Consider the following 57,671-nt stretch of genomic DNA (forward strand, 5'->3'; position numbering starts at 1 on the left):
GCCGTCATGGCTTGCCCGGCTGGCGCGGGCGAGGTGCCAAACCTCTTTGGTGATACCGTGCATGTATACCGCAAGGCTGATTCCGCCATAGCATACTAGCGCCAGCCGCAATTCCTTCTCATGCGGTCGCAACGTGCTCATGCCGCCGCGATATCCGCCCAGATCGGCAGATGGTCGCTCGCCTTGCGCGCCGCATAGGAGTGATGCACCCCGCAATCGAGCACGCGCAGCCCCGACGATACCATGATGCGGTCGAGCCGCCCGACTGGTCTGCGCGCGTGGAAGCTCGGTCCGGTTTCGGCGAACGAAAATTCGCGGTCGAAATCGCGCAGACATCCCGCAGCGCGCGTCCATTCGTTGAGGTCGCCCATCATCACGGTCGGATGTTGATGCAGGCTCGCGTTTATGTGCGCGAGGATCGCATGGGCTTGCCGTCGCCGCCACAAACCGGAAAGATCGAGGTGCATGCCCACGACGCGCAGCGTCCGTCCATTCAAGCGCAGATCGGCCATCACCGCCCCGCGCGGTTCTAGCGCGGGCAGGTGGATCACCTCGCAGTCGACGATTTCAGCGGACTTGGGCACCAGCAGCGCATTGCCATGCCATCCCATCGACCCGCTTCGCGTGCCAAAATCGACTGGCTTCCACGCGCTGTTCTCAGCGATGAGATGCGGAGACATTACAGCCGATTTGGTACCGAACCGGCGGTCGGCTTCCTGCAACGCCACAACGTCGGCATCGATTTCCCGCAACACTTCCAGCGTGCGATCGGGATTACGGCGCCGGTCGGTGCCGATGCCCTTTCGCATGTTATAACTGGCGACGCGGATCATTGATGGTTCGTAACGCTTCTGAGGGGCGTCGGGTTGCCTGGGGTCATTATAGTAAAATACGTCGTAAATTGGCCAGGTTGGCCGAAATTCCCGTCGGCGCGGAAATCTATGGTGCCGGTTGCAGGGATCGAACCCGCGGCCCCCTGATTACAAATCAGGTGCTCTACCATCTGAGCTAAACCGGCCCATGGAGCCTTGCGATTGGATGTGTCCATGCGTCAGATGGCGCCGAACGTCCAGCCCTCGCTTTGCGCGACAAGCGGGATCATGCGCTCCGGCTGCCAGAGTTCTCTGCGCGTAGAAGCGCGGCGAAGCCAGGCCGAGGCAAGAACGGCGTCGGTGGCGTGATCGTCGTAGCACGCAAGCGCCAGGTGCGGCGCAGACCCGAGCGCGGCGAGCGTCGCGTCCAGAGCCTGCCCGGTGCGCACCTTGCTCCGCCCCTTGCGCAAGCCCCCGGCGCGCGCGGCGATCGCGGTATAAATCTCCACGATCGTGGCGCCGCGGGATGGCACTGGATCGAACGGCCAGATCGCCACCCGGCCCGACAGGCGATGCAGCAGCCGCATCCCGGCGAAGCTCGCCTTCGCCACCTGCGCCGCCCCGATCGCGTCATAGACGCTGGAAGGCTTGGTCGAACCCTCCCCGCCGGTCTCGCATACCCGCCAGTGCAGGAAATCGCGCTTCACCCCATCGGCCGCCCCGAGATAGAAATGCCGCCCGCGCCGCGCCTCGAGAAAACTCGCCGCGCCGAGATCGATATCCTCGCTGTGCTCGTCGACATGACGCCACAGCGCCCGCGCATCGCTCGCCGTGGTCTCGCCAGGCAGATGCGCGCCGCGACCGACGTAAGGCGCGGAAAAGCTGAAATCGAACCCGATCAGGACAGGAGCTTCGGCGCGCGCGAGAATCCACTCAAGGACACCGGTGCGCGACCAGATGCCGCCGGGGGGCACGACCAGGGCCGGCGCCGCATCGCCAATCCCGCACTCCGCGATGGCGATCCCGCGATGGCGATCGCCCTTCGCGCCGGACCAGTCGATCGCGACGAACCGCTCGAACCGCTCAGGGCCGCGCACAGAACACCGCGCGCTGCGCTTTCTTCGCGCGATCCCACCACGCGCGCACGATGACGCTGCGCACCCGATCCTGATCGGGCGCGCCATAGCGGACGAGCAGGCCAGGCCAGCCCTCGTAATGCGCGGTCTGCCAGAAAGTGGCTGGATCGGTATGCAGCAGCAGCAGCGCCTTTTCCTCATGCGTCGCCATGACGTGAAAACTGTCTGCCTCGCGTCCGGGGGAAACGAACGCCTTGCCGTTAACCTTGGGGCAGGGCGTGCCGTAGAACGGCCTCATCTCCACATCGGGGAGCGAACGCGCGAACGCCACGACATCCGCCCAACCCCTCATTGCGTGGCCTGAATCACCTCGGCGGAGAAGCGCGCGATATCGAAACGCGCCGCGCCAGGATCCTCGCCGCGCCGGACGATCACCAGCCGGTGCTGCGGGATCACCATGACGGACTGGCCGCGATTGCCCTGCGCGGCGTAGCTGCCGGCGGGAAGACCCTGTTTCGGGCCGAACAGCCACATGGTCGCGCCATAGCCGGGGCCGTCGGCCGGCTGTGGTCCGCCCGGGGTCGTCATGTAGCGCATCCAGCCGGCGGGGAGGAGGCGGCGACCCTGCCACACGCCATCCTGCAACCAGAACTGTCCCAGCCGGGCGAGATCGCGGGCGGTGGTCCAGATCTGGCTGGAGAGGATGTAATTGCCCTGCCAGTCCGTGCCGGTAACCGTATGTTCCATCCCGAGCGGGCGAAACAGGCTGTCGTGCGGCAGGCTGGCGTAACGCGGCTCGCCCAGGGTCGCGCGCAGGCTCCGCACGGCGAGCATGATATCGTTGTTGGCATAGCGAAAGCGTGTGCCAGGCATCGCTTCCAGCGGCCATGCGGTGGCCTGCTCGGTAACGGCCGTGCCGCCGAAATAGATCGCGTCGGTGCGGTTGCCGGCGGTGTCGCTGTGAAGGCCGCTTGCCATTCGCAGGAGATTATCGAGCGTGATCGACGCGCGCGGATCGCCGGCGCGGCGCCATTCCGGGATCGTCGCGGGCCGGTGTGGATCGATCTTCGCCGTGGTCGAGGCGATGCCCACCAGCGTGCCAGCGATACTCTTGGCGACCGACCAGGTGCGGTTCGACACTAGCGGGCCGAAACCGGGCGCATATTGCTCCGCGACGATACGACCGTCCTTCACGATCACCACGCCTGTGGTCGTGCTTTCCTCGCCGAAGCTGGCGCGATCGAAGGCGCGGGCGAGCAAACCGGCGAGCGCGGGGGAAGGGCGGGGCGCGATGCCCGCATCCCCCATCGGCCACGGGCGCGGGTCGGCGGGGACGGGGACCGGCGCATCGGCAACGGGATTGGCGCGGGGCGTCGCCGTGCTGATCGGCGACAGATAACAGCCGTAGCGCGGGCGCCACATCGCGCGGCGCGGGGCAAGCCGCGCATCGAACGCGACGGTGACGGCACGCGTCTGCCGATCGACGCTGGCGGCCAGCATCGGCACGATCGCGTCATATTCGGGGTAGATGCCGCGCAGTTCGACCGCTGCGATCTGCGCCTCGCTGCGCCCGGCGTCGAATATCCCCTCGCACAGGGTCAGCGCCTTGTACCCGGCGGCGATCGCATGATTATAGGGCTGCAGCGAGCTGGGACGGATCTGTTGCGCCGAAACGGGAACGGCGAGCGCAAGCAGCGCAATGCTAATCGCTTTTTTCACGCCGCCGTTCGTCCCACCACGCCAGCCGCTCGGCAACCCTTTTTTCGTAGCCGCGACCTGTCGGTTCGTAGAAACGCTGCGCGGCCATGCCATCGGGCCAGTAATTCGCGCCCGAAAACGCGCCATCGGCATCGTGATCGTATTCATAGCCCTTGCCATAGCCGATGTCCTTCATCAGCCGTGTCGGCGCGTTGAGAATATTGGCGGGAGGCATCAGCGATCCGGTTTCACGCGCGATCCGCCATGCATCTTTCATCGCCCTGTATGACGCATTCGATTTGGGCGCAGTGGCAAGATACAGGCAGGCCTGCACGATCGCCAGTTCGCCTTCCGGTGAGCCGAGCAGCTCGTAGGCGTCCTTGGCGGCGATGCACTGCGGCAGCGCCTGGGGATCGGCCATGCCGATATCTTCGATCGCCATGCGCGTCAGGCGGCGCAGCGCATAGAGCGGCTCCTCGCCAGCGGTGAGCATACGGGCGAGATAATAGAGCGCCGCCTGCGGATCCGACCCGCGCACCGCTTTGTGCAGGGCGGAGATGATATTGTAATGGCCCTCGCGATCCTTGTCGTAAACCGCGACACGGCGCTGGAGAAAGGATGACAGCCCGGCCGGATCGAGCGGGTCGCCGATCTCCACCGAGAACAATGTCTCGGCCTGATTGAGCAGGAACCGGCCATCGCCATCCGCGCTCGCCACCAGCGCCTCGCGCGCAGCGGTCGTGAGGGGCAGGGGGCGGCCCATCTCCTCCACGGCGCGGTCGAGCAGCCTGTCGAGCGCCGCGCGATCGAGCCGGTGCAGGATCAGCACCTGCGCGCGGCTGAGCAGCGCGGCGTTCAGCTCGAACGAGGGATTCTCGGTCGTGGCGCCGATCAGCGTGACGGTGCCGTTCTCGACATAGGGCAGGAAGCCATCCTGTTGCGCGCGGTTGAAGCGGTGGATCTCGTCCACGAACAGCAGGGTGCGCCGTCCCGCCCGGGCATGATCGCGCGCTTCGGCAAAAGCCTTCTTCAGATCGGCGACGCCGGAGAAAACAGCGGAGATCGGCGCGAAGCGCAGGCCGACCGCGTCCGCCAGCAGCCGCGCGATCGTCGTCTTGCCGGTGCCGGGCGGGCCCCACAGGATCATCGAGGAGAGCCGCCCGGCCGCGACCATCCGCCCGATCGCGCCCTCCGGCCCGGTGAGATGCTCCTGGCCCACCACGTCGCCCAGCCGGCGCGGACGCAGCCGATCGGCCAGCGGCGCATCGGCGGCGGGCGTGTCGTCGGGGGAGGCGGGCTCATAGCCCGCGAACAGGTCGGCCATGGCCGCAAGATAGGGCGCGCGAAAGATTTTTGCAGCAGGACTTGCGAGCGATATAAAAAGATATATCTTAGAACGATCAAGATACGAAAGGACGAAGATGTTTCCAGGATTGCACAGCGGGAAGGGCCGCCATTGCGGGCCGCGCGGCGAATGGTCGCGCGGGCCATTCAGCGTCGAGTGGGATTTCAGGGGCAGGCGCGGCGGCCACGGTGGCGGCGGCGGGCGGGGCAAGCGGATGTTCGACGGCGGCGAACTCCGGCTCGTATTGCTCAAGCTGATCGCGGATGAACCGCGCCACGGCTATGAACTGATCCGCGCGGTGGAGGAGTTGACCGGGGGCGAGTATGCGCCCAGCCCCGGCATCGTCTATCCGACGCTGACGTTGCTCGACGAAATGGGCTTTATCGCCGATCAGGCGTCGGGCGACGAGAAGCGCAAGCGCTATGCCGCCACCGACGAGGGGCGCGCGCACCTCGAAGAGAACCGCGAACAGGTCGAGGCGCTGATCGAGCGGCTGGAGAATGTGGGCGAGCGGCGGCAGCGCACGGATGGTGCCCCGATCCGCCGCGCGATGGGCAATCTGCGCGTGGCGCTGGAGCACCGGCTAACCAAGGGCGATTTCTCGCAAGATACGCTGCACGATGTCGCCGCGCTGATCGATGAGGTGGCGCAGAAGATCGAGCGGCTGCGGTGAGCGTCTCGGTTGCCCGCGTGCCGACCGCATTGGCAAGCCGCTATCTCCAGCAACTCGCCAAGCACTGGAGCCACAAGATGACCGTCACCTTCTCGCCGGAGGAGGCGACGATCGAATTTCCCGACGGCAGCCGGCTCGATATGCGCGCCGATGCCGAGACGCTCGATCTCGCGCTGTCGGTGGTGGCGGGCGCGGATATCGATCGGATGCGCGCGGTGGTTTCCGGTCACCTCGATCGCTTCGCCTTTCGTGAAGCGCCGCTTACCTTCGACTGGCGTGAGGCCTAGGCGCGCAGCGCGAGATAGGCATCGAGCACCGCCTGGTTCGCGATATCCCAGCGATAGCCGGCTGCCTTGCGGTGGCCGGCTTCGCCCATCGCGTGGCGCAACGCAGGATCGGCGACAATCCGCGCGATCGCGTCCGCATAAGCGGCAATATCGCGGGGCGATGCGAGGAAGCCGTTCACGCCTTCCTCGACCAGATCGACAGCCCCGGTCGCCCGCGCCGCCACGACCGGCACCGCGCTGGCCATCGCCTCGGTGGTGACGTTGCCGAAGGTCTCGGTCACGCTCGGGTTGAAGAACACATCCATCGAGGCCACCGCGCGGCCGAGCGCATCGCCGGACTGGAAGCCGGTGAACACCGCATCCGGCACCCGCTCGGCGAACCATTCGCGCGCGGGCCCTTCGCCCACCACCAGGATCTTGTGCGCCACGCCGCGCCGCTTCAATTCGGCCGAGACGTCGGCAAAGATATCTAGGCCCTTTTCTTTCACCAGCCGCCCCAGAAAGCCGACGGCCATCTCGTGATCCGCGACGCCAAGCGAGCGCCGCCAGGCGAGATCGCGGCGCTCCGGGCGGAAGCGATCATGGTTGATCCCGCGCGACCAGATTCCCATCGGCGCCTTGACGCCCCATTCACCGAGCAGCTCGATCATGCTGTTGCTGGGCACCAGCACACGATCGAAGCGATTGTAGAAGCGGGTCATCAGCGCCTTCACCGCCGGCTCCAGGAAGCCGACGCCATAATAGCCGAAATATGTCTCGAACCGCGTGTGGAACGAGGCGACCGCGGGCACATGATTGGCCTTCGCCCAGCGCACGGCCGCATGACCGAGGAATTCCGGGGCGGAGACGTGCACGATGTTCGGGGCGAATGCCTCCAGGTCGGCGCGCGGCCTCGCGGGCAGGCCGCGGGCCAGCTTGTATTCTCCGCGCCCAGCGATCATCGGGATGGAGGGAACATCGACGAGATCGCCGACCGCCGGAAAGGCGGGTTGCGGCACGGTCGGCGAATAGACGCGCACTTTCACGCCACGCTCCAGCAAATAGCCGACCAGCAGATTGAGCGACTGATTGGCGCCGTCGCGGACGTAATTATAGTTGCCGCTGAACAGGGCTACGCGAAGGTCAGACGGCTGCATGACGTCGCCGTTAACCGCCGATCATGGCGAAAACTAGATGGCGCGCGATCAGCTCTCCGCCGCGATCTCGCTCTTGCGGCGAACGCGGCGAATGCGCGGCTCGCGGGTGAGCGCGGCCTCTCGCCGGATCATCTCGCGCATTTCGTCGCGCTTTTCATGGATCGAGGCAATCACCGGCCCCATCGCGACCCCGAGATCGACGAGCACCGCTTCGGATAGCTGAAGCGAGCTTTCGAGTGTTTCCGGCACTGCATCGGTCACCCCGGCGCGATACAGTTCGGCGGCGTGTCGCGTGTCGCGCGCGCGCGCGATGATCGGCAGCTCCGGAACCAGCGCGCGGATGCGACGGACGAGTTGCACGGTCAGCACCGGATCGTCCATCGTGAGGATCAGCGCGCGCGCCGCAGGCAGATCGAGCCGGTCGACAAGCTGCCCGCGCGCCACATCGCCGAACATCACCGGATAGCCGGCGATCCGCGCCTCCTTCACTGCATCTATATCCGCTTCCACCGCGATATAGGGCTGGGCATGCACCGCCAGCATGTCGGCGACCATCCGGCCGACACGGCCGAACCCGATCACGACCGTGCGGGCGCTGTCGCCGATTTCGGGCACGGCATGGTGGTCCGTCCGGTCGAGCCGGCGCGAAATCGCCGTGCCGGCCTTGGCGAGCAGCGGCGTGATCGTCAGTCCGATCGCGGTCACCGTTTGCCAGAAGGCGGCGGTGGATGCCTGGATCAACTGCGCCTGTGCCGCGGTCGCCAGCACGATCAGCGTGGTTTCGGACGGGCTGCCCATCAGCAGCCCGGTTTCCGCCGCCACGCCGTGGCGGGCATTCGCAACCCGCAGCAGCAGATAGGTGACGGCCGCCTTGATCGCGACCACCCCCGTCACCGCCAGCGCGAGGGCGACCCAATTCTCGACGATCGACGACAGGTTCACGCTCATGCCGACGGTGATGAGGAAGACGCCGAGCGCAAGGCCCTTGAACGGCGCGGTCATCACCTCGACCTCGGTGTGATATTCGGTTTCGGCGATCAGCAACCCGGCGAGCAGCGCGCCGACGATTGGCGACAGGCCGGCGGCGGTGGTGGCCACGCTGGCAACGATCACCACCAGCAGCGAGGCGGCGAGAAACAATTCGGGGCTCTTGGTGCGCGCCGCCTGCGAAAACAATCGCGGCAGCACCAGCCGGCCGCCGACATACATCGCCACCACCGTAAGCCCGCCGCGCAGCGCCACGCCGGCCAGGCCCTGCCAGCCGTCCGCCGTCGCGGTGGGCGCCATCGCCCCGAGCGCGAAGATGATCGGCACCAGCGCGATATCCTCGAACAGCAGCATCGCGAACGCGCCGCGGCCCACAGCGCTCGTCGTGCCGACCAGCGGCAGCACCAGCGCCGTGGAGGAAAGCGCCAGCGCCATGCCCAGGCCGATCGCGCCCGCCCAGTTCTGCCCCAGCAGATGCAGCGCCGCGCCGATCAGCAGCGCGGAACCGATCAGTTCCGCCGCGCCTGTGCCGAACACGAGCTGCCGCATCGCCCACAATCGCCGGAACGACAGCTCAAGCCCGATCGAGAACAGCAACAGGATGATGCCGAATTCCGCCAAGGGCTCGATCGCGTGCGGATTGGTGATCGTGAAATAATAGAGCCACGGCGCCTGATCGACCAACCCGCCGAGCCCCGCCGGGCCCACGAGCATTCCGACTAGGATGAAGCCGATCACCGGGCTGATCCTGAAACGCGCGAAGGCCGGGATCACCATGCCCGCCGCGCCCAGAATCACGAGCGTGTCACTGAAACCCTGATTGTCCAATCCGATCGCCATCGACGCACCCTAAACGGATGCGGTGGTGGCTGTCAGGACGCCGGCAATGAAAAAACATAAATCGGTCTGCGGCGCTGCGGCGCGCTGTTGGCGCGATAAGCGCCCGACAGCGCTTCCGCGCGGCCAACCGTCAGGCGCGATCCGGCTCGTTACCCCCCGCCGCGGGCGACCTGGCGGCGCTTTCGGCGGGGGACACCGGCAGACGGCCGGATCTGGCGATCAGGCCCAGTCGGCCATCTTGTTCTCAAGGTTCAGGCGAACCTTTTCGAAGAACTGCTCGGTCGTCATCCACTTCTGATCCGGGCCAATCAGGATCGCGAGATCCTTGGTCATGTCACCGGCCTCGACGGTTTCGATGCAGACCTGTTCCAGCGTTTCGGCAAAGCGCGTCACGTCCGGCGTACCGTCGAACTTGCCGCGATACTTGAGGCCGCCCGTCCACGCGAAGATCGACGCGATCGGATTGGTCGAGGTCGCCTTGCCCTGCTGATGCTGGCGATAGTGGCGCGTGACGGTTCCGTGAGCCGCTTCCGCCTCGATCGTCCGGCCATCCGGGGTCATCAGCACGCTCGTCATCAGGCCGAGGCTGCCAAAGCCCTGCGCGACCTGATCGGACTGCACGTCGCCGTCATAGTTCTTGCATGCCCAGACGAACTCGCCGTTCCACTTCAGCGCCGATGCAACCATGTCGTCGATCAGGCGATGCTCGTACACGATGCCCGCATCCGCGAACTTTGCCTTGAATTCGGACTCGAACACTTCGGCAAAGATATCCTTGAAACGGCCGTCATAGGCCTTGAGGATGGTGTTCTTGGTCGAAAGATACAGCGGCCAATTGCGGCCCAGCGCGTAATTCATGCTGGCATGGGCGAAATCGCGGATCGATTCGTCAAGGTTGTACATCCCCATCGCGACGCCGGCGGCGGGGAAATCATAGACGTCCTTCTCGATGACCGTCCCGTCCTCGCCCTCGAACTTCATCGTCAGCTTGCCCTTGCCGGGCACCTTGAAATCGGTCGCGCGATACTGATCGCCGAAGGCATGGCGGCCGACGACGATCGGGTGCGTCCAGCCCGGGATCAGACGGGGCACGTTGCGGATCACGATCGGCTCGCGGAAGATCACGCCGCCCAGGATGTTGCGGATCGTGCCGTTGGGCGATTTCCACATCTGCTTGAGGCCGAATTCCTCGACACGGGCCTCGTCGGGCGTGATCGTGGCGCATTTCACGGCGACGCCATACTTCTGTGTCGCCTTCGCGCTGTCCACCGTGACCTGATCGTCGGTGGCGTCGCGGTGCTCGATGCCGAGATCGTAATAGTCGAGCTCGATGTCGAGATAGGGCTTGATCAGGCGCTCGCGGATCCATTCCCAGATGATCCGCGTCATCTCGTCGCCATCGATCTCCACGACCGGCGTTTTCACCTTGATCTTCGCCATATCCATTTCCTTGAGAGGGGAGGTTTGGCGAGCGCGATAGGGGGAAGGGCGCGGAGGATCAACCTTTCGCCCGCCAAGACCCACGCGCGCAAAATGCGCAGCTGCGCGTTGTGTGTCACGAACCGTGCGGCTACATCATGCCGATGCCATCTCTAGATAAACCGGAAGGCCCGGGCCTTCCCGTCACCACTACCGTCAAGTGGCGCTTTCCCGCCGTGCATCCCGAGGGGCAGAAATTCGTCGCCATCGCTTTCGCGCTGACCCTGCTGCTCACCATCGCGTCGAACATATTCTTCTGGCCGATGCTCGGGCTTACGGTTTGGGTCGCCGCCTTCTTCCGCGATCCCGTGCGCACCACGCCGCGCGGGGATGATCTGGTCGTCGCGCCGGCGGACGGGCTCGTCACGATGATCGAGCGCGTGCCTGTGCCCCGTGAACTGACCGGCGAGCTGGGCAGCGATCCGATGGTGCGCGTGTCGATCTTCATGTCGGTGTTCGACGTGCATATAAATCGCGCGCCGATCGCCGGCACGATCAAGCAGGTCGTCTATATTTCGGGCAAGTTCCTCAATGCGGACCTCGACAAGGCATCGGAGGATAACGAGCGCCAGCATTTCGTTGTCGAGGGATATGATGGCCGCCGTGTGGGCTTCACGCAGATCGCGGGGCTGGTGGCGCGCCGTATCGTGGGTTTCGCCAAGGTCGGCGATATCGTCGCGGTGGGCCAGCGCGTTGGCCTGATCCGCTTCGGCAGCCGCGTGGACGTCTATCTTCCCGAAGGATGCACGCCGCAGGTCGCGCTCGGCCAGCGGTCGGTTGCAGGCGAGACGGTGATCGGGCGTTACGGCCAGCCCGCCGTCAGCGGCACCGCGCAGTGATCGCGCGACGGGGCGATTACCGGTGAGACAGCCGCAGCGCCGGCTGCGCGGACTGCCGCTGCGTGCGGTGCTGCCCAATGCGGTCACCGCGCTTGGGCTGTGTTCGGGGCTTTCCGGTGTGCGGTTTGCTGTTTCGGGGTGGTGGGAACTCGCCGTCGCGATGATCCTGCTCGCCGGGGTGCTGGACGGGCTGGATGGACGCATCGCGCGGATGCTGCGCGGCCAAAGCCGGTTTGGCGCGGAACTCGATTCGCTCGCCGACGCGATCTCGTTCGGCGTATCGCCCGCGCTGATCCTTTATCTGTGGTCCCTGTCAGCGCTGCCGCGATTCGGGTGGACCGCGGCGCTTATGCTGGCGGTGTTCTGCGCGCTCCGCCTCGCGCGGTTCAACGCCAACATCGACGTGACGGAGCAGCCGCACAAATCCGCCGGCTTCCTCACCGGCGTGCCTGCGCCTGCCGGTGCGGGCCTCGCGTTGCTGCCGATGTTCCTCTGGTTCTGGACGGGCGAGACCTGGCTGCGGTCCCCGTATCTTGTCGCGCCATGGACCGCGCTGGTGGCGTTGCTGATGATCTCCAGTCTCGCCACCTATTCCTGGGGTTCGCTCCGCCTCCGCAGGAACATTCGCTTCGAAGTGCTGGCGGGGGTGGTGGTGCTTGGCGCCGCCGCAGTGTCGACCCCATGGCACACCGCCACGGCATTATGCATCGCATACCTTCTCTCGATGCCGTTCAGCATCGCGAACTATGCGCGGATCAGGCGGCAGCGCGCAGCGGCGCTGTCGACCGAGGCTGCGGACCCGACCGGCGCCTGACCGCCGAGCGCTTTTCCAGGCGCGGCATTTCCGCGGCGAGCGCGGCGGCCAGCCGAGACTGCCCCAAGAGCGCGAATCTGATCTTCGCGATGTTGGGCGTCAGCGTGGCCAGCAGGGCATAAGCGGTGACGCCGGCAGCGGAGCCAAAAATCGCGATTGCCAGAAGAAACATCGTTTTCGCCTCCTGTAGCGTCACCGATCCGTTCCGGATCAAGACGCATATTGATGTCCAGAGGTTCCAAGCGACCGCTCGTTCCCGCTCTGTTCGGTTTTTCATGTTCCACGTTTGTTCCATTTCGTCAAGCGATTGCTTTTGGCAGCGAGGTGCGCTAACGCCGCGCCCTCAACTCCGCATGGGAAGCATCATCACCGGTGCGTCGGCTTGCAGCCGATCGTCATTCCGCTTCCCAGAGGCATAACCGGAAAGGAAATACCCTATGGCGGCACCTGTCGTCACGATGCAGCAGCTTATCGAGACCGGCGCGCATTTCGGCCACCAGACCCATCGCTGGAACCCGAAGATGAAGCCGTATATTTTCGGTGACCGCAACGGCGTCCACATCATCGATCTGTCGCAGACCGTGCCGCTCTTTGCGCGTGCGCTCGAGTTCGTGTCGTCCACCGTCGCGGCGGGCGGCAAGGTGCTGTTCGTCGGCACGAAGCGCCAGGCGCAGGAGCCGATCGCGGACGCGGCGCGCCGCGCGGGCCAGCATTTCGTCAACCATCGCTGGCTGGGCGGCATGCTCACCAACTGGAAGACGATCTCGAACTCGATCAAGCGCCTCAAGAGCCTCGAGGAGCAGCTTTCCGGGAATACCGCCGGTCTGACCAAGAAGGAGGTGCTCCAGCTCACCCGTGAGCGCGACAAGCTCGAGCTGTCGCTGGGCGGCATCCGCGACATGGGCGGCATCCCGGACGTGATGTTCGTGATCGACGCCAACAAGGAAGAGCTGGCTATCAAGGAAGCCAACACACTCGGCATTCCGGTCGTCGCGATCCTGGATTCGAACGTGTCGCCGGACGGCATCGCCTTCCCGGTGCCCGCGAACGACGACGCGAGCCGCGCGATCCGCCTGTATTGCGAGGCGGTGGCGATCGCCTCCACGCGCGGCAATCAGGAGCAGCAGCGGCGCGGCGGTGCGGATATCGGCGCGCTCGCCGAGCCGCCAGCCGAGGAAGCGCTGGCCGTCGAGGCAGAGCCCGCTGTGCAGGCTGACGCGTAACTGAAACACGGTCGGCCTACGGGCCGGCCTTCTCTTCCGATCGGCCGAGCTTGTCGGCGCTCTTCGCGACACCAGATTAAGCGGAGCGCGTTCCGGCGGGATCGGAACGAACCGATCAATAAATCGAGGACACGAACATGGCCGACATCACGGCTTCGATGGTCAAGGACCTGCGCGAGAAGAGCGGCGCGGGCATGATGGACTGCAAGAAGGCGCTCAACGAGACGAACGGCGATACCGACGCGGCGCTCGACTGGCTGCGCACCAAGGGCCTCGCGGCAGCCGCCAAGAAATCCAGCCGCACTGCGGCCGAGGGCCTTGTCGGTATCGAGGTTTCCGGCACGAAGGGCGCGGCGGTCGAGGTGAATTCCGAGACCGATTTCGTCGCGAAGAACGACCAGTTCCAGACCTTCGTGCGCGACGTCACTTCGGTGGCGCTCGAACTCGGCGACGATATCGCCACGATCAAGGCGGCGTCGCTGGCCGGCAAGACCGTCGAGGAAGTGCTGACCAACAACATCGCCACGATCGGCGAGAACCAGAACATTCGCCGTGCGAAGAAGCTGGAAGTCTCGCAGGGCGCGGTGGTCGGCTATGTCCATAACCAGCAGGCTCCGGGCCTCGGCAAGATCGGCGTTCTCGTCGCGCTGGAGAGCGACGCGTCGAACGACGTGCTCCAGGGGCTGGGCAAGCAGCTTGCGATGCACGTCGCGGCGGCTTTCCCGAAGGCGCTGAACGAGGACGACCTCGACGAGGAAGAGATCGAGCGCGAGCGCGCGATCGCGACCGAGAAGGCGGCCGAGAGCGGCAAGCCCGCCGAGATCATCGCCAAGATGGTCGAGGGATCGATCGCGAAATACCGCAAGGAGCATGCATTGGTCAGCCAGCTGTTCGTGATGGATGGCAAGACCAAGATCAGCGACGTGGTGGCGAAGGCGGCGAAGGACGCCGGCGCCGCGATCGTGCTGAAGGACTATGTGCGCTTCCAGCTGGGCGAAGGCATCGAAAAGGAGCAGTCCGATTTCGCCGCCGAAGTGGCCGCCGCATCCGGCGTGCCGCAGAAGCAGGCCGAGCCTGCCGCCTGATAATATCGGGGGAGGCCGGCCCTTCCTCGCAACAATCTCACCCCGGCGGGGATCGGGGCATTGGCCGTCGCGGCGATAGAGCGATCAGGCCGATGCCCGGACTCCCATGCCGGGGTGACGTTTATCAAACTACGGCTGATACGTGCGGGTATTCGATGGTTGCGGCCTCATGCCGCCCCGCCTAAGGTCCGGCGCCTTGTCTCCAACAGTTTCGGAACGCATGACCAACCCCCGCTACAAACGCATCCTCCTGAAACTTTCGGGCGAAGTCCTGATGGGCGAGGGGGGCAAGACGATCGACCCTGCAGTCACCGCGCGCGTGGCTGAGGAGATCGCCGGCGTGAAGGCCGAGGGCTATGAACTGTGCATTGTTGTTGGCGGCGGCAATATCTTCCGTGGTCTGGCGGCGGCGGCGCAGGGGTTCGAACGCGCGACCGCCGATTACATGGGCATGCTGGCGACGGTGATGAACGCGCTCGCAGTGCAGAACGCGCTCGAGCAGATCGGCGTCGATACGCGCGTGCAATCCGCGATCCCGATGCAATCGGTCTGCGAACCTTTCATTCGCCGCCGCGCCGCGCGGCATCTGGAAAAGGGACGCGTCGTGATCTTCGCGGCGGGCGTCGGCTCACCGTTCTTCACGACCGATAGCGGCGCGGCGCTGCGCGCGGCCGAAATGGGCTGTGACGCGTTGTTCAAGGGCACGTCGGTCGATGGCGTCTATGACGCGGATCCGAAGCAGGTGTCCACCGCGACGCGATATGAATCAGTAAGTTACGATACGGTTCTATCGAAGAATCTGAAGGTCATGGATGCGAGTGCCATCGCCTTGTGTCGTGACAGCAATATCCCGATCGTCGTCTTCAATATCCGCGAGCACGGCAATTTCGCTGCCGTCCTGCGCGGTGAAGGAGTGTCGACGGTCGTTCGCAACGAACAGGAGACCAAGTGATGGCGGCCTATGACAAGGCGGATCTGGAGCGCAGGATGCATGGCGCGGTGGAGTCGCTGAAAGGCGATCTGAGCGGGCTGCGCACCGGCCGTGCCTCCACCTCGCTGCTCGATCCGGTGACGGTCGAGGTTTATGGCGCGCACATGCCGCTCAACCAGGTCGCCACGGTATCGGCGCCGGAGCCGCGGATGCTGTCGGTTCAGGTGTGGGACAAGTCGAACGTGGGGCCGGTGGAAAAGGCGATCCGTTCTGCGGGGCTTGGCCTCAATCCGATCAATGACGGACAGACGTTGCGCCTGCCCATCCCCGATCTCACTGAGGAGCGTCGGAAGGAACTGGCGAAGCTTGCCGGCCAATATGCCGAGAAGGCGCGCGTCGCCGTGCGCAATGTGCGTCGTGACGGCATGGACGCGCTCAAGACCGACGAGAAGAAGGGCGTCTTTGGCGAGGACGAGCGCAAGCGGCACGAAACCGAAGTGCAGAAACTGACCGACAGCACGATCGCCGATCTCGATGCGGCGGCGGCGGCGAAGGAGAAGGAAATTCTCGGCAAGTGACCGCATCTCGCCGTCCGGTCTTGATATGGATGCGTCCATGAGTAGCGCGCCCGCTCTCGTGAGCGACGGCGGTAGCCTGCCGCGCCATGTCGCGATCATCATGGACGGGAACGGCCGCTGGGCGAAGAAGCGTTTCCTGCCGCGCGTCGCGGGGCATCGCGCCGGCGTGGAGGCGGTGCGCGCGGTAAGCCGCGCGGCGCGTGCGATGGGGATCGAGGCGCTGACGCTATATGCGTTCTCGAGCGAAAACTGGCGCCGGCCGGAGGAGGAGGTTGGCGACCTGATGGGTCTGCTACGCCTGTTCATCCGATCCGATCTGGCGGAGCTGGTCCGCGAAAATGTCCGTCTGCGCGTGATCGGGGATTTTCGTCGCTTTCCCGCCGACGTGGTGTCGCTGATCGACGATGCGATCGCACGCACCGTGGACAATAACGGCCCGCTGCTGGTGATCGCGCTCAATTATGGCGGACAAGCGGAATTGATCGCCGTCACTCAGCGGCTGGCTGCCCGCGCTGCGGCCGGCAATCTTGACCCGGCAGCGATCAACGCTGGCATGGTCGAGCGCGAACTTGAAACCCATGATCTCCCCCCGCTCGATTTGCTGATCCGCACCTCCGGCGAGCACCGTCTGTCCAATTTCCTGCTGTGGCAGGCCGCCTATGCCGAGCTGCTGTTCGTCGACACGCTATGGCCCGATTTCGGCGCGGCGGATCTGGAGGCGGCGGTGGCGGATTTCGGGCGGCGCCAGCGACGGTTCGGGGGCTTGTGACGGCGAAGGGCTCAGACCTGCAGAAACGCGTCGTGGCGGGCCTTGCAATGATCGGCATCGCGCTTGGCGCGCTGTGGCTTGGCGGCATCGCCTTCTGGCTTCTCGCGGTGGTCGGCGCGCTGGTGATGCTGCACGAATGGGGCGGCCTCGATCATGCTGGCGCGCGCGAGACGCGGCTGGCGCAATTCGCGCTTTCCGTGCCGCTCGCGGTGATGGCGCCGGCATCGCTGACGATCGTGCCGCACGATTTCTTTTCGCTCGGCCTCATCGGCGGCGCGGCTTTCTTCGTCGCGATCGTGTCGCGCCGGTCGCGCCTTGCGATAGGGGTCGTCTATTGCGGACTGCCCGTGCTCGCGCTCGTTTTCCTGCGCCGCCAGCATGAGGGGCTCGTGTTCACGCTGTGGGCGCTGGCGCTGGTTTGGGCATGCGATATCGGTGCCTATTTCGCCGGCCGCACCATCGGCGGACCGAAGCTCGCGCCGGCGATCAGCCCGAACAAGACGTGGGCGGGGCTGCTTGGCGGAGTAGCGGCGGCAAGCCTGTTCGGGATGTTCATGCACTGGCGCTTCGGCCTGCCGTGGCGGATGACGCTGGCGACACCGGCGCTGGCGGTGCTGTCTCAGGCCGGCGATCTCTATGAAAGCTGGCTGAAACGCCGCGCCGGGGTGAAGGATTCCGGCGCGCTCATCCCCGGACACGGCGGCGTAATGGATCGGCTCGACGGACTCGTGCCGGTCGCGCCGGTCGCGGCCTTTGTCGTCATCATCCCGCATTTCTATCCATCATGAAATCAGTAACTATCCTAGGCGCGACCGGCTCGGTCGGCACCTCGACCCTCGACCTTATCGAGCGTGCGCCGGAGCGCTTCCGCATCCGCGCGCTGACCGCCAACAGCGACGTGGCCAAGCTTGCTGCGGCCGCGATCCGCACGCGGGCGGAAGTGGCGGTGATCGCGGACGAAACCTTTCTACCCGCGCTGCGCACGCTGCTTGCCGGCTCCGGCATCGACGCAGCGGGCGGGGCGGACGCCGTGACAGCGGCGGCCGGAGCGGGCGCCGATGTGACGGTTGCGGCGATCGTCGGCTGTGCAGGGCTGCGCCCGGTGATGGCAGCGATCCGCGCCGGCGGCACGATCGCGCTCGCGAACAAGGAGGCGCTGGTTTCCGCGGGTGACGTCATGAAGGCGGCGGTGGCCGATCATGGCGCGACCCTGCTGCCGGTCGACAGCGAGCACAATGCGATTTTCCAGTGCCTCGACGCGCGGCTGACGAACCGTATCCGCCGCATCATCCTCACCGCCAGTGGCGGCCCGTTTCGCGATCGTTCGCTCGAGCAGATGGCCGATATAACGCCAGCGCAGGCGGTCGCGCATCCGAACTGGTCGATGGGCGCGAAGATCTCGGTCGATTCGGCGACCATGATGAACAAGGGGCTGGAGCTGATCGAGGCGTTTCACCTCTTTCCGCTCGGCGGCGATCAGATCGATATCGTCGTGCATCGCCAGTCTGTGATCCATTCGATGGTCGAATATGTCGATGGTTCGACGCTCGCGCAGCTCGGCACCCCCGATATGCGCACCCCGATCGCCTACGCGCTGGCCTGGCCTGATCGAATGGTGACGCCAAATGAGCCGCTTGACCTCGTGCGTATCGGCCGGCTCGATTTCGAGGCACCCGATCCGGTGCGCTTTCCTGCGCTAGCGCTTGCCCGCGCCGCGCTCGAGGCGGGCGGCGCGCGGCCGGCGATCCTTAACGCGGCGAACGAGGTCGCGGTGGCGGCGTTCCTGGGCGGTCGCGCGGGTTTCCTCGAAATTGCCGCAATCGTCGCCGATACGCTGGAGCGCTTCGACCCGCCCGCGCCTGAAACGCTCGATGCGGTGCTGGATATCGACCGTGAAGCGCGGCGATTGGCGGCGGAGCGTGTGAAGGAACGCGTCGCTTGATTCAGTCCCCGGGCCTTCTGCTGTCGTTGCTGGCATTCGTGCTGGTGATCGGCCCGCTCGTTTTCATTCACGAAATGGGCCACTATCTTGCCGCGCGCTTCTTTGGCGTTAAATGTGACGTTTTCTCAATTGGTTTTGGCCGCGAGCTTGCGGGCTGGACTGATCGGCGCGGCATGCGCTGGAAGATCGGCTGGGTTCCGCTTGGCGGCTATGTCCGCTTCGCCGGGGACATGAACGCGATAAGTCAGCCGTCGGCCGAATGGCTCGCGCTGCCGGCGGATGAGCGCCAGCGCACGTTTCAGGCCAAGCCGGTTTGGCAGCGCGCGATCATCGTCGCCGCCGGCCCGGTGGTGAATTTTCTCGCGGCGATATTGATTCTGGCGGGCTTCGCGCTGGCCTATGGCCAGAGCGTTACGCCAACCGTTGTCGGAGTGGTCGTGCCCAATTCGGCGGCCGCGCAGATCGGGCTTCGTCCCGGCGATCGCATCACCGCGCTTAACGGGCGCTCCGTCGAAACTTTCGATGACATGGCGCGCTATTCGCGGATCCGTCCTGAAGAGAGTGTGCGCATCGATTACGTGCGCAATGGCGCCCGGCTTGCCGGCACGACGATGATCGGTCTGCGGCTAGAGCGTGATCGCTTCGGCAACGAATATCGCGTCGGGCAGCTTGGGATCGGCGCCGCGACGCCGGTGCGACGGCAGATCGGCCCGCTGGAGGCTCCGTTGATCGCGGTGCGGCAGACCAGCCAGATCGTGTCAATGATGGTCGAGACGGTAGGGCAGGTGATTTCAGGTCGCCGTTCTGTCAAGGAACTGGGCGGGCCACTTTCAATCGCGAAGGTGTCCGGCGAGCAGATTTCGCTGGGTATGGAGGCGTTCGTCTTCCTGATCGCCTTGGTATCGATCAATCTCGGGTTCATCAATCTGCTGCCAGTTCCGACACTGGATGGTGGGCACCTGCTCTTTTATGCGATAGAAGCTCTCCGTCGCCGCCCGGTGGGACCGGAGGCGCAGGAATTGGCCTATCGTGGTGGGCTGGCCGCGATATTCGCTCTCATGCTGCTGGTGACGTTCAATGATCTTGGCAATTTCGGTTTGTGGCGCAGTCTGGCTGGCTTGATCGGGTGAGCAAGGTGGGGCAGGGCGCGCGACACGCGGTCGATATGTGTTTCTTCGGGGTGGATTGGTGAAGGCTTTGACGACAACTCTACGCCCGCAACCTGTGGCGCTGCTGCTCGCCGGGACCATGCTTGCCGGCGTGCCCCTGGCGGCCGCCGCGCAGTCCGCACCCAAGGCGCCGCCCGCAGCCAGGCAGCAGCAGGCGCCGGCGCAGGCTGCTCCCGTGGCGCCTGCCGTGGCGCCAGTGGTGCGCACGATCAAGACCCTGCGCGTCGATGGCTCGCAGCGGATCGAGCCGGAGACAGTGCTCAGCTACACCAAGCTGCGCCTTGGCGATCAATATACCAACGAAACGCTCGATCAGGCGATCAAGGATCTCTATGCGAGTGATCTGTTCGCCGATGTGACGGTCGCGGGTGCCGAGACGGGCGACATCGTGCTGCGCGTGCGCGAGAATCCGATCATCAACCGTGTGATCCTCGAGGGCAACAAGCGCCTCAAGGAAGACAAGATCACCAAGGAGATCAAGCTCAAGCCGCGCCAGATCTTCACCCGGTCGGCGGTGCGCGCGGATGTTGCGCGGATCATCGAGCTGTATCGGCGTCAGGGCCGGTTCGCAGCCAGCGTCGATCCGAAGATGGTCAATCTGGACCAGAATCGCGTCGATGTGGTCTTCGAGATCAGCGAAGGCCCCAAATCCAAGGTTCGGCAGATCAACATCATCGGCAACGAGGTGTTCCCGGATTCGAAGCTTCGCTCCACGATGGCGACCAAGCAATCGCGGTTCTTCCGCCTTATGTCGTCGAACACGTCCTACGATCAGGATCGGCTGGCCTATGACCAGCAGAAGCTGCGGCAGTTCTACCTCACCAACGGTTATGCCGATTTCCGCGTCACCAGCGCGGTGGCGGAGCTTACGCCGGATAAGCGTGATTTCATCATCACCTACGTGGTGGAGGAAGGTCCGCGCTACAAATTCGGCGATGTGAACGTCGACAGCGATATCCGCGATTTCGACAACAAGGGCATGGCCAAGACGCTCTCGATCAAGAAGGGCGACTGGTATGACGCGAAGAAGGTTGAGGATACCGTTGACAGCCTGAGCCAGACGGCTGGCCTGTTCGGCTATGCCTTCACCGATGTGAACCCGGAATTCCAGCGCGATCGCGATGCGCTGACGATGTCGATCAACTTCCACATCGGCCAGGCCCAGCGCACCTATGTCGAGCGGGTCGAGATCACCGGGAACACGCAGACGCAGGACAAGGTAATCCGCCGCGAAGTGCGCCTCGCCGAAGGCGACGCGTTCAACAGCTTTCAGGTGAAGCGATCGACCGATCGCATCAACAGCCTGGGCTATTTCCAGGACAAGTTCGAACTCAAGCAGACGCCGGGTTCGTCACCCGACCGCGTGGTGCTGGAGGCTAACGTCGAGGAAAAGGCGACCGGCCAGCTTCAGCTTTCGGCGGGTTATTCGAGCCTCGAACGCTTCATCATCCAGGCGAACATCACCCAATCGAATTTCCGCGGGAAGGCGCAGGAGCTTCGCGCGGGCGTCAATTACTCGGCCTATTCCAAGTCGGTGGAGCTTGGCTTTACCGAACCGTATCTGTTCGACAAGAACATCGCGCTGGGCGTCGATCTGTTCCGACGCGATTACAACGCGTTCAATTATGTCGGCACGGATCGCCAGACCACATACAGCCAGACATCGACCGGCTTCCAGATCCGCGCGGGCGTGCCGCTGAACGAATACTGGTCATTGTCGGGCCGCTACGGCCTCTCCTATGACGAGGTCGGGCTCGACAAGGCAACATATTACACGGATCTCAACGGCGACGGCATTCGTGGCAATAGCCCGGGTGACAAGTGCGATCCGCTGCAGGCCGGGCGTTATCTGTGCGATTCGCTTGGCAATCGCTGGACGTCATCGGTCGGCTATTCGTTAATCTACAACAGTTTGAACAGCCGCTTGCGGCCGACGGCTGGATCGCGCTTCTCGTTCAGCCAGGACTTCGCGGGGCTGGGCGGCGACGTGCGCTATATCCGGACGCGCGCGGAAGGCGCGAAATACTGGGGCGTCGGCAAGGGGTTTGTCCTGTCGGTGGTGGGTGAGGGCGGCTTCATCAAGTCGCTGGAGTCCAGCCGCGGGCCTGGCATCGATTCGGTGCGCATCACCGATCGCTTTTATCTGGGCGAGCCGCAATTCCGCGGCTTCGATATTCGCGGCGTCGGGCCGCGTGTGATCCGGCAATATTACACGACCGATTCTACCGGCAAGCAGGTGCTGATCACCGACAAGAACCAGATCGTCGACGACGCATTGGGCGGCAAGGCCTATTATCTCGGCCGCCTCGAGCTGGAAATTCCGCTCGGCTCGGGCGCGCGCGAGCTCGGGCTGCGGCCGTCAATCTATGTTCAGGCGGGCAGCCTGTGGAGCATCACCCGCCCGTTGCCGACAGCGGTTTTCCCGGTCGCAGCCGACGGAACGGTGCTTGCCCTGCCGAAAACCAACGAAAGCGGGCAACCGCTGTTCAGTTATACAAACGCCGCCGGTTTATCGGTCACGACGATTTGCGCGGCCGGCGTGCCCGACCCAAGCGGGAAGTGTAATGGCATCATCCCGAATACCGCGCTGATCGCGTCGCAGCCGTTCAAGGAAACCTTCTATGGCGGCACGGCCAGCCCGCGCCTTTCGGTTGGTTTCGGCGTGAATTGGACATCGCCGTTCGGCCCGCTGCGCATCGATATCGCCAAGGCATTGTTGACCCAGCCTGGCGACGACAAGAAGCTTGTAACTTTCAACGTAGGGACTCAGTTCTGATGAATAGCAAGAAGACCATGCTGATCGCCGCGGCGCTGCTTGCACCCGGCGCGCTGCTCGCGGGCGTTTCGCACGCCCAGGTCAACGGCATCGCCGTCGTTGATCCGGACGGTGCCGTTGCGGGCAGCAACGCCTGGAAGACCGCTGCCGGCCAGCTCCAGACAACGTACAAGGCGACCCTGGATCAGGCCGAGGCGCGCCGTCAGGCGATCGCCACCGAACTGCAGCCGCTCGTCGCAAAGCTTCAGAGCGACCAGAAGGCGAATGTGCCGCAGGCGCAGCTGCAGACGCAGGTCCAGTCGATCCAGGCCAAGGAGCAGGCAGGCAACGCCGAGCTGCAGCGGATGACGACGCCTTACGCGCGCGCACGCGGCTATGCGATCGAGCAGATCCAGCAGCAGCTGAAACCCGCGATCGACGCCGCGGCGACCCGGAAGCGTGCGAGCATCGTGCTCGGCCCGAACGACGTCGTCCACCTCGATCCGGCCGGTGACATCACTGCCGACGTCACCACGGAGCTCAATCGCCTCGTGCCAAGCGTGAACATCACGCCCCCGGCGAACTGGCAGCCCGGCCAGCAGGGTCAGCAGGGTCAGGCTCCCGCCCAGGCACCCGCGCAGCCCGCCACGAAGAAGCCACAGGGACGGTGAACGAGGCCGATACGACGAGCGGGTCGGTCGGCCCGCTCGATATTGCACGGGTGATGGCCGCGCTGCCGCATCGCTATCCGATGCTGCTGGTCGATCGGGTCGAGGAGCTTGTTCCTGACCGGTCGATCGCGGCGATCAAGGCGGTGACGATCAACGAAGGCTTCTTCCAGGGGCATTTCCCCGGCCGGCCGATCATGCCGGGCGTGCTCATCGTGGAGGCGCTGGCGCAGGCGGCAGGGGTACTTGCCGTGGAAAGCCTTGGCCTCGCCGGATCCGGAAAGCTGGTTTACTTCATGGCGATCGAGAATGCGAAGTTTCGCAAGCCGGTGGAACCCGGCGTGCTGCTTCGTCTCGAGGTCGAGTTCGTGCAGAAGCGCAGCAGCGTGTGCAAGTTCGCGGGCGTCGCCAGGATCGACGAACAGGTCGTGGCCGAAGCGAACTTCACCGCGATGATCGCCGACCCGCCCAAGGCGGCGTGAACAGCAAGCGATCGTTTTGACTTTACGGCGCGCCTGCGTTAGGCGCGCCGCTTCCTTTCGGGCTGGTCGGAAACCAGCCACATTCAAGGACGACGACGTGAAGAAAGACATTCATCCCGACTATCACACCATCAAGGTGCAGATGACCGACGGCACCGTGTTCGAAACCCGCTCCACCTGGGGCAAGGAAGGCGACACGATGCAGCTGGATATCGATCCGCTGGCGCATCCGGCATGGACCGGCGGCCGTGGCCAGATGCTCGACAGTGGCGGCCAGGTCGCGCGTTTCAACAAGCGTTTCGGTGGCGGGCTGACGCTCCGCAAGTGACGTCGTTAACGCGGCATTAGGCATGCCGGGCTAGGTTGCCCGGCATGTTTGCAGCGGAATTCGAACCAGCACCCAGCGATATCCGGCGCCGCGCTCAGCGCGCGCCGGTTTCGCTCGATTCACCCCTGAACTCCGGGGGGCTCGCGCGGGCGCTGTGCAAGGTGATCGACCTGTCGATCCACGGTGCGAAGCTCAACACCTATTCGGCGCTGCGCAAGGGCATGGCCATTTGGTTGACGCTGCCGGAGATCGGCCGCGTCGGCGCCGACGTGATGTGGGCGGACGATTTCGCGGCCGGTTGCCGCTTTCACGCGCCGCTCGATCCCACGATCTTCGAACAATTGCTCAAGCGCGAAGGCCATATCGCCGCGCACTGAGCGTAGCCGCGCCCGCCCGTTCTTAACGGATTAGGCGCCCGGGCCTCTCGGCCCGGACGCCCGCGACGCCTCGGAAAGGGAGCAAGGAGGCGTCGATCCGCGGTTCGGCTCTTACGCTGCCTTGGCGTCGCCGCTGTCGATTTCGACCGCAGCGAGCGGTGCGCCGGTCTTGATGGTGATGCTCTTCGGCTTCATCGCTTCCGGCACTTCGCGCACCAGATCGATCACGAGCAGGCCGTCGTTCAACCGGGCATCTTCCACGAAAACGAAGTCTGCCAGCTCGAAGCGACGCTCGAAGTTGCGGTTCGCGATCCCGACGTGCAGGAAATTGCCGTTATCCTGCGTCTCCGCCTTCTTGCCGGAAACGAGCAGCAGATTCTGCTGGGCGGTGATGTCGATCTCGTCGCGACCGAAACCGGCGATGGCCAGCGTGATCCGGTAACGATCCTCGGCAAGTCGTTCCAGATTGAAGGGCGGGTAATTGTCGGCAGCCGAGCGCGCGTTGGTCTCAAGCAGGTCGAAAAGCCGATCGAAGCCGATCGTCGAGCGGCGATAGGGAGTAAGATCCAGTCGCATATCAAATCCTCCAGTTGAGCGAATTGACGACATGAGATGCCCGAAAATCGCGGCATCCCGCGCGGCCCGATCAGTGGCGCCGCGCAACCGACAAATGGGAGGCGTGATGAAGTTTTCAAGCGGGTAGGCTCAAAACCTACTTTCTTGGTCGGCATTTATTCCCGCGGTACATCGTCGCCGACAATAGAATCGGATCAGGGAAAACTCATGTCGATCACGCTCGCATTACTTTCGATTGCCGCGCAATCCGCCCCGGCCGTCGAGCAGTCGGCCGTCCCCCCGGCGCCGGCACCCGCGCAATCGACTGACTCCCAGGAAGAACCCGGCCGCCTCGGGCCAGCGCAGCAGGGCGGGGGGGATATCGTCGTCACCGCGCGGCGCCGCGCTGAATCAGTCCAAAGCGTGCCGATCGCGATCTCGGTGATCGGCGGCAAGGCGCTTGCGGATACCGGCGCATATAACGTCAACCGGCTGACGCAGCTTCAACCATCGCTGCAGTTCTATTCGACCAACCCGCGTAACTCGGCCGCGAATATCCGTGGCCTCGGCGCGCCATTCGGCCTCACCAACGACGGGATCGAACAAGGCGTCGGCATCTATGTCGATCAGGTATATTACAGCCGTATCGCCTCCGCCACTTTCGATTTCACGGATACCGAGCGGATCGAGGTGCTGCGTGGGCCGCAGGGAACGCTCTATGGCAAGAACACCACCGCCGGTGCGATCAACATCACCACACGCAAGCCCAGCTTCGAGACCGAGGCGCGCTTCGAACTGACCGGCGGCAATTACGATTTTTTCCAGGGGAAGGGGTCGATTTCCGGCCCGCTGGTCGGCGATGTCGTGGCGGGGCGGCTCTCCGCATCCTTCACCACGCGCCGCGGCACGATCTGGAACACGACGCAGCAGCAGTGGCAGAACAGCCAGGATAACCTCAGCCTGCGCGGGCAGATGCTGTTCCAGGCGGCGCCGAACCTCGATATCACGCTATACGCGGACTATAACCGCCAGGCGCCGAATTGCTGCGTGCAATATTATGCGCGGGTCGCGCCGACCCAGCGCCCCACCAACCGGCAATATGCGGCACTAGCCGCCGCAGCGGGATACCGCGTCCCGTCGACCGACGCCTTCGATCGAGTGACCGATGTCGATACGCCGCTGCGCGCGGAGCAGCAATTAGGCGGGGCTTCCGCGGTGGTGAACTGGGATCTTGGGCCGGCGACGCTCACCTCGGTCACGGCGTGGCGGTTCTGGAACTGGAACCCGTCGAACGATCGTGACTTCATCGGGCTGCCGATCACCACTGTCTCGGCCAACCCCTCACAGCAGGATCAGTACAGCCAGGAGATTCGCCTTGGCTCGAACGGCACCCACGCGATCGACTACACGGTAGGCGTGTTCTATTTCCACCAGAAAATCGATACGCAGGGGCTTCAGGTGCAAGGTCCGGCGGCCAGCGCGTGGCTGCTCAATCCGACGAGCGCCAACGGCAAGAACCCGGCAGTGCTGAATGGCCTGACCGCGCGCAACACGATCGGTTTCAAGAACACGTCGGCAGCGTTGTTCGGCAAGCTGACCTGGCATGTCACGGACCGGTTCCAGATTTCTCCTGGCGCAAGGCTCAATTACGACAAGAAGGACGGATCGTATATCTCGACCGTCACAACCGGGGCGGGCCTAGTTCTTAGCTGCACCTCCGCGGCGCAGGCGGCAAGCAGCGTGGTGAAGGATCAGTGCTCGGTTCTGTCGCCGCAGCGCTATACGCCGAGCTTCGATAACTGGAATCTATCCGGCGATCTCACGGCGTCCTATCAGTTTTCGTCCGACATCCACAGTTACGCCACGATTGCGCGCAGTTACAAATCGGGCGGTATCAATCTCTCCGGTCTGCCGCTCGATCCGAATAATAGCCCGATCCTTTCAACCGCGACAGTGAAGCCGGAGAAGGTCAACCATTTCGAAATCGGGCTCAAGACGCAATTGCTCGATCGTCGGGCCACGATCAACTTCGCGGGATTCTGGACGGACATAACCGACTATCAGGCGACGGTGAACAATTTCCAGCTCTCGGTGTTGCGCGGCTATCTCGCGAACGCCGGAAAGGTGCGGACGCGCGGGTTCGAGGTCGATTCGGCATTCCGGCCTACCTCAGGCCTCAATCTCTATGCCAACGCAGCTTTCACCGACGCGAAATACGTTCGCTTCACGAACGCGCCATGTGCCCCGGAGTTGTCGGGCGGCACGGCGCTCCCGATCGTCAACGGTCAGATCGTCGGAACGCCGGCCCCGGCGGGAACGCCGGGAAGCAGCTTGCCGTATTGCGATATCTCCGGTCAGCGGCTGCCAGGCGTCTCCAAATGGGCGTTCAGCTATGGCGCTGAATACAACGTGCCGGTCGGTGAGGGGCAGGTGTATCTTGGCTATGACGGCAGCTATCGCTCCGATTTCTCGTCAAATCCGTCGCCGTCACCCTATACCGACGTCAAGGGCTATTCGCTTTCGAACTTCCGCCTGGGGTATCGCAAGGGGGACAAATTCAACGTGTTCGCCTGGGTGCGCAACGCGTTCGACCAGAATTACTACGAGGTTCTCGCGACGCAATCGGGCAGCACGGGCCTTATCGTCGGGCAGCCCGGTGATCCGCGAACCTTCGGTCTGACTTTGTCGGTCGGCGTCCGTTAAGGATCAGTCCGCAAATACAAACGCCCGGGTCGGTGATCCGACCCGGGCGCCTGCGTGACGATCGCTCGTCAGCCCCCTATCCAATCGCTGCCATCATGCTCCGGTTACGAAGCGAGGCGGCGAAATTCCCCGAACCACGGCCATTTGCCTGTGTGCCAGTGCCCGCAGTGGTACTGGCCAAGCATGTCGCGTGTCGATCAAAATGAACGCCAGCTAAACCGAATGTCCACCGCATGTGTTGATTCCGCCACAGCACCCGTTGCCAGCGGTGAAATCGGCGGATAGACGGCTGGGCATGATCCTGTCGCGCTATGAACGAATGATCGCGCGGCGCTATCTCCTTCCAGGCAAGGGCGAGCGGTTCATCGTTCTCGTCGCCGGTTTCAGCCTCGGCGCGGTGATGCTGGGCGTCGCGGCGCTCGTCATCGTCATGAGCGTGATGAACGGGTTTCGGGCCGAGCTTTTCGACAAGATCGTCGGGCTTAACGGCCATGCCGTGGTCCAGGGCGTCGACGGGCGCCTCGCCGACTGGCAGGAGATCGCGCGCTGGGCGAAGGATACGCCCGGCGTCACCAGCGCCGTGCCGCTTATCGAACAGCCGCTGATGTCCTCCTACAATGGCCGCGTGGAAGGCGTGCTGGTGCGTGGCATGCGCGTATCGGATATCCGCTCCAATATGACGATCGGGCAGAAGGTCGTCGCCGGCTCGCTGGCGGAGCTGAAGCCAGGCAGCAGCAACGTGGCGATCGGCGCACGGCTGGCGGAGGCGCTGGGCGCGACCGTCGGTTCGCAGATCACGCTGATAAACCCATCCGGCCAGTCGACGCCGTTCGGTACGGTGCCGCGCTATGTGAGCTATACGGTCGCCGCGATCTTCGAGATCGGGGTGTATGACTACGACAAGGCCTATGTCGTCATGCCGATGGAGGATGCGCAGACGCTGCTCCTGCTGGGCGACAAGGTCGGCATGATCGAGTTGCAAACGGACAATCCGGACAAGGTGGGCCAGATACTCGCGCCGCTGGCGCAGAAAGTCGGCCGGCTCGCGGTGATTTCGGACTGGCGACAGATGAACGCGCAGCTGTTCGATGCGCTCGCCGTCGAGCGGGTCGCGATGTTCACCGTGCTGTGCATCATCATCCTGGTGGCGGCGTTCAACATCGCCAGCTCGCTGATCATGCTGGTTCGCGCCAAGACCCGCGACATCGCGATCATGCGCACGATGGGCGCCACCCGCGGTGCGATGGTGCGCATCTTCATGACGGTCGGCGTGACGATCGGCGCGCTCGGGATCGTCGCAGGTCTCGTTCTCGGAGCGATCTTCCTGTTCTACCGGCAGGCGGTGGTGAATTTTGTCCAGCTCGTAACCGGGCAGAACCTGTGGGATCCCTCGATCCGCTATTTGACCGAGCTGCCATCGAAGCCCGATCCGGTGGAAATCATCGCGATCGTGCTGATTACCGCGCTGATGACCGTGCTGGCGACGCTTTACCCCGCGTTCAAGGCGGCAAGCACCGATCCGGTGCAGGTGCTGCGCTATGAATAGCGCCGTGCTTCAAACCACGGGTCTCGCGCGCAGCTTCACTCAGGGCGGCGAGACGATCGAGGTGCTGCGCCGCGTGAACCTGTCGGTCGCGCCGGGCGAGATCGTGGCATTGCTCGGGCCATCGGGCTCCGGCAAATCGACGCTGTTACAGGCGGTCGGGCTTCTCGAGGGCGGGTTCGAGGGCTCGATCCGGATCGCTGGCAAGGAAGCGGCGCAGCTCGACGCGCACGGGCGAACGATGGTGCGGCGCGATTTCCTGGGTTTCGTCTATCAGTTTCATCACCTGCTCCCGGATTTCGACGCGCGCGAGAATGTCGTGCTGCCGCAACTCATCCATGGCGCAACACAGCGGGATGCTGAAGCGCGGGCTGATGCTTTGTTGACCGCGCTCGGCCTCGGGCATCGGCTGACGCACCGGCCGAGCCAGCTTTCCGGCGGCGAGCAGCAGCGCGTCGCGGTGGCGCGGGCGCTCGCCAATCGGCCGGCGCTGGTGCTGGCGGACGAGCCGACCGGCAATCTGGACGAGCATACCGCCGATATCGTTCTGGCCGAATTCCTCCGCCTCGTGCGCGTCGAGGGATCGGCCGCGCTCGTCGCCACCCATAACGAGCGACTCGCCGCGAAAATGGACCGTGTGGTGCGATTGCAGGAGGGCGTGCTGCAATGAGCGCCTGGCGCGATCAGCCGGTGCTCCGCGGAAATCATGTGACATTGCGGCCGCTCGCGATGGCGGATCGCGATGCGCTGGTCGCGGCCGCGGCGGACGGCGATCTCACCGAACTTTTCTTCACCAACGTGTCCGGGCTCGCCGATCCCGATACTTTCATGGCGGCGACGTTTCGAGAGCGAGATTATGGTCGCGCGATGCCGTTCGCGGTGGAAACGCCGGATGGCAGCGTTGTGGGCCTCACGCGGTTCATGCGCATGAACGAGCCGAACCGGCGCGTGGAGATCGGCGGCACATTCTACGCGCGTTCCGTCCAGCGCAGCGGCGTCAATACCGAGGCAAAGAAGCTGCTGCTGACCCACGCCTTCGACGTATTGGGATGCAACGTGGTGCAAATCCGTACCGACTGGTTCAATCGTGATTCCCAGCGTGCGATCGAGCGGCTCGGTGCCAAGCGAGATGGCGTGCTGCGCTCGCATCAGCTGATGGACGGGCGGGTGCGCGATCTGGTCGTCTACTCGATCATCGCTTGCGAATGGCCGGGTGTGCGTGTCAATCTGGAGCATATGCTGGCGCGCCATCGGGGCTGAACAGAGGGGAGACGGGCAATGGGAGCGATCACCGATTTCGAGGTCAAGGCCGCGGACGGGGGCATCGCCTCGCTCGACACCTGGCGCGGCAAGGTGCTCCTGATCGTCAATACCGCCTCGAAGTGCGGGTTCACGCCTCAATATGAGGGGCTGGAGGCACTGCATCGCGAATATGCCGATCGCGGCTTCGAGGTGCTGGCCTTCCCTTGCAACCAGTTCGGCGCGCAGGAGCCGGGGGACGCGGAGGAAATCGCGAACTTCTGCTCGCTGACCTATGACGTCACGTTTCCCGTGTTCGCCAAGGTCGAGGTGAATGGGCCAAACGCCGACCCGCTGTTCGAACGGCTCAAGAGCGATGCACCGGGCCTGCTCGGATCGAAGGCGATCAAGTGGAACTTCACCAAGTTCCTGGTGAACCGCGACGGGCAGGTGGTGGAGCGGTATGCGCCCACGACCAAGCCGGCCGATATCGTCGCCGACATCGAGAAGCTGCTGTAGCGGTTCAGATGTCCAGCGCGACCCGCTCGCCTCGATGATCGAGCGCGAAAGTCGTCCACGTAGCGCCAGAGACGAGGAAGCTGATGCCTAGCACGATGCCGGGCAGCGTCAGCGCGGCAACCGGCATCGAATAAAGGATATATGCCGCGAGCAGCAGATTAAGCACGCCCAGGACGATCATCAATCCGCGCCGTCGGCGGAATCGGAATCCCCATACCAGTTCAAGCACGCCGCGCGCGATAAGCCACAGCGCGAGCAGCAAGGTTAGGGATACAGCGCCGGTCGCCGGCTCAAGAACCATGATCCCGCCGCCGATCAGCGAGACCAGGCCGAACAGGATCGCATAGCCGCGCCCCTCGTGCCCGCGTCCGAAAGCGCCGGCAAGCAACCCGAATATGCCGCCCGCGATCAGATATGCGCCCACCACCAGCGTTGCCGCGAACGTCGCCGGCACCGGCATGAAAATGGCCGCCGCCCCGAGGATGAGGCTGGCGATACCAAAGGCCAGGATCCAGCCCCAGCCGATGCCACGTGCCGCAAGCGTCATCACCCATCCTCCGTTTCACCAGCGAAACTATGGCGCGCGAACTTGGTTCCGGGACTGTGCGAATCGCGCGGTAGCGGCTAGCGTTTCGCGATGTCGCATTCCGGTTTCGTCCCGCTCCGTATCTTTTCGTCATATACGATGCTGGACGGGGCGATCGAGCCAAAGGCGATCGCGAAGCGGGCGGCGGCGCTCGGCTTTCCGGCGGCTGCGCTTACCGACCGCAACGGGCTTTACGCCGCGATGGCTTATTCGGATGCGGCGTGCGATGCGGGCGTTCAGCCGGTGATAGGCGTGATGCTGGGGGTTGCCCGCCCGGATCTGCCCGACGGGGTGGCGCCGATCATCGACTGGCTCGCGCTCTATGCGCAGGATGAGCGGGGCTATGACAATCTGTGTGCATTGGTCAGCATGGCGCATCTCGATCGCCCGATCGAGCAGGTGCCGCATGTCGATTTCGCGGCGCTGGCACGTCACGCGGAGGGGCTGATCGCGCTGACCGCCGGCGGCGAGGGCGGCCTGGCCCGACTTTTCGCGGAGGATCAGCCAGCGCGGGCGCACGCATATGCCGATCGCTTGCTGGGGTTGTTCCCGGATCGGCTCTACATAGAAGTGGTGCGCCGCCTGAACGAGGTGGAGGGGCGCGCGGAGCCGCATCTGCTCGATCTCGCTTATACCCGCGATCTGCCGCTGGTGGCGACCAATCCGTGCTGCTTCGCGGAACAGGATTTTCTCGACGCTCATGACGTGATGCTCTGCATCGCGAATTCGACCTATGTGGAGAGCGACGACCGGCCGCGCAGTTCGCCGGACGCCTGGATGAAGCCGGCGAACGAGATGCGGGCGCTGTTCGCCGATCTGCCGGAGGCGATCGCGAACACGCTCGTCGTCGCACGGCGCTGCGCGGTAGCCGCGCCCAGGCGCAAGCCGATCCTGCCCAGTCTCGCGGGCGATCGCGACGGCGAAGCGGCGATGCTCCGCCAAGATGCGGCGGCGGGGCTCGAACAGCGTCTGGAGCGCATCGCGCAGCTTGGGCAGGCAGATGGAGACGATTGGCGCGAGGCCTATCGCGATCGCCTGCAGTTCGAGCTCGACGTCATCATCCAGATGGGCTTTCCTGGATACTTCCTGATCGTCGCCGATTTCATCAAATGGGCAAAGGAACGCGACATTCCGGTCGGCCCGGGGCGTGGTTCGGGCGCCGGCTCGGTGGTGGCCTGGGCGCTGACGATCACCGATCTCGATCCGATCCGGCTGGGGCTGCTTTTCGAGCGCTTCCTCAATCCCGAGCGCGTTTCGATGCCGGATTTCGATATCGATTTCTGCGAAACGCGGCGCGTGGAAGTGATCCGCTATGTGCAGGAGAAATACGGCCGGGATCAGGTGGCGCAGATCATCACCTTCGGCAAGCTGAAGGCGCGCGCGGTGCTGAAAGATACCGGGCGTGTCCTTCAGATGAGCTACGGTCAGGTCGATCGCCTCGCAAAGCTGGTCCCGAATCACCCGACGGACCCGTGGACGCTGGAGCGAGCGCTGAATGGCGTATCCGAGCTCGCGCGCGAATATGCCAACGAGAACGATGTCCGGCGGCTGCTCGATCTGGCGATGAAGCTGGAGGGGCTGCCGCGGCACTCCTCCACGCACGCGGCGGGTGTGGTGATCGGGGATCGCCCGCTTGCGCAACTGGTGCCGCTCTATCGCGATCCGCGTTCGGACATGCCGGTCACCCAATTCGACATGAAGTACGTCGAGGGCGCCGGGCTGGTGAAGTTCGACTTTCTTGGTCTGAAAACGCTCTCTGTGCTCAAGAAAGCGGTGGAGATGCTGGCGAAGCGCGGCATCTCGATCGATCTCGATGCGCTGGGCTGGGATGATGTGGAAACCTATGAACTTCTACAGGCCGGCAACACCGTCGGCGTGTTTCAGGTGGAATCGGAGGGGATGCGGCGCACGCTGTCGGCGGTGAAGCCCACCGTTTTCGAAGACATCATCGCCCTTGGCGCGCTCTATCGCCCCGGCCCGATGGATAATATCCCGATGTTCGGCCGCCGAAAGAACGGGCAGGAGGATATTCTCTATCCGCATCCGCTGCTCGAAGGCATCCTCGCGGAAACCTATGGCATTTTCGTTTATCAGGAACAGGTGATGCAGGCGGCGCAGGTGCTCGCCGGCTACACCCTTGGTGGCGCGGACCTGTTGCGCCGCGCGATGGGCAAGAAGATCAAGGCGGAGATGGACGCGCAGCGCGCGATCTTCGTCGAGGGTTGCGCCACGACGAACAACATTCCCGCCGCAAAGGCTAACGAGCTCTTTGACTTGATCGATAAGTTCGCTGGCTATGGCTTCAACAAGAGCCACGCAGCGGCTTATGCGCTGCTCACCTATCAGACGGCGTGGCTGAAGGCGCATTACCCGCACGAATTCTTTGCGGCCTCAATGTGTTACGATATTCATCTCACCGACAAGCTCGCGGTGTTCGTCGACGATATGCGATGGATGGGCATCGAATTGCTTCCCCCCGATATCAATGCGAGCCAGGCGGAATTCGACGTTGAGGTCGATGATCACGGCCGCCCGGCCGTCCGCTATGCGCTTGCGGCGCTCAAATCGGTCGGCGAAGGGGCGATGGAGCGCCTCGTCGCCGAGCGTGAGGAGCGCGGGCGGTTCAAGAGCCTCGACGATCTCGCGCATCGCGTCGATCCCCGACTGGTCAACAAGCGGCAACTGGAAACGCTGGCAGCCGGCGGCGCGTTCGACGCTATGGAACCCAACCGGGCCGGCGTGTTTGCGATCGCCGAAACGATCCTGGCGGTAGCGGCGCGCACGCATGACCAGCGCACCAGCGGGCAGGGCGGGCTCTTCGGCGATTCAAGCCATGCGGGCGACACGATCAAGCTGCCGCGATCGGTCCACTGGACGATGGCGCAAAAGATGGAACAGGAGAAGGAGGCGTTTGGCTTCTATTTCTCTGCTCACCCGGTCGACCGCCACGCGCATCTCGCCAAGATGCATGGCGCGCGGCAGTTCGCGGCGCTGGGCGAGCTTTCGATTCCCGATGACGGCACGCGCGCCGGGGCGACGATGGCCGTGCTGGTCGAAGAGGCGCGATGGCGGACGTCCGCGCGCGGGCGGCGCTACATGATGGCGACGCTCTCCGACCAGAGTGGGCAATTCATCGCCACCTGCTTCGACGATCAGGTGGCGGCCGACCTGGAAGAGGCGGCGCGCGCTGGCGCCTGCGGCCTGGCCACCGTAGAACTGGATCGGCGGCCCGGAGAGGATCAGCCGCGTGTTTCGATCAAGCGCCTCCAGCCGTTCGAATCGCTCGCGTCGATCGCGCGCTTCGTGGCGGAGATCGTCGTGGACCGGGCGGACGCGGTCGCGGCGCTCGCCACTTTGCTGGAAGGGCAGCGCGGCGCGCGCGGCGAGGTGCGTCTCAAGATCAGGCTGCCGCATGGCGGGGAGGCGACGCTGCTGCTCGGCCGCGACTTCCTGCTGGATGCCGAGCTGATCGATCGCGCGAATCTCCTGCCCGGCGTGATCTCCGCCACGCTCGGTCGGGCGGAAACGATGCTGACGCTCGCGGGCTAAGGCGCGGGCGGGCCGCGCCGCACGGTCGTCACCTTGATGGTCGGTTCGAGCATCTGACCCTTCATCAAGCCCTCGCCACGCGTCGGTGAGGTGGGGGCATCAAGGATGTGGTGAATGATGTCCATGCCGCTGACGACGTGGCCGAAAACCGCATAGCCCGGCTCGGTCGCCGTTGCGTCCATCGTGCTGAGATCGCCGACGATGATGAAGAAATCGCCGGACGCCGTGCCCGGCTTGCCCATCGCCATTGAGATCGCGCCGTCCTTGTGGCTGAGGCCCGTCTTGCTGGTCGGCTCATGCGGGATCGGCGGGAGTGCGCGCTTGGGATCGTTAGCGGCACCGAACTGGACGAAGCCGTAGCCTGGTTGAATTTTTACTGCACGATAGAAGTTTACCCCATCGAGCCGCTTCTGATCGACATATCTCAGAAAATTCGCCGCCGTGATCGGGGCGTGTTCCTTGTCCACGGCTATGACGATCGGCCCGAGCGAGGTCGTAACCGTCACGTTGACGAGCGCTGTGGGCGTCGCTGCGGCTGGCTGCGCCGCCGGCGTGCCGGTCTGTGCGGTGGCGGTTGTGGCGGGCAACGCAAGCAGCGCTGCGAGAGGGAGGAAGATGCGCATAGGCCAGTATCTAGCATTGTCGTGGCCGCGCTGTCAGCCGCCGGAAACCGCATCTGTGCGATGCGTTGAGCATCTTGCCGCGAATGCGCGAGAGGTTCAGCATGCCGATCGCAGGCTGAAGCCAAGGAGAGGAACAATGGCTGCATCACGCAAGACCGCCGGAGATCGGGCCAAGGAAGCCACCGGGAAGATGCGCGAGGGCGCAGGAAAGGCGAAGCAGGCGTTTGAGGACCACGTCGTCGATCCGGCAAGGCGTGTGGGCGAGGCGGTAAAGGCATCGGGCGAAAAGGTCGCCGAGCAGAACAAGGCGGTCGGCCTGAAAATGATCGATCAGGCCGAAGCCAATGCGCGGGAGGCCTTTGCGGCGATGCGCGCTGCCGCCGTCGCGAAGGATCTTTCGGACGTGATGAAGATCCAGGGCGATTTCCTGCGTGAACAGAGCAATCGATCGATGGCGCACGCGCGCGAGGTCGGCGAGCTCATCATGCAGTTCGGACGGGATGCGGTCGGCACGATGAAGGGCAGCGCGGGGAAGGGGTGACTAGTCGCCAGTTCGGGCGATCCCGTACGGCACGTGCAGGAAATCATGACGGCTTGCGCTGATTTCGCGGCCTTGTCGCAATGGCCCGTTCGTTATTGTCGCGGGTCCTGCTGGCCAGAAAGCGTCGGTCCGGTCGGGGCGCTCTGGAGCAGCGAATCTCCGCCCAAGACACGGTACAGAGTGACCAGATTGGTGGCGCGGGTCAGCTTGGTCTGCACGAGGCCGCGCTGCGCGGTGTAAAGCGAACGCTGGGCGACCAGCGATGCAAGAAAGGTATCGATAGCCCCGCGATAGCGCGCGTCTGCCAGCCGGTAATTGTCCAGTGCGGCATCCACGTTTCGTTGATCCGCGCCAAGCTGATCAGCGATGGTTCCCTGTCGGGCGAGCGCATCGGCGACCTCGCTGAACGCCGTCTGGATCGCCTTTTCATAACTGGCGACCGCGGCGTCGCGCTGCGCCTCGGATTGAGCGACGCCGGCGCGCGCCGCGCCGCCGCTGAAAATGGGATAAGCAGCGTTCGCGCTTCCCGAATAACTGAACGCGCCGCTACTGAACAGCGAGGAGAGCGCGCCGCTGGCCAAACCTAGGAGGCCGGTGAGCGTGATCCGGGGAAACAGCGCGGCGCGAGCGGCGCCGATCTCGGCATTGGCCGCACGAAGCGTATATTCCGCACTCACTACATCGGGGCGGCGCAGCAAGACGCCCGAATCGAGCCCGGCTGGCAAGGCGGCGATGTTGCTGGCCGCTTCATCGATCGATCCGGGCAGCAGCGCGGGGTCGATCGGCGCGCCGACCAGTAGTTGAAGGGCGTTCACATCCTGCGCGAGCGCGGTCTTCTGCTGTGCGAGATCGGATTCAGCGCTCGCGAGCACCTGTTCCGCCTGCCGCAGATCGGTGCGAGGCGCGATGCCACCTTTCAGACGCGCATCGGTCAGCGATACGCTGCGGCGCGCGTTGGCTGCCGTTTCCTCTGCGATGCCGAGCAGGCTGCGATCCGCCGCATAACTCAGCCACGCACCGGCGATATCGCCGACGAGCGTCAGCCGGGTGGCGCGCGCGGTCGCTTCCTGCGCGAAATAGCGGTTCAGCGCGGCACTGGTCAGCGAGCGGACCCGGCCGAACAAGTCGATTTCGAAGCCGGTAATCCCGATTCCCGCGGAAAGAGAGTCCGTCGTGGCCGCGTTTCCGGCGGCCGGGCTATTGCTGTGACTGTAACTGTATGCGCCGTTGGCGGCGATCGTGGGAAACAGTTCGCCGCGCTGGATGCGATATTGCGCACGGGCGGCAGCGATATTCGCCGCCGCAATGCGCAAGTCGCGGTTATTGGCGAGCGCCTGATCGATGACGCGCTGGAGCCGCGTGTCCCGGAAGATATCGCGATAGGTGACACTGGGCAGCGCCGCCTCGCTTTGCCTCAGATACGCGTCGCCCACCGGCCATGACGAGGGAACGGGCAGATCCGGACGCACATATTTTGGCGTCATGCTGCACGCCGAAAGCGCGGCGCCGCCGGCCAGCAGAAATGCGCGACGCATCATGATTCACCGGCCTGCGATACGGGCGGGGACGGGCGATACCCTCTATGCTCGCCATGCAATCGCGCGAGCGTATCTCGGAAACCACGCCGCACCAGCACGAAGAACATCGGAATATAGAAGATCGCCAGGATTGTAGCGGTAAGCATCCCGCCGATCACGGCCGTGCCGATCGCGATGCGGCTGTTCGCCCCCGCGCCGGTGGAGATCGCCAGCGGCAGCACGCCGAAGATGAAGGCGAAGCTGGTCATCAGGATCGGGCGCAGGCGGATGCGTGCGGCCGCGAGCGCTGCTTCGATCACGCGCTTGCCCTTCTTTTCCTCCTGCTCCGCGAATTCGATCATGAGGATGGCGTTCTTGGCGGCTAGCCCCATCGTCGTCAGCAGGCCGATCTGGAGATAGACGTCATTGGTAAGCCCGCGCAGCGTTACGAACAGGATCGCTCCGACAAGCCCGAGCGGGATGACCAGCAGCACGGCAAGCGGGATCGACCAGCTTTCGTAAAGCGCGGCGAGGCAGAGGAACACCACGATGAGCGACAGGCCGTAAAGCAAAGGGGCCTGGCCGGACGACAAACGTTCCTGATAGGAGACGCCCGCCCATGCGATGCTGGTTCCCGGTATCTGCGCGGCGAGCGCGGCGATCCGGTTCATGGCGTCGCCCGAGCTTACCCCTTGTGGGCCATCACCCTGGAATTCGAAGCTCTGAACGCCATTGAAACGTGACAGCGTCGTCGGCGCCTGCGACCAGCTGGTGGAGGCGAAGGAAGAGAAGGGGGCCATCTGCCCGTTCGTGCCGCGTACGAACCATTGGCCAATATCCTCCGGCTTCGACCGGAACGGCGCATCGCCCTGAACATACACGCGCTTGACCCGGCCGCGATCCACGAAGTCGTTGACGTAACGGCCGCCCCATGCGGTGGAAAGCGTGGTGTTGACGTCATTCTGCGTCAGGCCCAGCGCAGCGATCTTCTGCGCATCGGTGTCAACCTGAAGCGTGCCGATATCGGGCAGTTCGGTAAGCCGGATGCCGCCGAGTTTCGTATCGGCCATCGCCATCGCCAGCAACTTGTCTCGCGCCGCCTCGAACTCCTGCAACGACAGGCCGCCGGTGTTCTGCAACTCCATCGTGAAGCCTTCGGACTGGCCGAGGCCGCGAATGGCCGGCGGGATCAGCGCGAAAACCTGCGCGTCGCGAAAACCGCTGAATGCGGCGGCTGCGCGGGCGACGATCGCGTCCGCGCCATTCTCTGTGCCCTTGCGCGCATCCCAGTCCGTGAAGGCGAGAAAGCCCTGTCCCGTGTTTTGACCGCTAACGCCGCCGCCGCCGCCGCCAGCGACCGTGAACAGTGTTTTCGTGTTGGCGCCCTCATGTTCCGCGAAATATTTCTCGATCTCGCGCTGGACCTGCGTAGTGCGGCCTAGCGTCGCGCCGGCCGGCAGGCGGAACTGGACGATCGCGCCACCCTGATCCTCGGTCGGCAAAAAGCCGGTCGGCAAGCGCAGGAACAATACGGCCAACAACGCCACGGTGACGGCGTAGATGCCCAGGAACAGCCATTTGCGCTCCACCACCCGGCCAACCGCGGCGGTATAGCGTTGCACGCCGCGATCGAAATTGTGATTGAACCACGTCTTGGCGCGATCGGCGCCCGAAATCAGCCATGGCGCGCGGCGACCAAGCCATGTTTCATCGGCGGGCCGCTCCTTGCTTTTCTGCTTCAGGAGATGCGAGGTGATTGCCGGTGACAAGATGATCGCCACCGCCACGGAAAGCATCATCGCGGAAATGATCGTCAGCGAGAACTGGCGATAGATCACGCCTGTCGATCCGCCGAAAAACGCCATCGGCAGGAACACCGCGGACAGCACCAGCGCGATCGCGACCAGCGCCACCGTGATCTCGTTCATCGATTCGATCGTCGCTTCCCGAGGCGTCATCTCGGGATTTTCCTCCATCAGCCGTTCGACATTCTCCACCACCACGATCGCATCATCGACGAGCAGCCCGATCGCCAGCACAAGGCCGAACAGCGTGAGCGTGTTGATCGTGAAGCCGACGATGTAGAAGATCGCGAACGTGCCGAGCAACACCACCGGCACCGCGATCGTGGGCACCAGCGTCGCGCGCCAGCTTTGCAGGAAAACGAACATGACGATCACGACGAGTATGATTGCCTCGATCAGCGTTTTCACCACCTCGTGGATCGACAGTTTGATAAAGTCCGTTGAATCGCTTGAATAGGCGATGCGCAGATTGGGTGGAAAGGTCTTGGCGACGCGCGCGATTTCAGCCTTGACGAGTTCCGCGGTCTTGAGCGCATCCGCGCCCGGCGCGAGCAACACGGCGATGCCCGCGCCGGGGTGGCGGTTCACGCGGCTGGTTGCCGCGTAGCTCTCCGCCCCCAGCTCGATCCGCGCCACATCCGCCAGCCGCACCGTTGCGCCCGAGGGCAGCGTCTTCAGGATGATCGCGCGGAACTGTTCGGGTGTCTGGAGCCGCGACTGCGCTGTGACGGTGGCGTTCAGCATCTGATCCTGCGGCATCGGCTGGCCGCCGATCTCGCCCGCCGCCACCTCGGTGTTCTGGTTGGTGATAGCGGTGATGACGTCACCCGGGATCAGCGAGAAACTGGCCAGCTTCGCCGGATCCAGCCAGATCCGCATCGCATATTGCGATCCGAACACGTTGGTGTCGCCCACGCCCTGAAGACGACCGAGCGGCTCCTGCAGGTTCGATACGAGATAATCCGACACATCCTGATTGGTCAGCTTGTCGGTGATGTCATAAACGCCGGCGATCAGCAGAAAGTCGGGGTTGGACTTGCGGACGACCAGCCCCTGTTGCTGCACCTGGGTGGGCAGGCGGCTGATCGCCTGCTGCACCTGGTTCTGCACCTGAACCTGCGCGATATCGGGGTCGGTGCCCTTGGCGAACGTGGCGGTGATCGACACCGAGCCGCGCGACGAGGAGGACGAGCTGAAATAGAGCAGACCGTCGATGCCGGTGAGCTGCTGCTCGATAATCTGCGTCACAGAATTCTGGATCGTCTGTGCGTTCGCGCCGGGATAGGTGGCGCGGATCGATACCTGCGGCGGCGCGACATCGGGATATTGCGCGATCGGCAACCCCATGATCGCGCCGATTCCCGCCATCATCACGATGATTGCGAGAACCCAGGCGAAGATCGGGCGATCGATGAAAATGCGCGACATGGTTCAGCCGGCTTTCTTGCCCTGAGACTGCTGCTGCGACGGCGGCGCGATGCGTTGCGGCGAATCGGCGGGCACCGGATTGATCGCCATGTTCGCCTGCAACTTCCCGGTTCCCTGCGTGATGACGCGATCGCCGGGCGCAAGGCCGCGCGTCACCACCCAGAACGAACCCTGCGTGCGATCGGCCACGATGCTCTTCTGCGTGGCCCTGTTATTGGGGCCGACCACCCAGACGGTGGCATTTCCCTTCGGATCGCGCGCCACCGCCGCCTGCGGCACAAGAATAGCGGTCGGATCGATCGCCTGCGCGAATATCGCGCGCACGAACATGCCGGGCAGCAACAGGCCGGTCGGATTGGGAAAGCGTGCGCGCAGCGTCACCGTGCCGGTGCTCGGATCGACGACGACTTCCGAAAACTCCACGCTCCCGGCAAGATCATATTCCCCGCCGTCCTCGAGCTTGAGCCGTACCGCAGCGCGCGTCGGCACCGCCCCGCCGGACGCGAGGCTGCGGCGCAACTGCAGAAGCGCCGCGGAAGATTGCTGGATGTCGACGTAGATCGGATCGAGCTGCTGGATCGTCGCCAACGGATCGGTCTGGCTGGTCGTGACGAGCGCGCCGACGGTGAACAGGGACCGTCCGATCCGCCCGGTGATCGGTGCGGGAACGGTGGTGAAGCGCAGGTTGGTTCGCGCGGTATCCAGCTGCGCCTTGTTTTGCAGGATCGATGCCTGTGCCTGCCGCTGGGCGGCGAGCGCATCGGTGTAATCCTGCTTGCTCACCGCCTCGATCTCGGCGAGCGGGCGATATCGATCCGCCTTGATCTTGGCGGCGGCGGCGGTCGCTTCAGCGCTGGCGAGATTGGCCGACGCCTGGTTGGTCGCGGCGCGATAGAGGCTGGGATCGATCTGATAGAGCGGCTGGCCCTGCTTGACGATCGATCCCTCGGTAAAGAAGCGGCGCTGGATTACCCCGCTCACCTGCGGCCGCACCTCGGAACTCTGGAACGCGACGGTGCGGCCGGGCAACTCGGCCGGGATCGGCACGCTTGCCGTGCGCGCAACGATGTAGCCGACCTGCACCGCGCCGTTGCTTGCCCGCTTCTTGCTGGAAGCGTCGGTCCCACCGCTTCCACATGCCGCCAGGATCAGCGCAAGCGAAATAATGGGCGTCAGTTCGCCGATCGTCCTCGTGCGCAAAATCCTGTTCCTGCCGAAGGTTTAAGCCGCGTTTCGGTCGGGAAAATGCCCGGTGCGGCGTTTCGATCCGTTCGATAATCGGATCGGACGCAAACGTGAAGCCTCAAGCGACGAACGATCGCACCGGCACAGGCGTTTATCGCCGGGTGAAGTTACCTGGGCGACGCTCCGCCACAGCCTTGATGCCCTCGCGAAAATCGCCCGTCGCCATCAATCGATCCTGCTCGGCGCGTTCATGCTGGGTCTGCCGCTCCACCGCCGCGGCGAGCTCTGCGCGTAATGTCGCGCGGGTCGCCTCCACGCCAAGCGGCGCCGCCGCCGCTATTTCCTCAGCGAGCCCCGCCGCCGCCGCGTCGAGGCGGTCTGCCGGCACAAGCTCATCGATCAGGCCGAAGGCGAGCGCCTCCTCCGCCTTCACGCGACGGCCGGTCAGCAGCATCAGCGATGCCTTCTGCACGCCGATCACGCGCGGCAGCGTATGCGAGATGCCGAAGCCGGCATGGAAACCGAGGCTGACGAAATTGGCGGAAAAACGCGCTTCGGGCGCGGCGACGCGAAAATCCGCGACCAGCGCAAGGCCGAGCCCGGCGCCGACCGCTGCACCCTGGATCGCGGCCACGATCGGCTTGCGCGTGGTGAACAATCGTACCGCATTGCGATAAAGGATCGGGGTTTCCGCCTCTCCGCTTTCGGTGACCAGCGGCTTGTCGCCCGAGAGGTCAGCGCCGCCGCAGAACACGCGCCCGGCCGTCTTCAACACGATCACGCGGCACTGATCGTTGCGATCGAGCTCCTCGAACGTGTCAGCGAGTGCGCCGATCAACGCGGCATTGACGTGATTATGCGGCTCACGATCGATAGTCACGACGGCGACATGGCCGGTCAGCGAAATCTCGATATGCTCTTTCACGGTGATCCTTCCGCCTTGCCGAGGAGCGGCTTCATCGCCGCCATTCGGGGCGATTGGCAAGCCCTTTGCCAACCCCGGTTCGACGAGCCGCATGAAACCGTTTGGGAAATCGCGCGTTTCCCCTGTCCGGGGAGAAGTTCAGACTCTATCGTGCGCCCGGAAGCAAAAGGGGATCGTGCGTGGGGTTTGCGGTTGTTCGTCTGAGTTGTGTGACGACCGCATTGCTGGTTGCTACCTCGCCCCCGGCCAACGCTCAGGCGCAGTCTGCCAATCCTGCTGCGGGCAAGTCGCAAGACGATAAGCCAATCGTGCCTGATGCGGAGTTTGACAAGGCTCTGCCGCCGCTGTCGGCTGACATGAACGCGCCGCTCGAGCCGATGCCGGTGGCGGAACAGCCGGCATCCGCATCCGCGCCCATCGCCCCATCGGGCACTTTGCCCCCGCCCGCATCCGAAGATCGCCGACTCGAACAGCCGCTGCCGCCTATCGCCAATTTTCAGACCGTGCCGCTGGAATCGGCAGCCGACGTCAAGGAAAAACCGGCACCCGAAATACGCTATCAGCTTGTCGTACGCGGGCTTGATGCGATCGATCTGGACAGCGAGTTCAAGTCCTTTTCTTCGTTGAAGAACGGCGGCGGCAAGGCCGCCAATGCCACGCAGATCTCGGCGCGCGCGCACGAGGACGAGGCATTGGCAGTGCGGCTGATGAAATCGCGCGGATATTATGATGGCGTCGCCCATTCGGTAATCGAGCCGGTGCCGGGGCAGGCGGGCAATGTCAGAGCGATCATCAGCGCCTCGCCCGGCAGGCTTTATCATCTCGGCGCGATCAACGTCGTATCGCCCCCGACCGTGCCGGTCGGGCTGGTGCGCGCGCAATTGCCGCTTAAGACAGGCGATCCGATCGATGCGGCGCGGATCGAGGCGGCGGAGGCGAACGTCAGCCTTGTGCTGCCGCAGCGCGGCTATCCGTTCGCGAAGGTGGGGCAGCGCGATATCCTGCTCGACGATCAGACCCTGATCGGGGACTATACACTTCCAGTGGAAACCGGCGCGCGCAGCAGCTTCGGCAAGTTGCGCACCACCGGCGATCCGGTATTCGGATTAAAGCATCTGAATGTCTTTCCGCGCTTCAAGCAGGGGGATCTGTATGACGCGCGCAAAACGGACGATCTGCGCCAGGCGCTGGCAGCTACCGGCCTGTTCAATTCGATCTCGGTGGAACCAGTCGCGACGGGAGAGCCGGGGCCCGACGGAACTGAACTGGTCGATCTGCTCATCAACCAGAGCCAGGGGAAGACGCGCAGCATCGCCGCCACCGCCGGCTATGGCACGGGCGAGGGGATCAAGCTGGAGGGGACATGGACCAGCCGCAACCTTTTCCCCCCCGAAGGTGCGCTGATCCTTTCCGCGATCGCGGGCACGCAGCAGCAGGGCGCCTCCGCGACCCTGCGCCGCGCCAATGCCGGGCAGCGCGATCGCACGTTCTCGATCATCGCGAGCGGCCTTCGCCAGAATTACGATGCGTTCAATGCGATCACAGGCACGCTCGCGGTGCGCTGGAGCTACGATTCCACGCCGCTGTGGCAGAAGAAGCTGACCTATGCCTACGGCGCGGAACTGACCGGCACGAACGAGAGCGTCTATGACTTCGCGCGCGGCGATCGCGTGCGGCGTACCTACGGCATCGCGGCAGTGCCGCTTCAGGCCATGTGGGATACTTCGGACAACCTTCTCAATCCGACGCGCGGCTATCGCGTGAAGCTGAACCTCAGCCCGGAAACGTCGGTTCAGGGCTCGGTCGATCCTTATGTCCGCATGATGGTCGAGGGAACATTCTATTACCCGGTTCTGGACAGTCTGGTGATCGCGGGGCGGGCACGAGCGGGATCGATCGTAGGGACTTCGCGCGATGAGCTTGCGCCCTCGCGGCGTTATTATGGCGGTGGCGGCGGATCGGTACGTGGCTATGGCTACCAGCGGCTGGGGCCGTTCGATCCGCAGGGCAACCCGGTGGGTGGGCGAAGCATCAACGAATTCTCGCTGGAGGCGCGTTATCGCTTCGGCAATTTCGGGATCGTGCCGTTCATCGATGCCGGCAACGCCTATGAAAGCGTTTTGCCCAAGGCTAGCGACCTGCGCTTTGGTGCTGGCATCGGCGGCCGCTTCTACACCAATTTCGGCCCGATGCGGCTAGACCTCGCTACCCCGCTCAACCCGCGCAAGGGCGATGGCAATATCGCGCTCTATATCTCGATCGGGCAGGCTTTCTGATGGCGGAGGATGGCGTTCCCGCTCACGTCGCTCGACCACTGTGGCAGCGTATCATGAAGTGGCTCGGTATCGCGATCTGCGCACTGGCTCTGTTGCTGCTGGTGATTGTGGCGGGGATCAACACCGATCCGGGCCGCCGCCTCGTCGCCGATCAGCTCGGCGCCTATAAGACCGCCACAGGCCTCAATATCCGCGTCGGAAGGATCGATGGCTCACTTTACGGGCGAATGACGCTTTCCGATGTGCAGGTCAGCGATCCGAAGGGCGTTTTCCTGACCTCGCCGCGTATCGACGTCGACTGGCGACCGTTCGCGTTCATCGGGAATCATGTCGATGTGCGCAGCCTGGAAAGCGCGCTCGTCACCCTGAGGCGCAATCCGGCGTTCACGCCGCAGCCCAGCGACCCCAACGCGCCGTTCCTGCCGGATCTCGATATCGATATCGGCCGCTTGCGGGTCGATCGGTTCGTGATGGAGCCGCCCGTCGCGGGAGCGCGGCATATCGGGAGGATCATCGGTGCGGCGCACATCGCCGACCGGCGCGCGAAGCTCGATGTGGATGCGGTGGCATTGCGCGGGCCGGGGATCGGCGGCGGGGATACGCTGCGTCTGCGGCTTGATGCGGTGCCGGATGAGGACAAGCTCGATCTGAATGCGCGGCTGTTTGCGCCGGCGGGTGGCGTGGTCTCCTCACTCGCGGGGACGAAAACGCCGCTGATCGCGACCATCGGCGGCAAGGGCAGCTGGAAGGCGTGGTCGGGAAAGATGCTGGCGTCGCTCGGCGGCGGACAGTTGGCCGATCTGGGCATTACCGCTCACACCGGGCATATCGAGGTACGCGGCTATACGAAGCCCGGGCTTTACCTCGAGGGGCCGGTTGAACGGCTCACCGCCCCGCGGCTGGATGTCGCCATCGATACGACTCTCGCGCAGCGCAGGGCCGATACGCGGATCAAGCTGAAGTCCGACGCTCTGGTGGTGGATGCGGGCGGTATCGTCGATCTCGCCAACAGCCGGTTCGGCAATTTCGCCGTCGATGCCCAGTTGCTCACCCCCGGCGCGATCGCACCGAATGTGCGCGGCCGTGACGTGTTGGCGCGGCTGGTGCTCAATGGCCCGTTCGCGATGCCCGTGGTCGATTACAAGATCCGCGCGAGCGCGCTGGGCTTCGCCGACACCATTGTCGAAAATCTTTACGCCGAGGGCCAGGCGCGGGTGGATGCGCATCGCATCCTCGTGCCGGTGCATGCGCGCGCGCGCCGGATTGGCGGGCTCAACGCGGCGGTAGGCGGCCTTACCAATAACGTCCGGATCGATGGCGACGTGGCAATCACGATGCCGTCAGTGCTGTCAGACAATCTGCGCATCCGCTCCGACAATATCGACGCCACAGCAATCATTGCCGCCAACATCAAGACGGGGCGTTACACCGGCGCGCTCAAAGGGCGTATCAACAACTACCGCATCGAGAGCATCGGCATCGTCAACCTCACGACGGATGCAAGGCTGGTGCCGGCCGCGCGCGGCGGCTTCGGCATAAGCGGCAGGATCGTCGCGCAGACGCGCCAGATATTCAATTCCGGTGCGCGCACCTTCCTGGGCGGCAATGCGGTGATGCGTGCCGATGTCGGCTATGCGCCGGAAGGTCTGGTTACTTTCACCAACCTGCGGCTCAACGCTCCGCAATTCCGGGTGACGCACGGGGAAGGGCGATATGAGCTGAACAATGGCCGACTGGCGGTTTCGGCGGCTGCCTATTCTACGCAATATGGGCCGTTGTTCGCGCGGGTGAGTGGGAGCGCCACCGATCCAATAGTGTTGCTGCGCGCACCCCGGCCCGGCGTGGGCGTGGGGCTCGTCGATCTCAATGCGCGGATTGTAGGCCGGAACGGCGCCTATGCCGTGACGGCGCAGGGCGGAACGACTTATGGACCGTTCAACGCCGACGTCCTTGTCCATTCTGGCAAGCAACTGGCGATCGATATCCGCAAGGTGATCTTTGCCGGCGTCACCGTCGCCGGCCGCGTCGTGCAGACTGCGGCGGGGCCGTTCGCGGGGCAGCTTCAGTTCGCCGGCTCCGGCCTTTCCGGCAACGCGCGTCTTGGCGCTGAGGGGCAATACCAGCGCGCCGACGTCAACGCGCGTGCCGATAACGCCAAGATACCGGGGGCGGTGGATTTCACGATCGGCCGCGCCCTGGTTACGGCAAGCATCGTGCTGCGCGAAAAGCCGCAGGTGATTGCCGACGTGCAAGTCGCCGACATGCGCTATGGCCCAACCGTGATCGACACGGCGCGCGCAAAGGTGAACTACGCCAATGGCAGGGGCACCGCGCAGGCCGTGCTGGCCGGTTCGAACAGCGTTCCCTTCCGCTTGGCGGCCAACGCCAGGCTTGCGCCAGATGATTACCTCGTGGCGCTGACCGGGCAGGCAAACGGAGTGGGTTTCAAAACCGGCAGCCCGGCGCACATCATCGCAACGCATGGCACCTACACGCTCCAGCCGACTCTGCTCATATTCGACAAGGGCAGGGCGCGGATTGCTGGCAGTTATGGGCCAAAGCTGGTGGCGCAAGCGCGCCTCGAAAGTCTCGACCTGTCGATCCTCAACGCCTTCGTCCCCGACATCGGGCTGGGCGGGCAGGCGACGGGGAGCCTCGATTTTACGCAGGCCAGCGCGAGTGCGTTCCCGCAAGCCGACGCGCGGATGACGATCACCGGGTTCACTCGCTCCAGCCTGGCGTCTGTATCCACCCCGGTGGATGTAGAGTTTGCCGGGCGGCTCGTCAGCGATGGCGGCGAAGCGCGTGCGATCGTTAAACGCGGAGCGACCACTGTTGGCCGGATGGCTGCCACGCTGCGGCCGTTGCCTTCCGGAGACGGATCATGGATGACGCGGCTGCTCCAGGCCCCGCTTGGTGGCGGCATTCGCTACAATGGGCCGGCCGCGGTGTTGTTCAGCTTTGCAGGGCTGGCCAATCAACAGCTCTCCGGCCCGATCGCTGTCGCCGCCGATTTCGGTGGCCGGGTTACGGCGCCGCAACTTAACGGCATCGCGCGCGCGGACAACCTTACCTACGACAACGAAACCTACGGAACGCGGCTGTCGCAGATGCAGCTTCGCGCGCGTTTCACAGCCGACCGGCTGGAGATAAACTCGCTGCAGGCGCGTGCCGGAGACGGCACGGTGCAGGCGAAGGGCTTCGTTAGCCTGGCCGCCGAGCAAGGCTATCCAATGAATTTGACAGCGACGCTCAACAATGCGCGGCTCGCCAAATCCGATAGCCTGGGGGCGACCGCCAGCGGCACGCTGAATATATCGAACGGCGCCGGTGGCGGCCTCATCAAAGCCGATCTTACCATCCCCAATGCGCGCTATGAGATCATCCGCCAGGGCGCGGCGGAAGTGCCGGAGCTTAGCGGCGTACGCTGGAAGCGGGACATTCGCGTTGCGCGGGCGACCGACCGGCCGGCTGCCCCCTCCGTCGGCCTGTTCAAGCTAGATATGCGTATCCGGGCCGCCAACCAGTTGTTCGTTTCCGGCATGGGGCTGGAGAGCGAATGGCAGATGGATATGCGGGTGAGCGGCACATCGACCGCGCCGATCATTACCGGCGGGCTGGATCTCGTTCGCGGCACCTATTCGTTCGCAGGGACGCGCTTCGACGTGACGCGCGGTCGTATCCGCTTCCAAGGCGGTGCGTTGACAGACCCGGATATCGATATTCAGGCGAACACCACCAAAGACAGCACGACGTTTAATATCAACATCGCGGGCACCGGGCAGAAGCCGCAGATCACGTTTACCTCAACACCATCGCTGCCACAGGATGAGGTGCTGAGCCGATTACTGTTCGGCACCAACCCGGAGAACCTTTCCGCGACAGAGGCGATACAATTGGCGGCTGCGCTCAATTCATTGCGCGGATCGGGCGGCGGGCTTAATCCGCTTGGTAAGCTTCGCTCCGCGACCGGATTCGATCGCCTGCGCGTGCTGGGTGCCGATCAGGCGACCGGACGCGGCACGGCGCTTGCTGCGGGCAAATACATCACGCGTAACATTTATATCGAGATCGTCACCGATGCGCGCGGCTTCACCGCGACGCAGCTTACCGTCGCGCTCACCAAATCGCTGAGCGTCCTGACGCAGGCGGGTTCGTTCGGCGGCTCAAATGCGACCGTGCGTTACTCGCGGGATTACTGACACTGCTGTAAACATATCTTCCCCGCGAGCCGAAAATCGAATATCGGGTATCGTGAGAGAGGATAGTGCATGACCGAGCATGTCGATGTAATCGTTGTTGGTGCCGGCCTGTCCGGGATCGGCGCCGGTTATCATCTTCAGACGCGCAGTCCGAAGAGCAGTTACCTGATCCTTGAGGGGAGGGAGGCGATCGGCGGAACCTGGGATCTGTTCCGCTATCCCGGAATCCGTTCGGATTCTGATATGCACACGCTTGGCTACAACTTCCGGCCATGGACCCAGGCGAAGGCAATCGCGGACGGCCCTTCGATACGTGAGTATATTGCCGATACGGCACGGACCTACGGCATCGATCGGCATATCCGGTTCGGTCATCGCGTCATCAGCGCGGCGTGGTCCACGCCGGAGGCCTGCTGGACGGTGCAGTGCGAAACGGGGGCGGGCGAAGCGCGTCGGTTTACCTGCAACTTCCTGTATATGTGCTCGGGCTATTACAATTACGCCACCGGACACGCGCCCGATTTCCCGGGTTCCGATGATTTCCGCGGCCGGATCGTCCATCCGCAATTCTGGCCGGAAGACCTGGATTATGCGGGAAAGAAGGTCGTGGTGATCGGCAGCGGGGCGACCGCCGTCACCCTCGTGCCTGAAATGGCGCGAACCGCATCGCATGTCACCATGCTCCAGCGCTCGCCTACCTACGTCGTTTCACGTCCGGCGGAGGATCGTTTCGCGAACTTCCTGCGGCGCAAGCTGCCGGAAAAAGCCGCCTATGGTATCACGCGCTGGAAAAATGTGCTGTTGCAGATGTTCTTCTTCCGCATGACGCGCAAGCGCCCGGAAAAGGCGAAGGAGCGGCTGATCGCGATGGTGCGGGAGCAGCTCGGCCCTGACTATGACATCGCGACCCACTTCACGCCGCGCTATAATCCGTGGGACCAGCGGCTCTGCCTGGTTCCCGACGCGGATCTGTTCGATGCAATCAAGGCGGGCAGTGCCTCGGTCGAAACCGGAACGATAGATACCTTCACCGACGGTGACATCCGCCTCAACAATGGCAAGACGATCGACGCCGACGTAATTGTCAGCGCGACGGGCTTGCAGATGCAATTACTGAGCGGGGTACCTTTCACCGTCGACGGAAAGCTTGTCGAGTTGTCCCGGACACTTAACTACAAAGGCATGATGTATTCCGATGTTCCGAACCTCGCTTCTTGTTTCGGCTATACCAACGCGTCCTGGACGCTGAAGGCGGACCTGACGTCGATGTACGTCTGTCGCTTGCTGGAGGCGATGCGCAGGCGAGGAATGCGGCAATGCACGCCGCGGATCGGGGCCGAAGTGATCGAGGAGGAGCCGTTCCTGAGCTTCACGTCCGGTTACGTGGAGCGCGCGTTGGAAAGCCTTCCAAAGCAAGGAAAGCGGAAACCCTGGAAATTGCACCAGAATTACGCGCTTGACGTCATGGCGCTACGGTTCGGTTCGTTGGATGACAGCATGGAGTTTTCCAATCCGGAGCATGTCCGCGCAAAGGTAGCCGCCTGACGAGCGGCTTTTGCGAGAAAAAATCGCGATCGGTAAATCCGCTGCGTCCCGAAACAGTGGGCGGCACACGCAACTCGGCATCGGGGGGGTAGCCCTCCCGTGGCAAGTTCGACTGGTCGAATGAAGAACGGCTCAGTCCGCGGCAGACCGCCCACCTTTCAAGCGCGTGGAAATCAGGCGCTGTAGGTCGATAAAGGCCGTAATCAAAAACGCCTTAACGCGTCGCAGACAACCATATCGAGGCGAAAACTACCGATCAGATCGCCTGGACAGGAGGTCGGTTTCGCAGATTTTCCGGCCCGAAATTCCGATAATCTGCGGAAAAACCAGCATATTATCAGAATGTTCGAGCCGGAATTACTGTTACCAGGGACGGATGTCCGTACCGTAGATAAGCGCAAGAATAAGAGCGAGCATGGCTTTCTCCCTTTATGGGCAACCCCAATGGGTTGCGAGTCACGCTTAACGAAATATCAACCAATCCGCAATGGGCTAAGCTCAGGCGCTCTGGGAGGTTCGTTGATTAATTATATCTTCAGCCATTCCGCATACCGCTGTTGATGATGGTACAGCACCGCTCAGAAATGCTTCCCCAGACGGCTCCGTCGACCGATGCCGAACCGGCGCCAGCCGTTCGGTCGTCGGCGAACGCGTGGCGGTTGGTTGTGCTCGCCGAAGTTGCCAATTTTGCATCGTTGCGCCGTTTGCTTGGCGCCGAACGCGCGGCGGCGCTGGTCGAGGTGACGGCGAAGCGGCTTGCGGCGGTCGTGTCGGATGGGACGGTGCGCGCAGTTGGGCGCGACCTGATTGAGATCGAGGCTGTCGCGGCGTCATGGGCAGAATATGAAGCGCTTCTCCCGCGGCTTCGGGCCGCCAGCGCGACTGGGATCGAAATGGGCGACCGGCGTTGTACGGTTACCCTGCGACTCGGCGGCGCCGCCATCAGGGAGGATGAACACGATTCCGTCACGCTGATCGAGCGCGCGGAAGCCGCTCTCGCGAACGCGCGCGGCAACGGTATTGATGGCAGCGTTCCAGAGCGGGGTGCGGTCGCCAGTGAACTCGCGACAGAATTGGAGCTGGCCATCGAGCGTGGCGAGCTGCTCATGCTCTATCAACCGAAATTCCATGTTCGGCGACAGAAAGTCACTTGTGCCGAGGCGCTAATTCGCTGGCGCCACCCGGAGCGCGGACTGATACCGCCGATCGAGTTCATTCCGGTTGCGGAAGAAGCGCATCTTATCGACAGACTGACGCTGTGGACGATCCGGCAGGTGATCGAAGACCAGCGGAAAATGCGCTCGCTCGGGCATGATCAGCGCCTTTTCGTCAATATTTCCGGGCAGTTGCTGGCCGATGCCGTTTTCGTCCGCGAGGCTTGCGCCCTTGTCGCCTCAAGCGGCGCGACATTGGGCTTTGAAGTTACCGAAACTTCAGTGATCCGGGATCCCGTCAGCGCGATCGCGAATCTGCAGGTGTTCGCAGATATCGGCATCACCATAGCAATCGACGATTACGGAGCGGGCCTGTCCAGTCTTGCTTATCTGAAGCAGCTTCCGGCCGTCGAACTGAAAATAGACAAGCTGTTCGTAACGCAATTGACCAGTTCGAACCGTGACCCGCTGATCGTGCGATCGACAATAGATCTCGCGCATGCCCTGGAGATGGAGGTGGTCGCGGAAGGCGTCGAGAGTCACGCCGCGCTGGCGCTGCTGACGGTGATGGGCTGCGATATGGTGCAGGGTTTTCTAATCAGCCGTCCGGTGTCCATCGACGCTCTGGTTGCCTTTCTCGATGACGAATCCTGGCATCAGGGTGGCCAGGAAAATCGCGGACCGTTCAATCGCCTGGCACCGACGTGGAAACGCGGCTGAAACGCCGGTTGCGCGCACTCCGTCTCATCCCGGCGTGCGGCATATTGCTGAGCACGCCGGTTGTAGCGGCGGGTCAGAGCGCTCAATTCGACACGATGATCGCGAGCGTGAAGGCGGCGATGATGGCGGATCCCGGTGAGGCGATCCGTCGCCGCAACAACGTGTTGCGCTTCGCGCAGGAGAAGCGCTCGGCAAACATGATCGCTACCGCGCAGTGGCTGCTCGGCGAGGCCTATCTTCGTATGAACGAGCCGCAAAAGGCTCTCACAATATTAAACGGTGCGCGGCGGACGCTGGCGGGCAGCGACAAAAACACCCATCTTCAGGCAGACATACTCCTGTCGCTAGGCGGCGCCAGGACCGCCACGGGAGAGGTGGCTGCGGCGTTAAGCAATTTGCACAGCGCCTATGTGATTTTTCATTCGCTAAGCGATGAAAGAAGCGAGGCTAAGGCGCTTATTTCTATCGCTCTTCTATATTATGGCGGCAACGATAATATTACCGCGCTACGCTATTTCGATCAAGCCAAAGACATCTATTCCAAGGATCCTAATTTCGCTCTCTCGATATATAACGGGAAAGGGAATGCCCTAAAAGAAATGGGGAGCTTTGCTGCGGCAGAGCAGCAATATGATCGGGCGCTCCAGCTCGCGCGCGGCATGTCGAGCGATCTCCTCGTGGCACAAGTGCTTAGCAATATCGCGCGCGTTCGGCTCAAGCAGAATGATTTGCCTCATGCCGATCGCGCCATTTCGGAAGGCCGGGCTCTCACCCGTCGCGACGGTGCGGCGCCATATCGTCCGCTGTTTCAGGTTCTTGCGGCCCAGTCGGCCTATCTTCATCATAGGCTGGATGACGCGCGAACCTTGATCGACGCCCGTTTCGACAATGTCGATCTGACAGCAACCGAGCTCAGCGATCGCGATGGCCACGACATCGCGTACCGGATTTACACTGCTCTTGGTGACGATCGCCTTGCGCTGGCGCACCTCGAGGCGTTGAAGCGGCTTGACGATCGAGCGACCGAACTGGCGCGCTCGAATAGCGCGGCATTGGCGGGCGCGCGGTTCGATTTCGCGAACCAGGAACTGCGGATCGCCACACTAAAGGCCAGCGACTTACAGAAAACGGTAGCGTTCGAGCGTGACAAGGCGCGCACGCAACGCTTTGTGTTTATCGGTGCGGGGTTGGTCACGGCGCTCGTAATTGCATTGTTGGCCTTCGGTGTCCTTACGCTCCGCCGCAGCCGTAACAGGCTGTCAGCCAGCAATACAGCGCTCGGCAAGGCGTTGGCCGCGAAGACGGAGTTCCTCGCTACCACAAGCCACGAAATCCGCACGCCGCTGAACGGCATTCTGGGCATGACGCAGGTCATGCTTGCCGACCAGCGGCTCGATACCGAGACGCGCGGGCGCCTTTCGGTGGTGCATGGCGCGGGCGTCAACATGCGCGCGCTGGTCGATGACATTCTTGACGTTGCCAAAATGGAAACGGGCAAGATGACTATAGAGGAAGCCGCTTTTGATCTGCGCCAGGTGGTTCGTGATGCCACCGGAATGTGGGCCGAGCAGGCGCGCGCCAAGAAGCTTTCGTTCGACGCCACGCTGGAAGACGGACCGGAATGGATCATCGGCGACAGCGCGAGGCTGAGGCAGATCGTTTTTAACCTGCTGTCGAACGCCGTAAAATTCACTCATACCGGCAGCATCGGCGTGACCACGGAAGTCGCGGGCGATCGTTGGCGGCTTTCCGTGGCAGATACCGGCATCGGTATTGCCCCGGCCAAGCATGAAGCCATCTTCGAGGCATTCCGCCAGGCTGATACGGGAACGACGCGACAATATGGCGGCACCGGTCTTGGGCTGGCGATCTGTCGCAACCTTGCGCGCGCGATGGGTGGAGACGTGTCGGTCCAAAGCGACCTGGATCAGGGCGCGACCTTCACCATCGATCTGCCGCTTCGGCGGGCGGAGGCGCCGGTCGCGTCGCATGAAGCCAAAGCCGATGGAATTCTGGTGGTAGATCGAAGCCCGATCACCCGCGCGATGTTCAAAACCCTGTTCGGGCCGCGTGCGGGTTCGGTTACATTTGCCGGATCGGTGGACGAAGCTGTCGGACTGATTGCTGATGGCGGCCCACGCACGATATTGATCGACGATGCGACGCTACGGCTCGCTGCCGACCCTTATTCCGCGCTCAAGATGATACGAGCGGCCGCGGCGGACGCCAGACTTGCGATCCTCGGTCCCGCCGCACTGGCCGGAGAAAGCGAAATGCTGGAACAGGCGGGGGTCGATCGCGTTATCCTGAAGCCGATTGCGAAAGATGCTTTGTTAACCGAACTATTCGACGAACCGAGCGCGCGCTCGCTTGTGTCGGCAGCGGCATAGCGCGATAAAGGTACGGAGATGAAACGACCGTCGCGCGATCTAGGCTCACGGCCATGAACGTATTGTTTATCGAAGACGACCGGATGAACCGGCGCGTGGTGAACGATATGCTTGAAGTGGCTGGCGCGTCGATGACCGGCGCCGAGAGCGCCGAAGAGGGGCTCGCGATCCTCGATCGAACCGATTTCGATATATTGCTGGTGGATCTGAGGATGCCGGGGATGGATGGCATCTCCGCAATCCGCGCAATCCGCGCGCGCACCGATGCCAAGGCGGGTGTGCCGGTGATCGTGGTTACTGCCGATACCGCGCCCGATCTGCGTGAACGCTGTCTCGCCGCAGGAGCGGATGACGTGATCTTCAAGCCGGTCGCAATGGATATTCTGTTCGAGGCGATGGGCCGCGTGCTCGCGGCAGGCGATGACGGGATGATCGCATAGCCTTTATCAGCGACGCGCCCGCCCGATCGTTTCGCAGCCTTTATTCCGGTGAGGAATTTTGCGTTATCCGATCGCCGCGCTTATTCTTGGCGGCGTCTCTTGCGAGAGAAACCGTCCGATGAAATTTGCAGCGCCTGTCACCTTGTCTCTACTGCTCACCGCCTGTTCCGGCGGCGCGGATCGCTCGGCGGCAACCGAGGCGACCAACCTGCAAGTTGTTTACAACGGTCCCGATATCGCCGCCGCCGTCGCGAAGCTGCCGGACGGTCAATTGCGCGGCGTGCTGTTCCGCGCGGTGCGCGACGCCGGGTTGCCGTGCCAGGATGTGACTCAAATCCAGCGCTTTCCTGACGAGCGCGGTGTCAAAAACTGGCGCGTTGAATGTGACGGCCGCAGCCAGCAGCTTGTCGAAATCAGGAAGGATGGCAATGCCAACGTGCTGTCCAGGCCGCAACGCTGACGCGCGCCTTGTCAGCATGATGCATCGCGGATAGATCGCGCCTTCGTCTGATACGCGGACGATCCCGCTGGCGTGCGACCCGGTATTGTTGACTTCTATTCCCGGCACCGCATGACCATGACCTCGACCGATACTCTTGCACCGCTGACCGGCACCGCATCCGCAACCGGCGGCGATGAACTGCGCGCGCTGATGCGGCTCGCCGGGCCATTGGTGGGCGCAAACCTGTTGCAGATGGCCGTCGCTGCCGTTGACGTGATCTTCGTGGCGCGATTGGGGACGGTGGAGCTTGCGGCGGCGACGCTCGGCGTCTTCCTGTTCAACGTGCTGATGTACGGAACGATTGGTCTGACGACCGCAGCGTCGCCCCTGATCGCGGCGGAACTTGGCCGACGCCAGCATGCGGTGCGCGAGGTGCGGCGCACTTTTCGCATGGCGTTGTGGGTCGGCATGGCGAGTGCGGTGGTGGTGGCGATCATCCTTGCGAACGGCGCGGCGCTATTGCGTCTTGCCGATCAGGATCCTGATGTGGTCCGGCGGTCCGGGCATTTCCTTGATATCATGCTGATCGGCATCTTCCCCGGCATCGCTTCGGCGGTGATGCGTGGCACCGCCGCAGCGCTCGGGCGGCCCGGCTGGGCGTTTGCAGTGACCGGTATGGGGTTGCTGCTCAGCATCGCCGCGAACTGGTGCCTGGTGTTTGGCAACCTCGGGTTTCCGCGTCTTGGGCTTGAGGGCTCGGCGCTTGCAAGCGTCATCAGCCTGACGGCGATGGCGATCGCCTATTGGCTAATCCTTCATTTCGATCGCCGTCTGCGCCGCTATCGACTGTTCGGACGCTGGTGGCGGACCGAGTGGTCGCGCTTCCGGGAGATCGTGAAGCTGGGCGCCCCCATCTCGCTCACGTGGATGGCGGAGGGCGCGCTGTTCGGTGGTGCGTCCTTGTTGATGGGCGTGCTTGGCGTGAGGGAAGTGGCGGCTCATGCCGTCGCCCTCAACATCGCCTCTATCACGTTTCAGGTGCCGCTTGGCGTGGCGCAGGCAGCGACCATTCGTGTCGGCATGGCCTATGGCGCACGTGATCCGGCGTGGATTGCGCGGGCGGGGAGGGTGGCGCTTGCCGTCGGCATCGCGTCGATGGTGGTGAGCGCGATCGCAATGTGGGCCGTGCCGCGTCTGCTCGTAAGCGGCTATCTCGACATCAATGACCCGGCGAACGCGATCGTGGTGCGGCTGGCGATCAGTTATCTGGCGGTGGCGGCGGTATTCCAGATAGTCGACGGGGCGCAGGTGGTGGCGGCAGCGATATTGCGCGGCCTGCAGGACACGCGCGTGCCGATGCTCGTGGCCTTGTTCGGATACTGGATCGTCGGCTTCGGTACTGCGATCGCGCTGGGGTTCCGAACGCCACTTGCCGGTGTCGGCATATGGATGGGGCTTGCTGCCGGATTGCTCGTCGTATCGATCCTGCTC

Annotated in this window: 49 protein-coding genes and 1 tRNA gene (2 of these 50 cut by a window edge); 32 read left to right on the top strand and 18 right to left on the bottom strand. The window is 63.8% G+C overall.

Annotation, left to right across the window (positions count from 1 at the left end):
- The 7 genes from ACM61V_RS09900 to ACM61V_RS09930 form a co-directional block, all read right to left on the bottom strand.
- Positions 1-141: the beginning of a patatin-like protein gene (locus tag ACM61V_RS09900; RefSeq protein WP_137785660.1), read on the bottom strand. 2,157 nt of this gene lie to the left of the window's left edge; the window shows 141 of its 2,298 coding nt (coding positions 1-141); it begins with the start codon at positions 139-141; its stop codon lies off the left edge, out of view.
- Positions 138-833 (bottom strand): endonuclease/exonuclease/phosphatase family protein, encoded by a 696-nt coding sequence (locus tag ACM61V_RS09905; protein WP_137785659.1) that lies wholly within the window; start codon positions 831-833, stop codon positions 138-140. The genes ACM61V_RS09900 and ACM61V_RS09905 overlap by 4 nt, the downstream gene beginning before the upstream one ends.
- Before the next feature lie 109 nt (positions 834-942).
- A tRNA-Thr gene (locus ACM61V_RS09910) sits at positions 943-1,018 on the bottom strand.
- A 33-nt stretch (positions 1,019-1,051) separates the two neighbouring features.
- On the bottom strand, positions 1,052-1,909 hold the full coding sequence (locus ACM61V_RS09915; RefSeq protein WP_137785658.1) for a hypothetical protein: 858 nt from the start codon (positions 1,907-1,909) through the stop codon (positions 1,052-1,054).
- The gene (locus ACM61V_RS09920; protein WP_137785657.1) at positions 1,896-2,240 is read right to left on the bottom strand and encodes an MmcQ/YjbR family DNA-binding protein; all 345 of its coding nucleotides are present in this window, start codon (positions 2,238-2,240) and stop codon (positions 1,896-1,898) included. The genes ACM61V_RS09915 and ACM61V_RS09920 overlap by 14 nt, the downstream gene beginning before the upstream one ends.
- The gene (locus tag ACM61V_RS09925) at positions 2,237-3,607 is read right to left on the bottom strand and encodes a serine hydrolase domain-containing protein (RefSeq protein ID WP_249341423.1); all 1,371 of its coding nucleotides are present in this window, start codon (positions 3,605-3,607) and stop codon (positions 2,237-2,239) included. The genes ACM61V_RS09920 and ACM61V_RS09925 overlap by 4 nt, the downstream gene beginning before the upstream one ends.
- A complete protein-coding gene (locus ACM61V_RS09930; protein WP_137785656.1) occupies positions 3,591-4,910 on the bottom strand; it encodes a replication-associated recombination protein A in 1,320 nt (439 codons plus the stop codon). Before ACM61V_RS09930 ends, ACM61V_RS09925 begins: the two co-directional genes overlap by 17 nt.
- 97 nt (positions 4,911-5,007) lie before the next feature.
- Between ACM61V_RS09930 and ACM61V_RS09935 the strand changes: the two genes are divergently transcribed.
- Together ACM61V_RS09935 and ACM61V_RS09940 are read left to right on the top strand one after the other, a co-directional pair.
- Positions 5,008-5,604 (top strand): PadR family transcriptional regulator, encoded by a 597-nt coding sequence (locus tag ACM61V_RS09935; protein ID WP_137785655.1) that lies wholly within the window; start codon positions 5,008-5,010, stop codon positions 5,602-5,604.
- Entirely contained in the window at positions 5,601-5,891 is a 291-nt protein-coding gene (locus ACM61V_RS09940; protein WP_137785654.1) for a DUF2218 domain-containing protein, read from the top strand. Before ACM61V_RS09935 ends, ACM61V_RS09940 begins: the two co-directional genes overlap by 4 nt.
- Here the strand turns inward: ACM61V_RS09940 and ACM61V_RS09945 are convergent.
- The 3 genes from ACM61V_RS09945 to ACM61V_RS09955 all read right to left on the bottom strand — a co-directional run bounded on the left by ACM61V_RS09945 (position 5,888) and on the right by ACM61V_RS09955 (position 10,294).
- A complete protein-coding gene (locus ACM61V_RS09945; protein WP_137785653.1) occupies positions 5,888-7,027 on the bottom strand; it encodes a glycosyltransferase family 4 protein in 1,140 nt (379 codons plus the stop codon). The genes ACM61V_RS09940 and ACM61V_RS09945 overlap by 4 nt on opposite strands.
- 48 nt (positions 7,028-7,075) lie before the next feature.
- Entirely contained in the window at positions 7,076-8,854 is a 1,779-nt protein-coding gene (locus tag ACM61V_RS09950) for a cation:proton antiporter (RefSeq protein ID WP_137785652.1), read from the bottom strand.
- Between the two features lie 219 nt (positions 8,855-9,073).
- On the bottom strand, positions 9,074-10,294 hold the full coding sequence (locus tag ACM61V_RS09955) for an NADP-dependent isocitrate dehydrogenase (RefSeq protein WP_419713962.1): 1,221 nt from the start codon (positions 10,292-10,294) through the stop codon (positions 9,074-9,076).
- Between the two features lie 143 nt (positions 10,295-10,437).
- On the opposite strand from ACM61V_RS09955, the gene ACM61V_RS09960 reads away from it, so the two are divergent.
- The gene (locus ACM61V_RS09960) at positions 10,438-11,172 is read left to right on the top strand and encodes a phosphatidylserine decarboxylase (RefSeq protein ID WP_137785930.1); all 735 of its coding nucleotides are present in this window, start codon (positions 10,438-10,440) and stop codon (positions 11,170-11,172) included.
- 22 nt (positions 11,173-11,194) lie between these two features.
- The gene (locus tag ACM61V_RS09965; protein ID WP_137785650.1) at positions 11,195-11,986 is read left to right on the top strand and encodes a CDP-alcohol phosphatidyltransferase family protein; all 792 of its coding nucleotides are present in this window, start codon (positions 11,195-11,197) and stop codon (positions 11,984-11,986) included.
- On the opposite strand, the gene ACM61V_RS09970 is transcribed toward ACM61V_RS09965, so the two are convergent.
- Positions 11,928-12,281, bottom strand: coding sequence for a hypothetical protein (locus ACM61V_RS09970; RefSeq protein ID WP_137785649.1), 354 nt, complete (start codon positions 12,279-12,281; stop codon positions 11,928-11,930). The two genes, ACM61V_RS09965 and ACM61V_RS09970, sit on opposite strands and share 59 nt — an antisense overlap.
- Positions 12,282-12,423: 142 nt before the next feature.
- On the opposite strand from ACM61V_RS09970, the gene rpsB reads away from it, so the two are divergent.
- The 13 genes from rpsB (at position 12,424) to ACM61V_RS10035 (ending at position 24,293) form a co-directional block, all read left to right on the top strand.
- A complete protein-coding gene (gene rpsB, locus ACM61V_RS09975; protein WP_137785648.1) occupies positions 12,424-13,209 on the top strand; it encodes a 30S ribosomal protein S2 in 786 nt (261 codons plus the stop codon).
- 137 nt (positions 13,210-13,346) lie between these two features.
- A complete protein-coding gene (gene tsf, locus ACM61V_RS09980) occupies positions 13,347-14,294 on the top strand; it encodes a translation elongation factor Ts (RefSeq protein WP_137785647.1) in 948 nt (315 codons plus the stop codon).
- 220 nt (positions 14,295-14,514) lie between these two features.
- On the top strand, positions 14,515-15,246 hold the full coding sequence (gene pyrH / locus ACM61V_RS09985; protein WP_137785646.1) for a UMP kinase: 732 nt from the start codon (positions 14,515-14,517) through the stop codon (positions 15,244-15,246).
- Positions 15,246-15,803: a ribosome recycling factor gene (frr, locus tag ACM61V_RS09990; RefSeq protein WP_137785645.1), complete on the top strand. Its 558-nt coding sequence runs from the start codon at positions 15,246-15,248 to the stop codon at positions 15,801-15,803. The genes pyrH and frr overlap by 1 nt, the downstream gene beginning before the upstream one ends.
- Before the next feature lie 37 nt (positions 15,804-15,840).
- Positions 15,841-16,572, top strand: a complete 732-nt coding sequence (locus ACM61V_RS09995; protein ID WP_137785644.1) for an isoprenyl transferase — start codon at positions 15,841-15,843, stop codon at positions 16,570-16,572.
- 32 nt (positions 16,573-16,604) lie between these two features.
- The gene (locus ACM61V_RS10000) at positions 16,605-17,360 is read left to right on the top strand and encodes a phosphatidate cytidylyltransferase (RefSeq protein WP_283214514.1); all 756 of its coding nucleotides are present in this window, start codon (positions 16,605-16,607) and stop codon (positions 17,358-17,360) included.
- The gene (locus ACM61V_RS10005; RefSeq protein WP_137785642.1) at positions 17,357-18,514 is read left to right on the top strand and encodes a 1-deoxy-D-xylulose-5-phosphate reductoisomerase; all 1,158 of its coding nucleotides are present in this window, start codon (positions 17,357-17,359) and stop codon (positions 18,512-18,514) included. The genes ACM61V_RS10000 and ACM61V_RS10005 overlap by 4 nt, the downstream gene beginning before the upstream one ends.
- The gene (gene rseP, locus ACM61V_RS10010; RefSeq protein WP_137785641.1) at positions 18,511-19,644 is read left to right on the top strand and encodes an RIP metalloprotease RseP; all 1,134 of its coding nucleotides are present in this window, start codon (positions 18,511-18,513) and stop codon (positions 19,642-19,644) included. The genes ACM61V_RS10005 and rseP overlap by 4 nt, the downstream gene beginning before the upstream one ends.
- 118 nt (positions 19,645-19,762) lie before the next feature.
- A complete protein-coding gene (bamA, locus tag ACM61V_RS10015) occupies positions 19,763-22,459 on the top strand; it encodes an outer membrane protein assembly factor BamA (RefSeq protein WP_137785929.1) in 2,697 nt (898 codons plus the stop codon).
- A gap of 17 nt (positions 22,460-22,476) precedes the next feature.
- Positions 22,477-23,109, top strand: coding sequence for an OmpH family outer membrane protein (locus tag ACM61V_RS10020; RefSeq protein ID WP_249341422.1), 633 nt, complete (start codon positions 22,477-22,479; stop codon positions 23,107-23,109).
- Positions 23,106-23,588 carry a 3-hydroxyacyl-ACP dehydratase FabZ gene (fabZ, locus tag ACM61V_RS10025; RefSeq protein ID WP_137785639.1) on the top strand — a complete coding sequence of 161 codons (483 nt, stop codon included), beginning with the start codon at positions 23,106-23,108 and terminating at the stop codon, positions 23,586-23,588. The genes ACM61V_RS10020 and fabZ overlap by 4 nt, the downstream gene beginning before the upstream one ends.
- Before the next feature lie 97 nt (positions 23,589-23,685).
- The gene (rpmE, locus tag ACM61V_RS10030) at positions 23,686-23,916 is read left to right on the top strand and encodes a 50S ribosomal protein L31 (protein WP_137785638.1); all 231 of its coding nucleotides are present in this window, start codon (positions 23,686-23,688) and stop codon (positions 23,914-23,916) included.
- Positions 23,917-23,960: 44 nt separating this feature from the next.
- Positions 23,961-24,293, top strand: a complete 333-nt coding sequence (locus ACM61V_RS10035) for a PilZ domain-containing protein (RefSeq protein WP_137785637.1) — start codon at positions 23,961-23,963, stop codon at positions 24,291-24,293.
- A gap of 111 nt (positions 24,294-24,404) precedes the next feature.
- On the opposite strand, the gene ACM61V_RS10040 is transcribed toward ACM61V_RS10035, so the two are convergent.
- Entirely contained in the window at positions 24,405-24,869 is a 465-nt protein-coding gene (locus tag ACM61V_RS10040; RefSeq protein WP_137785636.1) for an Hsp20 family protein, read from the bottom strand.
- Positions 24,870-25,076: 207 nt separating this feature from the next.
- On the opposite strand from ACM61V_RS10040, the gene ACM61V_RS10045 reads away from it, so the two are divergent.
- The 5 genes from ACM61V_RS10045 (at position 25,077) to ACM61V_RS10065 (ending at position 30,852) form a co-directional block, all read left to right on the top strand.
- On the top strand, positions 25,077-27,551 hold the full coding sequence (locus tag ACM61V_RS10045) for a TonB-dependent receptor (protein WP_137785635.1): 2,475 nt from the start codon (positions 25,077-25,079) through the stop codon (positions 27,549-27,551).
- A 295-nt stretch (positions 27,552-27,846) separates the two neighbouring features.
- Positions 27,847-29,097: a lipoprotein-releasing ABC transporter permease subunit gene (locus ACM61V_RS10050; RefSeq protein ID WP_137785634.1), complete on the top strand. Its 1,251-nt coding sequence runs from the start codon at positions 27,847-27,849 to the stop codon at positions 29,095-29,097.
- A complete protein-coding gene (locus tag ACM61V_RS10055; protein WP_137785633.1) occupies positions 29,090-29,764 on the top strand; it encodes an ABC transporter ATP-binding protein in 675 nt (224 codons plus the stop codon). The genes ACM61V_RS10050 and ACM61V_RS10055 overlap by 8 nt, the downstream gene beginning before the upstream one ends.
- Positions 29,761-30,354, top strand: a complete 594-nt coding sequence (locus ACM61V_RS10060) for a GNAT family N-acetyltransferase (protein WP_137785632.1) — start codon at positions 29,761-29,763, stop codon at positions 30,352-30,354. Before ACM61V_RS10055 ends, ACM61V_RS10060 begins: the two co-directional genes overlap by 4 nt.
- 18 nt (positions 30,355-30,372) lie before the next feature.
- Positions 30,373-30,852 (top strand): glutathione peroxidase, encoded by a 480-nt coding sequence (locus ACM61V_RS10065; RefSeq protein WP_137785631.1) that lies wholly within the window; start codon positions 30,373-30,375, stop codon positions 30,850-30,852.
- A gap of 4 nt (positions 30,853-30,856) precedes the next feature.
- On the opposite strand, the gene ACM61V_RS10070 is transcribed toward ACM61V_RS10065, so the two are convergent.
- Positions 30,857-31,399 (bottom strand): HdeD family acid-resistance protein, encoded by a 543-nt coding sequence (locus tag ACM61V_RS10070; protein ID WP_137785630.1) that lies wholly within the window; start codon positions 31,397-31,399, stop codon positions 30,857-30,859.
- A gap of 90 nt (positions 31,400-31,489) precedes the next feature.
- On the opposite strand from ACM61V_RS10070, the gene dnaE reads away from it, so the two are divergent.
- Positions 31,490-34,987 carry a DNA polymerase III subunit alpha gene (gene dnaE, locus ACM61V_RS10075; protein ID WP_419713963.1) on the top strand — a complete coding sequence of 1,166 codons (3,498 nt, stop codon included), beginning with the start codon at positions 31,490-31,492 and terminating at the stop codon, positions 34,985-34,987.
- On the opposite strand, the gene ACM61V_RS10080 is transcribed toward dnaE, so the two are convergent.
- On the bottom strand, positions 34,984-35,610 hold the full coding sequence (locus ACM61V_RS10080; protein WP_137785628.1) for a peptidylprolyl isomerase: 627 nt from the start codon (positions 35,608-35,610) through the stop codon (positions 34,984-34,986). The genes dnaE and ACM61V_RS10080 overlap by 4 nt on opposite strands.
- A 136-nt stretch (positions 35,611-35,746) precedes the next feature.
- Here ACM61V_RS10080 and ACM61V_RS10085 point away from each other — a divergent pair, with 136 nt between their 5' ends.
- Positions 35,747-36,151: a phasin family protein gene (locus ACM61V_RS10085; RefSeq protein ID WP_137785627.1), complete on the top strand. Its 405-nt coding sequence runs from the start codon at positions 35,747-35,749 to the stop codon at positions 36,149-36,151.
- A 92-nt stretch (positions 36,152-36,243) separates the two neighbouring features.
- Here ACM61V_RS10085 and ACM61V_RS10090 read toward each other — a convergent pair whose 3' ends face one another.
- The 4 genes from ACM61V_RS10090 to ACM61V_RS10105 all read right to left on the bottom strand — a co-directional run bounded on the left by ACM61V_RS10090 (position 36,244) and on the right by ACM61V_RS10105 (position 43,011).
- Complete coding sequence (locus ACM61V_RS10090; RefSeq protein WP_137785928.1) at positions 36,244-37,686, bottom strand: efflux transporter outer membrane subunit; 1,443 nt, start codon at positions 37,684-37,686, stop codon at positions 36,244-36,246.
- Entirely contained in the window at positions 37,686-40,901 is a 3,216-nt protein-coding gene (locus tag ACM61V_RS10095; RefSeq protein ID WP_419713964.1) for a multidrug efflux RND transporter permease subunit, read from the bottom strand. The genes ACM61V_RS10090 and ACM61V_RS10095 overlap by 1 nt, the downstream gene beginning before the upstream one ends.
- 3 nt (positions 40,902-40,904) lie before the next feature.
- Complete coding sequence (locus tag ACM61V_RS10100; protein WP_419714260.1) at positions 40,905-42,104, bottom strand: efflux RND transporter periplasmic adaptor subunit; 1,200 nt, start codon at positions 42,102-42,104, stop codon at positions 40,905-40,907.
- Positions 42,105-42,237: 133 nt separating this feature from the next.
- A complete protein-coding gene (locus ACM61V_RS10105; RefSeq protein ID WP_249341420.1) occupies positions 42,238-43,011 on the bottom strand; it encodes an enoyl-CoA hydratase/isomerase family protein in 774 nt (257 codons plus the stop codon).
- A 179-nt stretch (positions 43,012-43,190) separates the two neighbouring features.
- Between ACM61V_RS10105 and ACM61V_RS10110 the strand changes: the two genes are divergently transcribed.
- From ACM61V_RS10110 to ACM61V_RS10145, 8 genes are all read left to right on the top strand, one after another.
- Positions 43,191-45,287: an autotransporter assembly complex protein TamA gene (locus ACM61V_RS10110; protein WP_249341419.1), complete on the top strand. Its 2,097-nt coding sequence runs from the start codon at positions 43,191-43,193 to the stop codon at positions 45,285-45,287.
- Positions 45,287-49,489, top strand: coding sequence for a translocation/assembly module TamB domain-containing protein (locus ACM61V_RS10115; RefSeq protein WP_419713965.1), 4,203 nt, complete (start codon positions 45,287-45,289; stop codon positions 49,487-49,489). Before ACM61V_RS10110 ends, ACM61V_RS10115 begins: the two co-directional genes overlap by 1 nt.
- Positions 49,490-49,558: 69 nt before the next feature.
- A complete protein-coding gene (locus ACM61V_RS10120) occupies positions 49,559-51,034 on the top strand; it encodes a flavin-containing monooxygenase (protein WP_419713966.1) in 1,476 nt (491 codons plus the stop codon).
- A gap of 893 nt (positions 51,035-51,927) precedes the next feature.
- Entirely contained in the window at positions 51,928-52,908 is a 981-nt protein-coding gene (locus ACM61V_RS10125) for an EAL domain-containing protein (protein WP_419713967.1), read from the top strand.
- Positions 52,893-55,298: an ATP-binding protein gene (locus tag ACM61V_RS10130; protein WP_419713968.1), complete on the top strand. Its 2,406-nt coding sequence runs from the start codon at positions 52,893-52,895 to the stop codon at positions 55,296-55,298. Before ACM61V_RS10125 ends, ACM61V_RS10130 begins: the two co-directional genes overlap by 16 nt.
- Before the next feature lie 53 nt (positions 55,299-55,351).
- Complete coding sequence (locus ACM61V_RS10135; protein WP_137785621.1) at positions 55,352-55,738, top strand: response regulator; 387 nt, start codon at positions 55,352-55,354, stop codon at positions 55,736-55,738.
- A 58-nt stretch (positions 55,739-55,796) separates the two neighbouring features.
- Positions 55,797-56,198, top strand: a complete 402-nt coding sequence (locus tag ACM61V_RS10140; protein ID WP_137785620.1) for a hypothetical protein — start codon at positions 55,797-55,799, stop codon at positions 56,196-56,198.
- A 117-nt stretch (positions 56,199-56,315) separates the two neighbouring features.
- Positions 56,316-57,671: the 5' portion of an MATE family efflux transporter gene (locus ACM61V_RS10145; protein ID WP_419714261.1), read on the top strand. Its footprint extends 48 nt past the window's final position; only the first 1,356 of its 1,404 coding nucleotides appear in the window; it begins with the start codon at positions 56,316-56,318; its stop codon lies off the right edge, out of view.

Source organism: Sphingomonas sp. TX0543, assembly GCF_048565505.1.
In the GTDB taxonomy this organism is placed as follows: domain Bacteria; phylum Pseudomonadota; class Alphaproteobacteria; order Sphingomonadales; family Sphingomonadaceae; genus Sphingomonas.

Excerpts from the sequence above, each read along its gene's own strand:
- ACM61V_RS09905 (WP_137785659.1), bottom strand. The coding sequence starts at position 833 with ATGATCCGCGTCGCCAGTTATAACATGCGAAAGGGCATCGGCACCGAC.
- ACM61V_RS09920 (WP_137785657.1), bottom strand. The coding sequence starts at position 2,240 with ATGAGGGGTTGGGCGGATGTCGTGGCGTTCGCGCGTTCGCTCCCCGAT.
- ACM61V_RS09930 (WP_137785656.1), bottom strand. The coding sequence starts at position 4,910 with ATGGCCGACCTGTTCGCGGGCTATGAGCCCGCCTCCCCCGACGACACG.
- ACM61V_RS09935 (WP_137785655.1), top strand. The coding sequence starts at position 5,008 with ATGTTTCCAGGATTGCACAGCGGGAAGGGCCGCCATTGCGGGCCGCGC.
- ACM61V_RS09945 (WP_137785653.1), bottom strand. The coding sequence starts at position 7,027 with ATGCAGCCGTCTGACCTTCGCGTAGCCCTGTTCAGCGGCAACTATAAT.
- ACM61V_RS09950 (WP_137785652.1), bottom strand. The coding sequence starts at position 8,854 with ATGGCGATCGGATTGGACAATCAGGGTTTCAGTGACACGCTCGTGATT.
- ACM61V_RS09955 (WP_419713962.1), bottom strand. The coding sequence starts at position 10,294 with ATGGCGAAGATCAAGGTGAAAACGCCGGTCGTGGAGATCGATGGCGAC.
- ACM61V_RS09960 (WP_137785930.1), top strand. The coding sequence starts at position 10,438 with ATGCCATCTCTAGATAAACCGGAAGGCCCGGGCCTTCCCGTCACCACT.
- ACM61V_RS09970 (WP_137785649.1), bottom strand. The coding sequence starts at position 12,281 with ATGGAACAAACGTGGAACATGAAAAACCGAACAGAGCGGGAACGAGCG.
- rpsB (WP_137785648.1), top strand. The coding sequence starts at position 12,424 with ATGGCGGCACCTGTCGTCACGATGCAGCAGCTTATCGAGACCGGCGCG.
- tsf (WP_137785647.1), top strand. The coding sequence starts at position 13,347 with ATGGCCGACATCACGGCTTCGATGGTCAAGGACCTGCGCGAGAAGAGC.
- pyrH (WP_137785646.1), top strand. The coding sequence starts at position 14,515 with ATGACCAACCCCCGCTACAAACGCATCCTCCTGAAACTTTCGGGCGAA.
- frr (WP_137785645.1), top strand. The coding sequence starts at position 15,246 with ATGGCGGCCTATGACAAGGCGGATCTGGAGCGCAGGATGCATGGCGCG.
- ACM61V_RS09995 (WP_137785644.1), top strand. The coding sequence starts at position 15,841 with ATGAGTAGCGCGCCCGCTCTCGTGAGCGACGGCGGTAGCCTGCCGCGC.
- ACM61V_RS10005 (WP_137785642.1), top strand. The coding sequence starts at position 17,357 with ATGAAATCAGTAACTATCCTAGGCGCGACCGGCTCGGTCGGCACCTCG.
- bamA (WP_137785929.1), top strand. The coding sequence starts at position 19,763 with ATGCTTGCCGGCGTGCCCCTGGCGGCCGCCGCGCAGTCCGCACCCAAG.
- ACM61V_RS10020 (WP_249341422.1), top strand. The coding sequence starts at position 22,477 with ATGCTGATCGCCGCGGCGCTGCTTGCACCCGGCGCGCTGCTCGCGGGC.
- ACM61V_RS10035 (WP_137785637.1), top strand. The coding sequence starts at position 23,961 with ATGTTTGCAGCGGAATTCGAACCAGCACCCAGCGATATCCGGCGCCGC.
- ACM61V_RS10040 (WP_137785636.1), bottom strand. The coding sequence starts at position 24,869 with ATGCGACTGGATCTTACTCCCTATCGCCGCTCGACGATCGGCTTCGAT.
- ACM61V_RS10045 (WP_137785635.1), top strand. The coding sequence starts at position 25,077 with ATGTCGATCACGCTCGCATTACTTTCGATTGCCGCGCAATCCGCCCCG.
- ACM61V_RS10050 (WP_137785634.1), top strand. The coding sequence starts at position 27,847 with ATGATCCTGTCGCGCTATGAACGAATGATCGCGCGGCGCTATCTCCTT.
- ACM61V_RS10055 (WP_137785633.1), top strand. The coding sequence starts at position 29,090 with ATGAATAGCGCCGTGCTTCAAACCACGGGTCTCGCGCGCAGCTTCACT.
- ACM61V_RS10060 (WP_137785632.1), top strand. The coding sequence starts at position 29,761 with ATGAGCGCCTGGCGCGATCAGCCGGTGCTCCGCGGAAATCATGTGACA.
- ACM61V_RS10065 (WP_137785631.1), top strand. The coding sequence starts at position 30,373 with ATGGGAGCGATCACCGATTTCGAGGTCAAGGCCGCGGACGGGGGCATC.
- ACM61V_RS10070 (WP_137785630.1), bottom strand. The coding sequence starts at position 31,399 with ATGACGCTTGCGGCACGTGGCATCGGCTGGGGCTGGATCCTGGCCTTT.
- dnaE (WP_419713963.1), top strand. The coding sequence starts at position 31,490 with ATGTCGCATTCCGGTTTCGTCCCGCTCCGTATCTTTTCGTCATATACG.
- ACM61V_RS10080 (WP_137785628.1), bottom strand. The coding sequence starts at position 35,610 with ATGCGCATCTTCCTCCCTCTCGCAGCGCTGCTTGCGTTGCCCGCCACA.
- ACM61V_RS10085 (WP_137785627.1), top strand. The coding sequence starts at position 35,747 with ATGGCTGCATCACGCAAGACCGCCGGAGATCGGGCCAAGGAAGCCACC.
- ACM61V_RS10090 (WP_137785928.1), bottom strand. The coding sequence starts at position 37,686 with ATGCGTCGCGCATTTCTGCTGGCCGGCGGCGCCGCGCTTTCGGCGTGC.
- ACM61V_RS10095 (WP_419713964.1), bottom strand. The coding sequence starts at position 40,901 with ATGTCGCGCATTTTCATCGATCGCCCGATCTTCGCCTGGGTTCTCGCA.
- ACM61V_RS10115 (WP_419713965.1), top strand. The coding sequence starts at position 45,287 with ATGGCGGAGGATGGCGTTCCCGCTCACGTCGCTCGACCACTGTGGCAG.
- ACM61V_RS10120 (WP_419713966.1), top strand. The coding sequence starts at position 49,559 with ATGACCGAGCATGTCGATGTAATCGTTGTTGGTGCCGGCCTGTCCGGG.
- ACM61V_RS10125 (WP_419713967.1), top strand. The coding sequence starts at position 51,928 with ATGGGCGACCGGCGTTGTACGGTTACCCTGCGACTCGGCGGCGCCGCC.
- ACM61V_RS10135 (WP_137785621.1), top strand. The coding sequence starts at position 55,352 with ATGAACGTATTGTTTATCGAAGACGACCGGATGAACCGGCGCGTGGTG.